Genomic DNA, 53,164 nt, shown 5'->3' with positions numbered 1-53,164 from the left:
AGCGACTGCCAGTTGCCCTCATCCCAGAAAAGCTCCTTGTCGCCGCGGTGAGAAATGATGTGGTCTACGACGCTTGCTGCGGCGGTCCGGCCGTTACGTTCGCAATAGACACACAACGGGTGGTCGCGCAGGTAACGCTCGCGGGCCTTCTGCCATCGGTAGTCGTAGCCACGCTGCGAGCTGGTCATTCCGCTTCGCCAACTGCCAGGTGTTACCACCTGGACGCGCGACCCACTGACTTCCTTGATGCGGGAGCCAAGGGTCCTGAGCCTGTTCATCGGGTCCAGCCCACGGTTACGTGACCGGCAACCCAGAGCACGCCCTCGACGCACGCCCAACCAATTATCCCGAGTAGCGCCAAGGCGCCAACGAAAAGCAGCGCATTCGTCTCTGGTAGCTGGTTCATTGCTTCGCCTCGCGGATCTGCCGGACCACATCGTCGGCCCGCTGCTTCACCTCCAGCACTTGGCCGTCGAACGTGCGAACGATGGCGCAGATGCCGTGCCACTTGCTGCTGGCACCGGCCTCGTCGACGCGCGCGATCGCTTCCGCCGCCAGGTGAGTCTTCAGGCCGTTGCTATTGGTTAGCGTAATCACGGGTTCGTCTCCAGCTGGGCCCTGGTAAGGGCTTCGTCAGCTTTGTCAGCAGCTTGGGTTGCAGTGGTCGCCGCATTTGAAGCGCTGGTGGCGGCGCTCTCGGCCTTCTGGGTCAGCTCATCCAGGCGTTTGTCACGCTCAACCATTGCGGCGTCGTAGGCATGGCGTATCTCATCCACCTGGTGGGCCTGGGTGCTGGCCATCGACCAGTAGGCAGACTGCCAGCCAAGCACAGCGCCGCCTACGATAAGCACGGCGGCAATCAGCCAGACCTCTACCCGACGCCACCAGCGGCGGGCGATGAACTCCAATGCACATCTGTCCATCAGGACGCACCTCCAAGCTTGCCACGCAGGCGGGCGATCTCCTCGCTCTGCGCGGTGACGCGGTCAGTCAGCTGGCCGACCTGGCTGGTCAAGGCCTCGATCTTGCCTTCGAGCCGTCCGACGGTTGCGGCCAGCTCATTGCGCTCTTTCGCAAACTGGTCAGCGCGAGCCTCTGCCAGCTTTCGAGCTTCACGCTCGGAGTCGAGCAGCTCATTCAGCCGGCGGACTGTGCCGATATCGGCGTTATCCATGGCGCGGTCCGCAGCGTCCTTCGATAGGAACTTGCGAAGCCAAAGGAATCCGCCAAGCAGGACTGTGCCCGTACCGCCCAACCAAGTGGCCGTTCCAGGCCCAAGATCCGTCGGGTCCATTGAGACTCCAGAACAAAAAAGGCCCACCGAGACGGCGGGCCTTTGAGATTAATGCAACGTCCGGAAGCCTGGCTTACCGTCGATGCGCAGATACATCTATCGTTCCACTTAAGCACCAACCAAAGGGTGCTTCCGCGATCACAAGCAGACCTGGTTCCAAGCCTTGGCGAACTCAGCAGGGCTTAAGCCAGAGTCCCTTTCAAAGACAACCAAGTCCCTGCTTGCTGCGATAAACCTCTGAAAGCCGGTATAGCCTCCAAATGAATTCTTCGAGTTCACTTCCCCGCAGAATTCGTTCTGGTTCCTGAATTCTGCACTGCCTGGATCCTTTAACGCCCCAGTGGCGAATTCGCGCGCCATCCGCTCAATTTTGATTTTTGTCATTGCTGCCTCGCTGGCAGCCTTTTGTTCAGGCGTCTTCTCGCCGCAACCAGAAAGGATAAGCACCGCAACCGACAAAGCCACAGTCCATCGAATCATTAGCTTTCTTCCCTGCTCGTGGATAAAGCCAGAGATAGTATCAATACGAGACGCTACTGCGCCCCTTCAAAAAGCCCAGCACGGTGGCTGGGCTCGGGAGTGCGACGGGAATCAGTTCTTGATGAGGATACTGGAAGGGTCCAGCCTGGCCACAAGCCGATCAACGATCAGCATATATACAGGGTCAAAAACTCCCGCTTTCACTGCCTCAATAGCGAGAGAGACACCGTGGCCTTGCACTTCGAATAGATAGCCGTCTTCACAAAATTGGACGCCCATACTGAATATATAGGTAGTCCGACTATCGCGATCCTCTGACACCAAGGTAATGGCGATGGAAAAATCAACCTTACCCTTTGAGCTGCTTAATTCTATCCAGCGCTTTTCTTGGAAAGAGTCTACCGACCCCTCGCCCAATCTAACGTAGCGCTCGCCAACCTTACCATCAGGGTGATTCCACCTTTCTCCAGGCAGGCCGAGGTACTTCCCAAACCCGGCGGCAAGGTCGCCAGCGGCTTTGGAGAGGAGATGCAACTGAGTGTGAAGCGCAGTTTCGTGACTCTCGTAGCGCTTCTGCAGGTCAGCGTAAATGGACATAATCAACTCCCTATGATCGAGCATGGCAAGATGCCACATATGGAATTGATGAGCCACAAAAAAGCCCAGCGCATTGGCTAGGCTTTTTATTGTCGCTCCTCTGCAACGCGCAGGAATGACAGGATGGAGAAATAATCGGCCATGCGGCCATCCGATGTCAAGCGGCACTTTTTATGGCAAGGCCCTCATTCACCAAAATGATCTCGGCTGCGTCCAGCGCCTCCTCCTCCATGCCCTCCAGGACATCGTCGATGGCCTTCCTCCAACGCCTCCGGGTGCGCTCCGGCCTGGCTTCGGGATCCCAACGATTGATGTCGTAGAACTCGACAGGCAGAACGATCATATCGCTGGAGCGCTTGCCGTCTGCACCTTTGAGCTTGGGGATAGCCCAGGCCGTCACCGCGTTGATGATGAACAGGCGGGGCGCGTGCGAAGCGATCAGAGGATGCAGCCTGCCGATGGACTGAACCTTCCGCGCCTTGTGGGTACTGTACTTCGCCACCAGCACATCCCAGTGCCGCGGCTTCAGCTGGCTGTGCAGGCGGGCAAAGACCCAGCAATCAGCATCCCGCCGAGTGATGCGACCCTCCTCAATCGACCGCCCCAATGTGGCCAAGTCACGCCCATCGGCCCTGCCTGGCTCGTAAAGCTTCTGCCAGGCCTGCTTGCTTGTGTTGTCGATGGCCTCGGCAGCCAGGGCCGAGACGACCGCTGCGAGCACGCTTCCGTAGATCATGGTCAATCCCCTGTGTAGTTGGCGCCGCCCGCACCAAACCGGTTGCTCTCTTGGCGCCGCGGGTTTCGCAATTCGTTGAGCTGCCGCTGTACGGCCTGCAGCTTGAAGTTGAGCTGGATGACCAGCTCGTCCAGTGGCAGGGCATTGCCGGTCAGGGCCTCGACCCAACCTGAGCCGTTACACTGGCCGCACGCAATTTCGTGAAACAGCGGCTTGGTGACTCCTTTTCCTCGACAGGCCCTGCACTGGGCCAGGTCGATCAGCTCCTTCCTGAGCGAAGGTCCGTGGCTCTTCTTCATCATTGCCCCGTCTTCACCCAGCGGCGGATTCGAAGCTCGCAACCACTGATGAGGGTGACGCCGTTCGCGCACCCGTAATGAGTAGCTCGACGCTTGCAGCCGCAGTGGCACCGAGGTCTCGCCCTGGCCGGCTTCGGCTCCATGTACCGGACATGGCTGCTGCTGCCGACCTGGCCCCATCCATCGACACCACCGCGCATGGCGGCAGATCGAGCTGCGGGGGAAAGCCTGTTCAAATCGGTCATTTGGAATCCTCGCTTTTTACGGATTCGCCAATTGCCCCGGAGCCCTCGCCAGCCGTGGCGTTGGGAGCAATATGCGAAATTTCATTTCCGGTCTCTGTCGAGCCGTGAATAGCGGCGAAGCCCTTGCTGTCTAACCAGGCATGCCACTTCTCCAGGGCTTCCCGCTTCAGCTGCTCCGCCGAGGTATGGATGTAGGTCTGCACGTTGCGGGTCAGGGTGTGGTTCACCAGCATTTCGCCAATGAGGTAGTCCACACCGAGATCGGTCCAGCCGGTGCGGGCGACTTTCCGGAGGTCATGGCTCGTCCATTCGCCTTGCCCGAGCCGGGTGAAGGCTGCACAGGCCTGGCTCTCGGTGATAGGTCGGCCACTCTTGCCTGGGAACATGAACGCGCCCTGATAGCCCCTGCCCTGCTGCCACGACCGGTACCGCTCCAGCAGAGCAAGCACCTGGCGGGTCAGTGGTAGGCGATGCTCGCACCGGGTCTTGGTGTTCTCCGCCGGGATGAACCACTCGCCTTGCTCTCCTTGCGTCAGGTGCGCCCAGCGGGCCTGGCGGGTCTCGCCGACCCGAGTGCCTTGGCACAGCATCAGCAGAGCCAGCGTGCAGTCCACTGGCGCTTCATCGAACCCGTCATGGAGTTGCTGCAGCACAGCTTCCAGCTGGACGCCGCGTAGGCGGGCCGCCTTTGGCACGATCCTGGCCGTCGTGAAGTCGGTGAACTTGAAGCCGGCGATCGGGTTGGTGGTGATGAGCTTCAGCTTGGCTGCCTGGCGGAACGCGACCACCAGAACACCCCACATCAGGCGGACATAGGAGAGTGACAACTCGGCCTGCGCTGGCCACATGAGCAGCTTGTCCAGGGCAGATCGAGACACTTCTGAAATCGCCAAGTCATTGAGTCGAGGCTTCAGGTGGCAGCCGATGGCAGAAGCCGCGGTGGCCTTGCGCTTGGATGAAAGGCTGCGGTCGCGAGAATGGCGGTCGCCAAACCAGTCGAGCAGCTGACCTACCGTGTGCAGTGTGCCGGCAGCCGCTGAAGCCTCAGGATCAACGGCGAGACGCTCGCGGATCCCGGGCAGCGCGCTGATAAGGTTCTTAACCGGTAGCTCAGGATACCCGGCGATTTTTTTCCACTTGTGACCGGAGACCAGGTACCAGGTGCCGCGATCGCGCCGCTGGCCGAACCGCAGGTAGATCCCGGGGAAACGAGCATCGCGAAGGTCGCGGGCAGTACCTGACGCCGCCTGACGCTTGATCTCTGCATCCGAGAAGGTGACCAATTGAGTAGCGCTCATGCTGCGACCTCCGTTTTCGGTAGCAGCAGGTAAGCTCGAATCATCTCAATCGCCTCGATGGAGCCGCGACAGACGATAGCCAGATAACCCTGGCTGGTGAGTCGTTGAAGGAAGGCATCCTGGCTGGCCGACACCGGCGCATCGAACGGTGGCTTGGCCTTGAACTCGATGTAAAGCCCGAAATACCCGCCGCGCGCCATCGGCAGGACCAGGTCAGGCACCCCGGCTTTGACCCCCTGCCCTTTAAGCTTGGCAGCGACAGCCTTCAACCGGTGGCCACCATTCGGGACGTGGTAGATCAGGCTGTAGGCTTGCGGGAAGCGCAACTGCAGCTCGGCCATCAGCGCGGCCTGCTCCTGCCCTTCCCGATCAACAGGTTTGGTGCGGGCTTGCTTGGCGCGATAGGCGCGCATTGGCGCCGTCATGCCTTCACCAACCCTTCCCGGACCAGTTGGTCCTGGGTTCGCATCACGCCCTCGGCGTGCAGGCGGCGGGCCTCATCGCGGCTTATTGCCTGGCGGCGACCATCGATCACGTCGTGACAGGAACTGCAGGCCCAGGCGCCCTGTAGGTCGCTCGGCTTCGAGCCGACGCCGCAGGTCCCGGCGAGCCGATAGTGGGCCAGCACGACGGTTTCAGGGTTGCCATTGCAGACGCCCGGGATACGCACCTGGCACTCCCGGCCGCGCGCGGCCTTGGTCAGTTTCGATTGCCGCATGGGCTCTCCTCGCCGTGAAGGTCAATGACTTGGTAGGCGCTCGGCCACATCTGCCGGCCATGGGCATTCGCCAGGTCCTCGTCGTGGTAGAGCGCGATTGGTTTCTGCGCCTTGCCGGCCAGGCCGAACAGGTCGGACCTGCAGTACAGGGCGTAGCGGTATTCGGCGAGGTCAGGCTTGAGCATCGTGCGGCCTCCCGCGGTATCTCGTTGACAGCGGGGTGACCTTTTCAGGCTTGGGCACAACAGTAGGCATCCAGCCAGCAGCCAGATCCTCGAAACGGTTGTACTGCCCGAGGAACGCAGCGCGAACAGTGCCCACCTCGACATCCCGGCCCTTCCCGATGATGATCTCGGCGATACCCTTGGCTTCGGAGTGCTCGTTGTAGACCTCGTCGCGGTACACGAACATGATCACGTCGGCGTCCTGCTCGATGGCCCCGGACTCACGCAAATCGGAGGGAATCGGGCGCTTGTTCGGGCGCTCCTCGCACTTGCGCGAAAGCTGGCTCAGCAGCACCACCGGAATCCCCAGCTCCCCTGCAAGCAACTTGCATCCGCGACTGATACTGCTGACTTCCTCGGTGCGGTTCCCGCCGTCGCCCTCGACGAGCTGGAGGTAATCGATCATCAGGATGTCCAGGCCATAGCGAAGCTTGTGCCGGCGGGCCAGGGAGCGGATCCGACCTATCGAAGAGCCCGCTTTGTCGGCGATGTAGAGCGGTGCAAACTGGATGAGCCTGGAGGCGGCTGCCAGCTCGGTACCATAGTCTTGGCAGGCGGTGCCGTTCTTGATCAGATTCAGCGGAATACGCCCCTCGGCGGCGGTCATCCGATCAATCAACTGCCCCTTGTTCATCTCGAGACTGATCACCAGCGCCGACTTGCCCTGGCGAATGGCGGCGTTGGTTATAAACCCCATGGCAAGGGTCGTCTTGCCCATCGCTGGGCGCCCTGCAACCACATAGAGCAGGTCAGGCTGTAGCCCGCCGGTCTTCTCATCCAAATCAGTCAGGCCGGTTGAAAGCCCGATCAGGGTTTCACCACGAACATATCGGTCATGCCGCTCCTGCCACACTTCAATCTGCTCGCCCATCACGTCGCCGGCCTTAACGATCTCGTCGTCACTGGTGGCGCTATCGATGGCCATTGCCGCAGCCTGGACAGCAGCGATCTTGGACTGGATGCTCTCGCTGCCCTGGGCCACCTCGATGGCGTGCTCGCCCAGGCTGTACAGAGCGCGCTCGATGGCCCGCTCCCGAACGATGCTTGCGTAGGTCTTGGCACTGGCGACGCTGGGAGTGTTGTTCACGATCTCGGCGCAGTAGGCCAGTGCCCTGTCACCGTTCGCCAAGAAACCAATCCGATCAGCAACCGTGAGGAAGTCCACGGCGCCGCCGGCGGATCGCACTGCGAGGATGCCTCGGAAGACCTCGGCGTTCTCGGCGAAGTAGAACGATTCCGGGGACAGGTCCTGGCTCAGGGTGTCGATCAGTTCGGGGCGAATCATCATCGCGCCCAGCAGGCCGTGCTCGGCCTCGGCGTTGTACGGGTCACGCATGGTAATTGCCCTCCACCACCTTCACGAAATTGGTCGGTGCAATCAACCAGTCGAAGGTGCAGCGGAACGAGCTGCCAGCCTGCCCCTTGATCTTGCCCATCAGGAAGTCGCTGGTCTGGACCTGGGCGAAGAAGTCACGCCAGAAGTCCAGGTCCTGATGCACCTCACTCTCTGCCCAGCGCGCCTTGATCTTCGCCTTGCGATCCTTGTTGATCAGGACGACTCGGGGCAGCTCCGGCAATAGCTCGTTGAACAGGTCCACGATTTCTTCGACCGGGACGGACTTTGCGGGCGCGCCGGTAGCTACTGACGGTTCCCTTACGGTTCTATTACGGTTCTGGGGGCAGGAAATGCCGGGGTGTCCGGCATCTGGTGCCGGGGGGCACGAAATGCCGGGGTTATACGAAGAAGGGCTGACGACGTACCAGGTTGAGCGCCCTGCCCGCTGGTTTGCGACAAGGATTTGGGACTCCTCCAACCAGCGCAGAGCGTTGCGAACAGCTCGTTCGGAAAGACATGTGCGCTCAGCGATGCGAGCCACCGAGGGCCAGCAGACGCCGTCGTCGTTCGCGTTGTCAGCAAGCGAAACGAGCACGGATTTCTGTGCAGGGCTCATGCCCTGGAGCGGCCAGCAGGCCGTCATGACGATCGTGCTCATGGCTCGCCCGCCTGACACGACAGGTTCGGTGCATCACGGAAACCTGACGCGACAGCGGTATTGCTTGCGTCGTAGTTGATGTGCATAATCGACCTCGAAATGTTGTTGAAGAGACCGCCCTGCCAGGCGGTTTTTTTATGCCTGGGGTTCAGGCGTTACACCGAAGGCCTTGGAGGCCAGCATGAAACGGTTGAAGGATTTGCTCGCTCGCTTGAAGGCCAAGCACTGGGATGAGGAGCTGCGAATCCACGACAGCGAACACTTCTCGATGATCGGGTTCGACCGGCCTCCCCTTCGCCGCGCCTGGGACCAGCACAAGGCGGTCATCAAGCAGGTCGGCGCCTGGTTGCTTGCCCTAATCGCTGGAGCTCTCATCCTTAAGCTGCTGGGCCTGGCTTAAGCGCCCGGACCTCACGGCATCTGCCGCTCGCGCCAGAAACCGAAGGCGCGCCTCGTCCGGCAAAAGCGGATCAAAGCTGACGTGGGTTTCCGGGAACGAAACGCTGCCGCGCCTGTTGGAATCGCCAGCAACCATGCCTGCCAAGAAGCACACCGCTGCCGCCCCGAACCCGGCGCCAGCAGCCAGCACGAAATCAACCACCATCGCCCCTCTCCTACTGTTCAAATCCACAGGTATGTTGTGCATCTACTGGCGCAAGGCCAGCGGATGGATAATTTGGCTGTCGGCTAAGCCGCCCTACCGCCTTGGTCGGCACGGAGCTTCCCGCCGGTGATCCGCTCGATCTGATACTGGCGCAGCTCGGGCACAGCCTCCCACTGACGGACCGCCTCGTAGGTGACCCCCAGCGCTTTCGCGAGCGCGGAAATCGACCCGAAATGTTGAATTGCTTGGCTTTTGGTCATTGCGACCTCCTTTGCTCATACACACATTCAAGCATGCTTGCATATTCAAAACAAGCATGCTTGACAAGCACTCTTGTAGATTGCGCTCATGAAAACGACAGACCGAATCACCAAACTCGTCCTAGCCCGCCGCCCGGAGATAGGTGTCCGCAATGTGAAGCGCGATATCGCGAATACCTGCGGCATTAGCTATGAGGCGGTTCGTCAGTGGTTTGCCGGCGATACCGAGAACATAAAGAACGAGAATCTGGTGGCCCTCGCCGACGGGTACGACACGACTGTCGATTGGCTTCTGTCCGGAAAGGGTGAGCCTCCTCGCAAGGTCGAGAGCAAGCCGCAGGCAGCCAAAAGCGATGCATCCAGCGGCTCATCGGCAGAGGTTGTTCGCAAGATGCTTGAGAAGCACGGCAAGGGACTCACGCCAGAAGCCCGCCAAAGCATCATTCAGGCGGTCGAGTCGGACCCCAGCGGCGAAAGTGACAGCGGTTATCTCCTGGAGGCGTCGTCGCATGAGGCTGGCGAGATCCGTATCCCTCAATACGACATACGCGCAGCCATGGGCCACGGCCAGGTTCCGTCTGAGTACAGCGAGGTCGTCCGGAATGTAGTGATTCGCGAGGAGTTGCTGCGCGAGAAGGGAGTAACCTACACGTCAGCACAGGCCCTGGGCGTGATCACGGGCTGGGGGCAGAGCATGGAGGGCACGATCAACGACAAGGATCCGGTCATCGTTGATCGCGGCGTGAACAGCTATGAGGGCGAGGGTGTTTATGTGCTCACCTGGCACGGCGATCTGCTGATCAAGCGACTACAGCGCAAGGATGAAGATCACGTATGGCTCATCTCCGACAACCGAAACTACGAGAAGCAGTCGGCCCGGATTGATGACGTCGTCATCCATGCGAAGGTATTGCTGGTATGGAACGCTAAAAAGGTTTGAGCTGGAGAGCGCAGGTATGAACGATAGCGAGATCATTAAGCTGAACGTTGCGGTAACGAGGCTCGCAAGACTGGCGGTCCTCCAAAGCTCAGCCATCATGCAGCTCAGCGCTGCAGTGCTCAGTACGGGCGAGCTCGATAATGCTACCCGGAGCGAGATTTACGAGATGTTCACTGGCCTGCAAGAGCACATTGATATACTTAATGAGCTTAAGGATCTGGGGCTGACAGATGGCGAATGACACCGTTGATATACGCTTACTCCAGGCGCAATATGATCGCGTGAGCCGCGACCTTGATCACGAGCGTAGAAAAAATGGCGGACACGAACCTCCAGGAGGAGATGGCGTGGACACTAGAATCATCAACCTTGAGCGCGACATGACCGACGCCAAGATTGCATTGGCGAAGGTCGAGACTCGTCTTGAGCATATAGAGAAAACCATGCTCACAAAGGGTCAGACTGCGAGCTATGCATTGCTCGCTGGCATTGCTATTTTCGGAGCCGGTTGGTGGGTCGTACAGCAGTATCTGGCGCCAATAGTGGCAAGTCTAGGCAAATGAAAAGCCCGCTTCGGCGGGCTTTTTTATGCCCCTCAGAACGGTGCGTCTTCCTGGAGGAAGATCAAATCCCCTTCCCTGTCGACCGTCCGGTCATCAGCGGTCGGCTTGTCCCACTGCAGTATCACTGAGCCATCATCGCAGAAAGTCATGTCCAGAGCGTCGGTATCGGCCAGCAATTCCATGATCGCATCCCAGTCCTGATCACTGTCTGTATCTAGGCGGTGAATCAGTACCCTCCTCCCCAGTTGTGCCAGCGGCGAGTTGATCATCTCTGAAACCCTCAGCCCTAAGCGCTCCAGGCTGCTCAGCTCATGGGGTTGACCAGCTTTTTCCTGTGCAAACATCCGACACCTCCTACATGCTGTATGCATGTACAGTATTCGAATTTAATGCAAGCGTGCTTGCACTTTCATCGCAAGCATGCTTTTATAAATGCAAGTTCGCTTGTGTTTGAGCGAACCGGCAGCTACGGCAGCCACCGCTCTTTACACAATCAGACGTGACCACCGCGACGCACCCAGGCCATTACCTGGGTCGGGAGAAGCTAAGCCGCCGCCCATGCAGCCTCTGGATAGCTGCCGTACTCCCCCATGAGAGTACGCCAAACCATGCGAGCCACCTGATGCGTAGCCAGTAGCTGCAGCAGGCAGAGGTGGGGAAACCCGGCGACGAGCATGGCGCGGACCAAACAACCTTCGGAGGAACGCCATCATGAAGTAGGAAACGAAACGCCTCACCCTGCCAAGGGGATTGGCAGCCTTGCTGGGCGCTACAGACCCAGGCGCTTTGACCGACGACAGAATATCGGTCACGGAGTGCACCGGTTTGCCGCCGGACCCGATAGCGGTCAGAGACCAAGCGGACTGTCGATGGCATCGACGCCGGATCAGTAACCGGCCCGATTCACCTGGTCCCCCATCACCAGGCTGCATCGGAGTGGGATCTGATGAGCTGCAAGCAAACAGCGGGGTGGCCACCTCGACGCGGATTACCGGTCGATTGCCCAGCCTTCACGATCCCACTCCAATGCAGCCCCCAACGGAAGTTAATTGCATGGCCAAATCATTCAAACAAATGATCAAGGATGGCGAGGTGCGGCGTGCCGACGCCATGAAGGTGCAGCTCGAAGACCTTCATGAAGAGCCGGGCTTCAACCTGCGTATCGAGGGCGAAGCGCTCGAGGCCAGCATCGACGCATTGGCTGAGTTCATCGCCAATGGCGGCCAGATCCCAGCCCTTGAAGTTCGCCCGCGGGCAGAAGGTGGCGTGTGGATCGTTGATGGCCACCGTCGGCCGCGCGCCCTTATCAAGCTCGACAACGCAGGTCGCCTACCCCGCACGCCGAACAAGGACGATCCGAGCATCCTTGAGGCTTGGGTCGCTGTGACAGCGTTCGAAGGCAGCGATGCCGATCGGGTCGCTCGGATCATCAGCAGCCAGGAGAACGAAAAGCTCTCCCCGCTTGAGCTGGCCGAGGGTTACAAGCGCCTCAGGGCGTTCGGCTGGACCGTAGTCCAGATCGCCAAGAAGGTCGGCAAGACCCGGCAGCATGTCGAGCAGGTCGTGACCGTCGGCAATGCGAACACCGATGTGCAGAACTTGGTCGCCGCCGGACAGGTGTCTGCCACAACGGCCGCCCAGGTCGTTCGGGCTCACGGCGACGACGCCGGCAAGGTGCTTGGCGCCGAGTTGCAGAAGGCGCAGGCCAAAGGCAAGACGAAGGTCACTGCCGGAACGATCAAAGGCCCATCGGTTCCGAAGCCGCGCCTCGAGGCCGTGCACACCGCCTCGCGCAATCTGATTGCATCGCTCGACGAGATCGACGAAGACAGCAAATCCCTCACCCTATCGACCGCGCTTGTCCTTGAGCTGCGCAAAGCCCTGGAAGCCGCCCAACCGAGATAGATCATGGAATCGATCACCGCCGGCTCCTGGATGGGCCATCTTGGGCGCGGCCTCGCGCCGCGTGAACTAGAAGCCCTGCTGTGCATTGCCCAGGGCATGACAACGAAAGAGGTCGCTCGCTTCATGGGTATCGCACCCGGGACCGCAGCGAATCGCATCGAGAGTGTTCTGTTCAAACTCGGTGTAGCGCGACGTACCGCAGCCTTGGCCGAAGCCATGCGCCGCGGAGTGATCAGCCCGCTCTGCATCCTGCTGGCCGTGTTCATCGCAATGCACGCCATGCTCGATGACGGCGATCCGATGCGGCGCGACCGCCGGGTGCCCGAACGGCGCACTGCCCAAGTCCGCGTCATCCGCAAAGCCGAAGCCTTCGAACACCACGCCTGACCCCTTCCGAGGTATTCCCATGCAATCAGCAATGCACCCTGCGTTCGCGCAGAAGCTTGCTGTGCTCGCGGCATTGCTCGAGCGCAGCAAATACGTCCGGGCCGAAGCTCGCGCCAAGGCCTATCCCCGCTTCCAGGCAGCGAGCAATGGCAAGACCTGGGATGTGGTCGAGATCGCTACGGGGGCCGTGCACGGTTTTGCCTTCACCTACCAGGCTGCGATGAACTTCGTGAATGCGATGGAGACTGGAGCGGCCAGCAAGACGAGGGCCGACCAATGAAAATCGGCACCACTACCCCTAAGTGTAGATTTCCAGAAGAGGACCTCAATACACCCGGACTGTTTATTTAGGGCGCTCTCAATTTTACAATGGCCCTGCTACACCCCGCCAAACAATTTCACAATATCGACCCCGGTCTTTGCCAGGTCGAAAAGATTCCTGGAGAGTTTGGCAACATCCTCAGCCCCTGACATCAGAGAAGCAAGCTTGGACTTCTTGGTGACTGTATCGATTTCTTCGAAAGAAGAGGTGTCTGCAGCTTTTAGGTCTTCAATCAACTCCCGAAAAGCAGCAGGGCAAGTTCTCGCAGGTAAGCCAATTGCTTGAATTAGTTGCTGGTTATACAAATCGACGCCGATTCCTAGATTCCTGAAAGAGCTTCCCTCGACCAAAACATCCGCATCCGCTGGAGCCCGGATACCTGTTCCGGCGCCCGCCCCCTTGAAAGTGCAGCCTGTAATTTTGACTGTCATCAGCTCATCCCCAGAAGTTGAAAGAAGCAACCACAATCTAAACCCCTCCAAGTCAAATTGCCACCATGCCGCATCCGACCACGGAGGGCGGCGCATGCATGGAGAAAGCCATGAGCCAGTTCTACCTACAGGACAGCCGCAGCAATACCGGTGACGGCCTCATGTTCTGGGCCTTGGGCGGCGGCTACACCACCGACCTGGACAAGGCTGAGTTGTTCACCCAAGAGCAGGCCTGTGTCCACCGGGAAACAGACATTCCCTGGCCAAAAGAGTACGTCGATGCTCGCTCGCACCTCGGTGTCGATCACCAGTACATCAGCCTGGACGAAGCCCGCGATCAGCTGAGCCCGGGATGCACTGTTGTTCTGCAGATCCCTGGTCACTGGAACGGGAACGACATTGCACTGGCCAGGTGGCCTATAGGTCACACGTACCGATTCGAGAAGGCGCACCACCTCACACTGGAGGAGGCCGAAGCGATCGGCAACAAGCCTGATGAGGCAGTGATCTGGCCAGTGGCTTACCTCGAGGCCAAGGCCCGGCGCCTGGTGCACAAGCGGGATGTTGATATCAAAGAAGCCCTGACGGGCACCGGCATTGTGCTGGCAAAGGCAAAGCGACGGGCGCCGGCAAGCATCCAGAACTGTGGAGGCTGCGGTCGATTTGTGTCTTCGCCATCCTACGAAGACTGCCGCCACTGCGATCACGACAACCGCCCCTGACCCTCCGGCGCTGCCCACCAGCGCCTTCCCCTCTCAAACGATAACGAATCACGCCGCCCAGGCGAGGACCGCCCATGTCTGCATTTCAGAAAAAGAATCCGTTCGACTTCAAGACCCAGTATGGTCTCGGCCTGGATCCACAGGATGACGAGATCGTCGTTGACTTCTTCTGTGGTGGCGGCGGTGCCGGTACCGGCCTTGAGATGGGCCTGGGCCGCCCCGTGGACGTGGCGAAGAACCACAGCCCGGCGGCGATCAGCATGCACACCGCCAACCACCCGCACGCCCGCCACTTCACCACCGACGTGTTCGAGGGTGATCCGGACGAAGAATGCCAGGGGCGCCGCGTCGGCTGGTTCCACATGAGTCCCGACTGCACGCATCACAGCCAAGCCGCCGGCGGGCAGCCGCGCAAGCGTGAGATCCGGAACCTGTCATGGATTGGTTTGAAGTGGGCCGGGAAGAAGCAGCCCCGGGTGATCAGCCTGGAGAACGTGAAGCAGATCCTGCAGTGGGGCCCACTGATCGCAAAGCGCGACAAGGCCACCGGCCGGGTGATGAAGCTTGACGGCACTGTGGCGGACATCGGCGAGCGCGTGCCGGTACATCAGCAGTTCCTGGTGCCAAACCCTAAGCGTCGCGGGATCACCTGGCGCCGCTTCGTGCAGTTGCTCGAAGGCATGGGCTACCAGGTGGAATGGCGGATTATCAAGGCATGTGACTTCGGAGCCCCGACCAGCCGCGAGCGCCTGTTCATGATCGCCCGCTGCGACGGTCAGCCAATCGTGTGGCCGGAGCCGACCCACGCCAAGAACCCAGCCAAGGGGCAGCAGAAGTGGCGCACCGCCGCCGACTGCATCGACTGGAGCTTGCCGAGCAAGAGCATCTTCGGCCGCAAGAAAGAGCTGGCAGCCGCAACGCTGCGCCGGGTGGCCAAGGGAATGAAGAAGTTCGTTCTGGACAACCCGCAGCCCTTCATCGTGCCGATCGCGAACTGGTCGGGTGAGCTGGCCCAGTCAGCCCATGAGCCTCTGCGCACGGTAACCTCGTGGCCACGCGGAGGATCATTCGCCGTAGCCAGTCCGACCCTGGTGCAGACCGGATATGGCGAACGCGCCGGCCAGCAGCCGCGTGTGCCAGGTCTGGATCAACCACTGGGCACCGTCGTCGCCGGCGGTGTGAAGCATGCGCTGTCCAGCGCGGTGATTCTTCCAGCTACCCATCAGGGCACGGTGCGAGTGAACGACCCGAGCGAACCGCTGCCAACGGTAACCGCCGCCAACCGCGGGGAGCTGATGATGGCAAGCCCAGTAATGGTTGGGGCCGGCGGCCCGGTGTACGCCGGCAAGCCTGTACCAGCTGACCAACCCATGGGCACCCTGATGGCCCAAAGCCACCGCGCCCTTGCATCGGCGCACTTGGTCAAGTTCCGGTTCAACAGCGATGGCTCGGCCATCACGGAACCGGTGCCAACCATCACCAGCGGCGGCAACTACAAGCGCCCGGCGGGCGCAGCGCATGCGATGGGAATTTGTACTGCTTTCATTGAGCAGGCCAACGGCGGGTTCAACACGACCCCAGCCCGTGACATGGACGAGCCGATGAGCACCGTCACCAACACGGGCAGCCAGCAGCGCCTGGTAACAGCCAGCTTGGCCACGCTCAGGCGTAATTGCGTAGGCCGAGCCGTTGATGAGCCCGTACCAACCATGACCGCCGGAGCCGAGCACCACGCCCTGGTCGAGTACAAGCTGTCACCGGAGCATGAGCAAGGCGCCCTACGCGTCGCGGCGTTCCTGATCAGCTACTACGGCACGGAGAACATCAGCGCAGCAGACGCGCCAGCGCCGACTGTCACCACCAAGGACCGGCTGGGCCTGGTCACGGTGTTCGTGAAGGGCACGCCCTATGTGATCGTCGACATCTGCCTGCGCATGCTGCAGCCGCACGAGCTCTACCGCGCACAGGGCTTCCCAACTAGCTACATCATCGACAAGGGCGCCGACGGCAAGCCGTTCACGAAAACCGAGCAGGTGCACATGTGCGGCAACAGCGTCAGCCCGCCGCCCATGGCCGCGCTGGCCCGCGCCAACGACCCATGGCGCACTTCCGACAGGCTTGCTTCAGCTGCATAGTGGCGTTTTCACCAACTCCCAAGCCCAGGCCATCGCATCCAAGATGCCCTAGGCTATCAGCTGAACGATTACCTCTTCTATCACTCGCTTCATCATGTCGGTACAGCTCCTCTGTAGATGAGGAAATTGTGCTGTCACGACCAATTCGAATCCTCTTGGGTTTTTTCCAAAAACCCTTCATCAGCGATCACTGCCGATCACGACTGCTCACACAGCAACTACCGTTTGTCGGCAATCGAGGTATCCCCATGCCCACAGAAAACCGATCCAGCAATACCGAAACGACCAGCGAACTGCTGCCGTGCCCCTTCTGCGGCCAGCAGGACTTTCTAATCGAGCGCCTAGACCTCGACGCTTCAGTTGTGATCTGTCAAGGCCTGACCGGGCCGAATGAGGCCTGCCTGGCACGTGGCCCGGTGGGAGTGGTGCAGGATGAAGGTGAGGATCAGCCAGGCCGCGATAAGGCAGTCGAGCTGTGGAACGCCAGAGCCGAGCAGCTCCAGGGCGAGCCGGTGGCGCTGCCTGAACGCAAGCGCGAGACTCTGAACGGAGGCGCTGGTTATCGAGGATTGGGCAATGCAGAAGGCTGGAATGCCTGCCTCGACGAAATCGCCAAGCTGGGGCCGCTCTATACCCACGCAGATGCTGGGGAGGTTGAGCGGCTGCGCTTCGATCTGGCCGAAATGACCAAATCGTATGAAGCCTTGGGCGAGCTATATGCCGGGACCCAGAAGGGCTTCGAGCGACTGCAGGCCAAACTGGCCGAGCGGGATGCGCATCCGATGCATGCACTTGGTCAAGAAGCCTACTCAACACTGGTGGGCATGGTCGAACACTGCCTGAACCAGCGTTTTTGCATGGGTATGGATGAAGGCTTCAAGTCCTTTGACCCAGAAGACGAACACGACTTCGTGAAGGAGCTGCACGCGTTTGTTGCCCTATCCGCCAGCGCAGAGCCGAGCGCGCCGAAGTGCGAGACCTGCCAGGACCATGGCGTGATCGGCTGGCAGACCGGACAAACCCCTGAGACGTTTGACCAGGGCGATGCACCTTGCCCGGACTGCGCGCCGGTTGAGCGCGATGAGCGGGCCGCATATGACGCTTGGCGCCATTCCCAATCTGGCTATGTGCGCCACTTCAACAGGCATGAGTGGTCGGCTTGGCAAGCCCGCGCCGCTCTGGAGCGCAAGCCTTCCTAACGCCGGAGCACATCCGTACTCCTACCTACTTTAACCCCTCTCCCCTCTATTCAACTGCCGCGATCGCGGCGAAGGAGAAGTTATGTCCAAGGAAATCAAACTGATCCAGCCTACCGCCGTTGCCCGCGATGCGAATGGCTGGTGGCTTCACCCCGAACTGCCAGCATTCGACGGCTGCTGGACCGTGCTTGCGCACTGGCTGAGCCAGCAGGGCCTGGAACTCAAGCGCTGGACGATGGAGGCCGATATCAGCGACCACCATCCCTACGACGACGGCGCGGCACACTGCATTGGATGGGAGCCTGCCTCACCTGGCGCAGAGTGGTTCTTGCTCGCGATCAACGATTCGGAAGATGGGCCCTGCGTAACCTGGGCTCGCAGGGCGGTGACGCCATGACGGCCAAGCAATATCCACTCGATGTCTGGAGCGTCGGTAGCGACACCTACATCGCAATGAGCAAGGGTCACCACGACCTTGAAGCTTTCATGGCGGCAGCCGTCAAGCAATACCCAGGCTGGTTCTTGGGCGGCCCGCAACACAAATGGTGCAAGACAGTACCGGATCGCTCGGGCGAGTTTGCGCACCGATACGTGTTCGTCGAGGAAGGCACGCCAGGCGCATGGCCGGCGACCTACTGCTGGGAGTTCGGTGAGGACTACCAGCGCTATAACGCCGAGGTGCAGCCATGACACGCCTCGCCCTCTGCCTCCTGCTGCTGGCCACCGGCGCCAGCGCCCAGGAGAACGTCATCGACGTGCAGCACGACAGCCGCCGCGGGGTCACCTGCTGGATCTTGAACGGTGTCGGGATCAGTTGCATCCCCGATAGCCAGATAGCCGGTACTCAGCGCCAGCTCTCCCCGCACGAACAAGAATCCGAACCTACACCTGCAACGGCGCCTGGGCGCTGGGATGAAGAGAGGTATTCGCTGTGAAGGCGCTTTCAATCAAGCAGCCATGGGCCTGGCTGATCATCCACGGGGGCAAGGACATCGAGAACCGCACCTGGCACACGAGGTTTCGAGGTCGCTTTCTGGTGCATGCGTCCCAAGGGATGACTCGTGATTACTGGCGAGCAGCTTCCCGGTTCTGCGAAGAACGTGTGCTGAGCCTACCGCCATTCTATTCGGAGGCAGACTTGCTGCGAGGCGGCATCATCGGCTCTGTCGAGCTGGTCGATTCAGTCGATCACAGCGACTCGCCCTGGTACGTGGGCGACATGGGGTTCGTGCTGCGCGATCCGAAGCCGCTGCCGTTCATACCGTGCAAAGGGCGCCTGCAGTTCTTCGATGTCCCACAGGAGGTCACCAGACAGCTGAGGGGATCCGTATGATCGCCCTCGCCTACATGGCCTGCCACGTATGGAGGTGGCCGCGATGAACGCAACCGCAAAGGTTCTCGACCCCTGCAGCGCCAGCCGCATGATGTGGTTCGACAAGCAGGACCAGCGTGCTCTGTTCGGCGACATCCGCGACGAGGAGCACCTGCTGTGCGATGGCCGGGTGCTGAAGGTTGAGCCTGACGTGCTGATGGACTTCCGCAAATTACCCTTCGTGTCCTCGACCTTCCGCCTGGTCGTGTTCGACCCGCCACACCTTGTTCGCGCCGGCGTGGACAGTTGGATGCGCGCCAAGTACGGGCTACTCACCGGTGACTGGCGCGAGGACATTCGCCAGGGCTTCGCCGAATGCTTTCGCGTGCTAGAGCCTGAGGGCATCCTGATCTTCAAGTGGAACGAAACCCAGGTACTGGTCAGCGAACTGCTGGCGCTGACCAACGAGAAGCCTCTGTTTGGTCACAAGTCCGGCAAGCGCGAGAAGACGCACTGGATCACCTTCATGAAGCGTCCAGCCTAAACCCTCCCCTTACAGCTCAAGCCCGCCGGCGATACCCGGTGACCAACAGCACGAGGCCCGGCACCAGGAGGCCGACCGATGTGTATCCGAATGCAGCCTGACCCGACGCCCCAACGGCGGCGAACGCAGCGCCAATCGCAATGAGCGGCACGGCGGCGAAGTAAAACGGTTTGGCTGTCTTGCCCATATCAATCCTCCTGTTCATTCCCTCTTTTAACACATGAGCCCGCCGACATGCGCGGGCGAGGATGACCTATGCCCGAAATCAAGTGCGATTACGGACACACCCTACGCATTGGGACTGATGAGTGGATCAGCAAAATGTCGTTGGACCAGATCCGCTACGCCCACCAGAAGATGACCGAGACCATCGAGAAGGCCGAGCAAGCGCCGCGCAAGACCGTCTGGCTCGTTGACGACGGGGTGACAATCGCCGGGTTCTACCGCGAGGAGTCTGCTGCAGAAGCGGCCGATCACCTGGTGCGGATCTTCAAGGAGGTGTTCCTGCGGGAAGTGAAGGACTTCAGCGGAGCGCACGGCTCTATCCACGAGCTCAAGCAGTCCATGCCCCATATCGAGCCTCGACGCGTCACGCAGTTCGAATACGACAACGAGTGGTTCCCGGCAAAGGCCTGACCACCAACTGCCGCCGACGGCGGCGTGGAGACCATCCCATGGAAACCGAAATCCTCTCGGACGAAGAGCTGGTGGAGATCACCGGCTACAAGACCCGCGCCGGCCAACGTCGCTGGCTCATCAAAAACGACTGGAAGTTCGTTGAAAGCCGCGGCGGCCGACCACTGGTTGGGCGCCAGTACCTTCGCGCCAGGCTTGGCGACACAGTGGCGATCGTGCAGGTCACGCCTCCACTACTGCCTACTCCAGCATGGACACCGGACTTCTCAAGGGTGCACTGAATGCGACCGCGCGACACGGAAAACCGCGACCTGCCCCCCGGGGTATACCGCCGCAAGCGTCTGCGTAAAAGCGGCAAGATCTGGGTGGGTTACTACTACTGCAACAGCGAAGGGAAGGAAATACCGCTCGGCACAGACCTGGCCCAAGCACGGATCAAGTGGGCCGATCTGGAGGCAAAAGACATCCCTATCGATCTGCGCACGATGAAGGCGATCTTTGATCGATATGTGCGCGACATCATTCCGAAGAAGGGTGAGCGAACTCAGAAGGACAACCTGGCCGAGCTGCGTCAGCTTCGTCCAGTGTTCGACAGCGCCCCCATTGACGCAATCACTCCAGCGATGATTGCGGGGTATAGGGATGCGCGCGGCGCGAAGGTGCGAGCCAATCGTGAGATTGCAACCCTCTCCCACGTATTCAACATCGCGCGCGAGTGGGGCCTGACGAGCAAGGAGAACCCTTGCCAAGGCGTGAGGAAGAACAAGGAGGTGCCGCGCGACTTCTATGCGAACGACGCGGTATGGGAGGCGGTTTACCGCAAGGCGGATCCGGGATTGAAGGACGCCATGGACCTGGCGTATCTGACGGGCCAGCGTCCGGCGGACGTGCTGGTGATGAGGAAGGATGACGTGGAAGGAAATTTCCTTGTCGTTCAGCAGAACAAAACCCAAAAGCGCTTAAGGATCCTGCTCTCTGAGCATGGGATCGACAACAGCCTGGGCGCCCTTCTCAAGCAAATCGAGGCGCGCAATGCAGCACATTCTTCGCCGTACTGGATCATCAGCAGCACCGGGCGCCGAATGACTGCGCCAATGCTCCGCCGCCGGTGGGATGAGGCAAGGGAAAGGGCTCAATCGATCGCCATCGAGGCCGGCGATCAAGCCCTGGCGGAGAAGATCGCGCAATTCCAATTCCGCGACATCAGGCCGAAAGCCGCTTCTGAAATCAAAGACGTCAAGGACGCCAGTTTGTTGCTCGGTCATACCGAAGGCGACATAACCGAGCGCGTCTACCGTCGTGTTGGCGCCATCGCCAAACCCTCAAAGTGAGTCAAAACAAGTTCCGAAAAGAAAACAGAGACCGTTACCGTGCAAGGGTTGCAGGCAGTTCGTTTTTGGTCTGTTTCGGAACCGAAGTTGCCATGCTGGCAGTGCGGCGACTGGCTTTTCCGGTCGGTCTTGAAAACCGTCGATGGGCAACTATCCTAGAGTTCGAATCTCTACGCTTCCGCCATAATTCTTCATCAAAGCCCTGATTATTCAGGGCTTTTTTGTTTCTGCCGGCTGCACCCTCAAGCGCCTCGCCCCCGAATACACTCCGCAAACACCGCCTCCCGCAAATACGCCACATTCAACCGCGTCCACGGCGTCACCCCCTTCTGATCCGTCTGGAAAATCGCCCCCGGCGCCAGCATCACGCCCCTGCCCTGCACTTCCCGGGTCAACTGCGCCGTGTCCTCGATCCCCGGAAACCGAGCCCACAAGTACAGGCTCTGCTGCGGCCGGCAGAACACCTCCGCCCCCAACTCATCCAGCACCTGCAATCCACCTTCCGTGGCCTCCCGCACCCGGTCCTGCAAGCGCATCAGATGCCGCAGGAAATGCCCTTCGCCAAGAATCACATCCGCCGTACGCTCGCACAGCTCCGAGCAACTGGTGTGCAGCATCATCTGCAGATCCGCCAGCTCATCGATGATGTCCTTGCTGCCAGCGATATACCCCACCCGCAACGCCGCCGACACCGACTTGGAAAAACTGCCGATGTACAGCGAACGCCGCAATTGATCCAGCGCCGCGACCTTGAGCGCGGAACTGGGCTTGAAGTCGGCCAGGGCATCGTCCTCCACCAGCAGCAGGTCATGCCGCTCGGCCAGTTGCAGCAGGCGATGGGCCTTGGCCGGGGAGATATCGGAGCCGGTGGGGTTGTGGCAGACCGACTGGACGAAGAACAACCGCGGCCGCTCCCGCTGCAACAGCGCTTCGAGGGCATCCATGTCCGGCCCGTCAGGCAGGCGCGGGACACTGAGCATCCGCGCGCCCTGCATCTGCAACTTGCCGAACAACGGGTAGTAACCCGGGTTCTCCACCAGCACCGCATCCCCCGGCACCACGAAGCGGCGGATGATCAGGTCCAGCGCATGGTTGGCGCCGTGGGTGGTGACGATCTGCCGCGGCGTGGCGCTGATCGCATAACTGGCCAGCTTGCGCACCAGGCTCTGGCGCAAGGCTGGGTTGCCCAGGCGGTTGCCGTAGCGGAACAGGTTGCCGGCACCACTGCGCATCACCTGCCGGGTGAACTTGTCCAGACGCATGTCCTGCAGCCATGAGACCGGTGCGAAACCTTCGCCCAGCGGCGCCACCCCCGGCTCGCGGACGAACTGCTGGCGCATCATCCAGATAGTGTCCATGGCCCGGGTGTAGGGCGGCGTTTCGTCCGCTTCCGCCGCCTGCACCAGCACGCCGACGAAGAAGCCCTGCCCGTGCCGCGCCTCCACCAGCCCCTTGGAGGCGAGGATTTCGTAGGCGGTGATCACGGTGTTCTTCGAGTGTCCGTGCAGGCGCATGTATTCGCGCAGCGACGGCAGGCGGTCGCCGGCCTTGAGCACCCCGGCACGGATCTGCTGCTCCACCGAATCGGCGACCTGCTGGGCAAGGGTGACACGGACCATCGGCACGCTCCTGGGCTGTCATGGGTACAGTCTGGGTACTGTTGGGCAAAACTGTACCTTTATCCAAGGGCACAGTGGCTGCACATTTAGCACCACGCCGGCGCCGCGCTCAAGCCGTCGCCCCAACAACAATGACTCCACAGGAGCCCCCATGAGCCTCGACTCCCGCCTGCCCGATTTCCGCAACCTGTCCCCTGCCGCCCGCCTCGACCATATCGGCCGCCTGCTCGGCCTGAGCGGCGATGACGTCGCCCTGCTGGCCGACGCCGGCGCCCTGCCGATGGAGATCGCCAACGGCATGATCGAAAACGTCATCGGCAAGTTCGAACTGCCCTTCGCCGTGGCCAGCAATTTCCAGGTCAATGGCCGCGATGTGCTGGTGCCGCTAGTGGTGGAAGAGCCTTCGATCGTCGCCGCCGCCTCCTACATGGCCAAGCTGGCCCGGGCCAACGGCGGTTTCGTGACCTCCAGCAGCGCCCCGCTGATGCGCGCCCAGGTACAGATCGTCGGCGTCGCCGATCCGCTCAATGCGCGCCTGAGCCTGCTGCGGCGCAAGGACGAGATCATCGAGCTGGCCAACCGCAAGGACCAGTTGCTCAACCGCCTCGGCGGCGGCTGCCGCGATATCGAGGTGCACACCTTCGCCGATACCCCGCGCGGCCCGATGCTGGTGGCCCACCTGATCGTCGATGTGCGCGATGCCATGGGCGCCAACACGGTCAACACCATGGCCGAGGCCGTGGCGCCGCTGATGGAGGAGATCACCGGCGGCAAGGTGCGCCTGCGCATCCTCTCCAACCTGGCCGACCTGCGCCTGGCCCGGGCCCAGGTGCGGATCACCCCGGAGCAACTGAAGTCCGCCGAATTCAGCGGCGAAGCGGTGATCGAGGGCATCCTCGACGCCTATTCCTTCGCCGCCGTCGACCCCTACCGCGCCGCGACCCATAACAAAGGCATCATGAACGGCATCGACCCGCTGATCGTCGCCACCGGCAACGACTGGCGCGCGGTCGAGGCCGGAGCCCACGCCTACGCCTGCCGCAGCGGTCACTACGGCTCCCTGACCACCTGGGAAAAGGACGGCAACGGCCATCTGGTCGGCACCCTGGAAATGCCGATGCCGGTGGGCCTGGTCGGCGGCGCGACCAAGACCCATCCGCTGGCGCAACTGTCGCTGCGCATCCTCGGGGTCAAGACCGCCCAGGACCTGGCGGAAATTGCCGTGGCCGTGGGCCTGGCGCAGAACCTCGGGGCGATGCGCGCCCTGGCGACCGAAGGCATCCAGCGTGGTCATATGGCCCTGCACGCGAGAAACATCGCCGTGGTGGCCGGTGCCCGTGGCGACGAGGTGGACTGGGTCGCCCGCCAGCTGGTGCAGGACCATGACGTACGCGCCGACCGCGCCGTCGAGCTGCTGAAACAGAAGCGCGGCGAATGACCATGCAGGTCAGGATCTTCGAGGTCGGCCCGCGGGACGGTTTGCAGAACGAGCCCCGGCGCCTGTCGGTGGACACCCGCCTGGCCCTGATCGGCAAACTGGCCGCCACCGGCCTGCGGCATATCGAGGGCGGCGCCTTCGTGTCGCCGCGCTGGGTGCCGCAGATGGCTGATAGCGAGGCGGTGTTCCAGCGCCTGCCGCAGGACGACGGGGTGAACTACGCAGCCCTGGTGCCCAACGGCCAGGGCCTCGACGCCGCACTGCGCGCTGGCTGCCGGGAGGTGGCGGTGTTCGCCGCCGCCTCCGAGGCGTTCTCGCGCAACAACATCAACTGTTCCATCGACGAGAGCTTCGAGCGCTTCACTCCGGTGCTGCAAACCGCCAAAGCGGCGGGTGTCCGGGTGCGCGGCTATGTATCCTGCGTGCTCGGCTGCCCGTTCAGCGGTGCAGTGGAGCCAGAAGCCGTGGCAGCGGTAGCGCGCCGCTTGCATGCACTGGGCTGCTACGAGATCAGCCTGGGCGACACCATCGGCGCAGGCCGCCCGGACGAGACCGCCCGCCTGATCGAGCACTGCGCCCGTGACGTGCCGGTCGAAGCCCTGGCCGGGCATTTCCATGACACCTGGGGCATGGCCATCGCCAATGTCCAGGCCGCGCTGTCGCAGGGGGTACGCACCTTCGACAGCTCGGTCGCCGGCCTCGGTGGCTGCCCCTATTCCCCCGGCGCCAGCGGCAACGTGGCGACCGAGGACGTGCTCTACCTGCTGCACGGCATGGGTTTCCAGACCGACGTGGACCTGGACGCAGTGGCCCGGGTCGGCACCTGGATCAGCGCGGAGCTGGGCATCGCCAACCGCTCCCGTGCAGGCCTGGCCCTAGCGGCAAGGAGCGCACAACACCGCTGAACCCGATCCTGGCTCCCGAACAAAAACAACAAGCCCGCAAGGGCAGGAGAATTCCGATGACACTTGAATGCCGCCTGCACTCCCGCCTCACGGAGGTGGATCATGGCTGACGACAACCTCTACGAAGTCTGGGGCGACACCGTGGACAGCCGCCACCTGGTCGCCTCCATCGCCATCGGCGCCGCCTTCAGCCTGGGCATCTTCTTCCTCGCCGAGCACCTGCTGACGGGCTGGGTCGAGTCCGCCCAGATGGCCCGCGCCTACGCCATGCTCCTCGGCATCCTCGGCTCGCTGCTGGGCGGTGGCGTCAGCGCCTGCCTGTTCAAGCCCAAGCGCCATGTGGTGGAACACGTCGCCGACCCGGCCTGGCGCCAGCAGGTGATCGAAGAGCTGCGCAGCGAATACGGCGGCATCGGCCAACTCTCCGATCTGCCGCCGGAAGTCCGCGCCGAGCTGCGCGAACTGGGCCTGGAGCAACTGTTCGATGAGGCCGAACCCGCCAGCACTACCCGCACCGTCACCACCACCCCAGCCCTGAAGGGAGGTACCGCCTGATGGAAGCCCTGTTCGACCAGATCCTGATCGCCGCCCTGATGGGCGTGATCGGCGCCGTGGTGTTTTCCGCCATCGGCCTGATCTCCGGCAGCGACGAGACCACCACCCTGGCCCCGCTGACCCTGCTGGTGGTGCTGCTCGGCGTTCCTGCCGCCGGGGTTTTCACCTTCTTCCTCGCCGGCGCCGTGGCCAAGCACATGACCCACGCCGTACCCACCGCCCTGCTCGGCATCCCCGGCGACACCATGGCCACGCCGCTGATGCGCGAGGCGAACTTCCTGCGCAACCTCGGCGTGCCGCATATCGCCCTGCGCAAGATGATCTCCGGGGCGGTGATCGCTGCATTGGTGGCGGTACCGCTGGCGGTGCTGTTCGCCGTGCTGCTGGCGCCGTTCGGCGACGGGATCAAGCAGGCGGCGCCCTGGGTGTTCCTCGCCGCAGCGACGACCATCGCGTACTTTTCCGCCGGCCGCTGGGCCTCGGTGCTGGCGCTGCTGCCGTTCGTGCTGGTGATCATCGCCCTGCAGACCTTCACCGGCCAGCACGGGGTCAAGCTCAGCGTCAGCTACTTCCTCGGTATCGCCATCGGCCCGCTGATCGCCGCGCTGTTCGCCATGCTCGCCCCGGCCGAGCGGGCGCGGATGAAGCGCAGCGAACCACGGACCTTCTCCCTGTCGCCGGACGTGAAGAGCTGGGGCGGCTGGTTCCCCAACCCGCTGAAGGTCCTCGACCGCCGCCAGGCCGGCTGGACCCTGGCCACCGCCACAGTGTCCAGCGCCACCTTCGTGTTCAGCCCGGTGGCGATGACGGTGATCCTCGGCGAAGTGGTCGGGGCGCGCATCAAGCACGCCTATCACCGCCTGACCTCGGTGATCAGCGTGCGCAACGGGGTGACCGAATCCACCTATATCGCCGAGGCGCTGATCCCGCTGATCGCCTTCGGCCTGCCGCTCAGCCCGGTGGCTGCCGGCCCGGCCGCGCCGCTGTTCAACGCCCCGCCACGCTTTACCGTGGACAGCGCCACCGGCCAGGTGAACAACCTGCACAACCTGCTCAGCGCCAGTGAGTTCCTGGCCTTCGGCATGCTCGCGGTGTTGATCGCCATCCTCATCGCCTACCCGTTCTCGATGAACTTCGCCCACCGCGCCGCCTCGTTCGTGTCACGGCGCATCAGCCACGAGGCGGTGATCGCCACCTTCGTCGGCCTGATCCTGGTGATCGGCCTGTGGGAAGGCGGTCTGCTGGGCCTGCTGGTGATCCTCACCATCGGCCTGCTGGGCGGCTTCCTGCAGCGCTTCATCGGCTTCAATATCGGCGTGCAGTTCATGGGGTACTACACCGCCGTGCTCAGCGTGCCGGCTATCGTCGCCCTGCTCGCCTGACCTGACCCTTCACCTTTTCCCACGCAGCCTGCGGCGGCTGCGTGATTTCACTCGCCCGCAAGAAAGGAACAACAACAATGAATATCCTTTGCTCCCCACGCCGTCTCCCGGCGGCCTGCGCCTGCCTGCTGTTCGGCGCCGGCACTGCCCAGGCCGCCGGTTTCGTCGAAGACGCCAAGGCCGGCCTGACCCTGCGCAACTTCTATATCAACCGCAATTTCGTCGATCCGGCGTATCCGCAAGGCAAGGCCGAGGAGTGGACCCAGAGTTTCATCCTCGACGCCCGCTCGGGGTTTACCCAGGGCACCGTGGGCTTCGGCGTGGATGTGCTGGGGCTGTATTCGGTGAAACTCGACGGTGGTCGTGGCACGGCCAACACGCAACTGCTGCCGGTGCATGACGACGGGCGTCCGGCGGATGATTTCGGGCGTCTCGCGGTGGCCGGGAAAGCGCGGTTTTCCGCGACCGAGCTGAAGGTTGGCGAATGGTCGCCCATGCTCCCGGTGCTGCGCTCGGACGACGGCCGCTCGCTGCCGCAGACCTTCCAGGGCGCCCAGGTCACCTCCCGGGAAATCACCGACCTGACCCTCTACGGCGCGCGCTTCCGGGGCAACAGCCCGCGCAACGACGCGAGCATGGACGATATGTTCATGTCCGGCCGCCCCGGCGCTACCTCGGACCGCCTGGATATCCTCGGTGGCGAGTACCTGTTCAACGACAAGGCGACCCTGGTCGGTGTCTGGCATTCGGACCTGCAGGACATCTACCAGCAGCAGTACTACAACCTGACCCACCGCCAGGCCGTGGGCACCTGGACCCTGGGTGCCAACCTCGGCTACTTCACCGGCAAGGACAGCGGCCGCTCGCTGGCCGGCGACATGGACAACCGCACCGCCTCGCTAATGCTCTCGGCGCGCACCGGTGGGCACACTTTCTATCTGGGCCTGCAGAAGGTCAGCGGCGACACCGGCTGGATGCGGGTCAATGGTACGGCGGGCACCAGCCTGGCCAACGACAGCTACAACTCCAGCTATGACAATGCCCATGAGCGCTCATGGCAGGTGCGCTATGACCATGATTTCGCGGTGGACGGGTTGCCGGGGCTGCAGTTCATGACGCGCTATATCAGTGGCGATCAGGTACAGGTCGGTAGCGTGAAGGATGGCAAGGAATGGGGGCGCGAGAGCGAACTGGCGTACACGATCCAGAGCGGGGCGCTGCGCGACCTGACGCTGAGGTGGCGCAGTTCGACCTTGCGGCGGGATTTCAGCAGCAATGAGTTCGATGAGCATCGGGTGATCGTGAGCTATCCACTTTCTCTGCTCTGACAGCCAACCTGGGTTGTCTGATCTGGCCTCATCGCTGGCAAGCCAGCTCCCACAGGGTCCGTGTGGGCTTGCCAGCGATGAGGCCAGATCAGACAACCCCGCCCTTCATGAATCCACATGAACAAGTCTTCATATTCGCCCCTGAACGCGCTGGTAACGCGTAGCATCGCCCGCCCGCTGCCCGAAACACGTCCATGCCACAGCCCATCCCCCTCAAGGACCACGAAAAGGAACAGCACCTGGTCAACCGCCGGCTGGTCGCCTGCGCCATCCTGGTCCTGACCCTGGTCGCCGTGCTCGTGGGTCGCCTCTATGTCCTGCAGGTGCTGCAGCACGACCAGCAGACCGCCGTCTCGGAAAACAACCGGGTCCACGTCCTGCCCATCCCGCCCGAGCGCGGGCTGATCTACGACCGCAACGGCGTGGTCCTGGCCGACAACAAGCCCAGCTTCGACCTGACCATGACCCGCGAGCGCGCCGGTGATTCGGCGGCGACCCTGGACACCCTGGCCCTGGTCCTGGGCCTCGGCGAAGACGACCGCCGCCAGTTCGACAAGGACCTGCGCCGCGGCCGCAAACCCTTCGAGCCGGTGACCCTGATGGTCGGCCTGAGCGAAGAACAGATCGCCCTGATCGCGGTCAACCAGTTCCGCCTGCCCGGCCTGGACGTCGAGCCGCAGTTCATCCGCGAGTACCCGCTGGCCGAGCACTTCGCCCATTCCGTGGGCTACGTCGGGCGGATCAACGAGAAGGAAGCCAAGGTCCTCGACAGCACCCAGTACCGCGGTACCCAGTCGATCGGCAAGACCGGGATCGAGCGCTTCTACGAGAACGAACTGCACGGCCAGGTCGGCTACGAGGAAGTCGAGACCAACGCCCAGGGCCGGGTGATGCGCGTGCTCAACCACAAGGACCCGGTGCCCGGGAAAAACATCGTCCTGAGCATCGACTCGCATCTGCAACTGGCTGCCGAGCACGCCCTGGGCGATCGCCGTGGCTCGGTGGTGGTGCTCGACCCGGCCAATGGCGACGTACTGGCGATGGTCAGCAACCCGAGCTTCGACCCCAACCTGTTCGTCAAGGGCATCAGCTTCAAGCAGTACGCCGCCCTGCGCGACTCCATCGACCGACCGCTGTTCAACCGCGTGCTGCGCGGGCTGTATGCGCCCGGCTCGACGATCAAGCCGGAAGTGGCCATCGCCGGCCTCGACAGCGGCGCGACCACCCCCGGCAGCAGGGTCTTCGACCCGGGCTACTACGAGCTGCCCAACTACGACCACAAATACCGCAACTGGAACCGCAGCGGCGACGGCTGGGTGGACATGTACACGGCGATCATGCGTTCCAACGACACCTACTTCTACGACCTGGCGCACAAGCTGGGCATCGACCGCCTGCACGACTACATGGCGCGTTTCGGCCTGGGCGAGAAGGTCTCGCTGGACATGTTCGAGGAGGCGCCGGGGCTGATGCCGTCACAACAGTGGAAACGCGCGACCCGCCGCCAGGCCTGGTTCCCCGGCGAGACGCTGATCCTCGGCATCGGCCAGGGCTACATGCAGGTCACCCCGCTGCAACTGGCCCAGGCCACCAGCCTGCTGGCCAGCAAGGGCAAGTGGCACCGCCCGCACCTGGCCATGAGCGTGGGTGGCGTCGAGCCCGTCGATCCGAACCCCATGCCGGACATCGTGCTGCACGACAGCCACGCCTGGGACCAGGTCAACCAGGGCATGCAGATGGTCATGCACGACCCGCGCGGCATCGCCCGCGCCGCAGCGGCCGGCGCCCAGTACCGCATCGCCGGCAAAAGCGGCACGGCCCAGGTGGTGGCGATCAAGCAGGGCGAGCGCTACAACCGCAACAAGACCCTCGAGCGGCACCGCGACAACGCCCTGTTCGTCGGCTTCGCCCCCGCCGACCACCCCAGCGTGGTGGTGGCGGTGATGATCGAGAACGGCGAGGCCGGCGGCCGGGTGGCCGGGCCGGTGGTGCGTGAAGTGATGGATGCCTACCTGCTGGACGACCAGGGGCACCTGAAAGCGCAGTATGCAGGTATCGCCCAGGCCAGGTGATCCCTAGGGAAGCTTGCCGTAGACACTGGTCGCGGTCAGCACCACCGAGTATTGGAAGAACAGGTCGGGATCCTTCTTGGTCGACTTGTAGACATTGCACAGCAACCGGAAGTCGCCCTCCGGCCTGATCATGCCGATCTTCTGGTCCTTGCGCCTGGTCAGGTCGAGCGGCGCGGTGCTCAGCACGCCGCTGCGCACCCCGTCGATCACTCCTTCCTTGACGTCGGTCCAGCGCAGCTCCCGGCTTGCCTGATCCTTCATATATCCCAGGGCACGGGTGAGCGCCAGCACGCAACGTCGGTCGATCTCCGCGTCCAGGTCCTTGCCTTTGTCTGCCACCCGCCACCAGTTGTTGTCCGACTCGATGATCGGTTTGCTCAGCGGCAGCTTTATGTAGCGCGTCGAACCGGGAGTGAAGAACCCGTCCTCGGCGAATACCCAGGTCACCGACTTGTGGAACGCCCGGTCGTAGTGGGACGGGTAATCGCGCTTGAGTGTCTCCTTGAGCTCCGCCACGGTGTACCAGCGCTTGGCATCGAGGCTTCTTTTCTTGTCCACGGCGAACGCCGGCTGCAGCGCCAGCAGGCACAGACCGACCGCCAGTGCCTTGAAGCCCGATCGAACTCCTGTCATTGCGTAAAGCTCCCTTTAGTGAATCAACCGTGCCAGCAACGGTACCAGCCATCCTGTTCGGTCAGGCGCAGGTCGGTCTGGTACAGGGCGGACAGGCGTTCGCTGGTCAGCACCTCGGCCTTGGGCCCGTCGGCGACGATGCGGCCCTTGTCCAGCAGCACCACCCGCTCGATCTCCGGGATGATCTCGTCGATATGGTGGGTGGTGATGATCATCGCGTGCTCGGCGCCGCAGAAGCGGCGCATCAGCTTGAGCATGCCCAGGCTCGCGCCCATGTCGAGGCCGTTGGCCGGCTCGTCGAGGATCAGCGCGCTGGGCTGGTGGACCAGGGCGCGGGCCAGCAGCAGGCGACGGCGCTGACCGGTGGACAGGCGCTGGAACATGGTCTGCTCATGCCCGGACATCTCCACCACGGCCAGCAGCTCGCGGGCCTTGTCGAACTGCTCTTCACTCGGTTGCAGATGACCATGGGCGCCGATGGAACCGAAGAAGCCGGAGACCACCACGTCCAGGGCCTTGGTGTAGGGGGTGTAGTCGTCCTGCAGGTCCTGGGAGACGAAACCGATACGGCTACGCAAGGCCCAGAGGTTGACGGTGTCGCTGCCGAACAGGCGCAGATGGCTGCCCTCGCGCTCCACCGGGTACAGCTCGCGAGTGATCAGTTTGAGCAGGGTGCTCTTGCCGGCGCCGTTGGGGCCAAGGATGGCGACCTTCTCGCTTTCGCCGATATGCAGGGAAAAGCCCTCCAGCACGCGGGTCTGCTGCTGGAAAGCGGTGACGTTGTGGATATCGATCATCGGGGGGCTCTTGGCTGCCTTGTGTAACAGGAGTTTGCCAGAGGCTTCGGGTGGGCAGCATGCTTTTTATTGCTCTTTCGGGCCTCATCGCTGGCAAGCCAGCTCCCACAGGGATCGGCAGCGCCACGGACACTGTGGGAGCTGGCTTGCCAGCGATGAGGCCCGAGAGAACAACATCACCCCCGCCAGGCCAACGCCTTGTACAAGCCAACCGCATTCAGATAAGACGCCGTCTCCGCCCCCGCAATCTCCTGGCGCATACGCAACAGCTCGCGCTGACTCTCCAGCACCGCCTGATAGCTGCCGCCCCCGGCGTCATAACGCCGGCTGGCAATGTCGAACGCCGCCTCGCCATGCACCGCCGACTTCACCAGCCCCTGCAAATGCCGCTGCTGCTCGGTCAGTTCCACCACGGCGCCCTCCACTTCTTCCACCGCCACCAGCAGCACTTGCTCGAAGCGCGCGCCCTCGCCCGCCGAACGCGCCTGCGCCGCCCGCAGGCGAGCCCGCACGCTGCCCAGGTCGAGCGCCGGCCAGGTCAGGCCGGGGGCCAGTTCGAAGGCCCGCGAGGCGCTGCCGAGATCGCCGTCGCGCAAGGCGAAGAAGCCGATAAAGCCTCCCAGGTTCAAGCGCGGATAGAGATCCGCCGTCGCCGCTCCCACATCCTCGACCCGCGCGGCCAGCAAACGCTCGGCGCGCACGACATCCGGGCGATTGCGGATCAGCCGGTCGACATCGCCCAGTGGCAGTTGCCGGGCCAAAGGCAGCGGTGGCGCCGAACTTGACTCCAGCGCAAGACTGCCAGGACGCTGCCCGCACAACACTTCCAGCCGGTAAAGGCTGCGCTGCAAAGCACTGCTCAAAGGGGCAATCGATGCCTCGGCCCGCAACAGGTTGCTCCGCGCACTTTCCCGGTCCTCGGGCAGGCCGCTGCCGACCGCCAGTTGCGCCTCGACCATGCGCACCGTCTCGCCCCAGCTGCGTACTTCGTCATTGGCCAGGGCCAGTTGCCGGCGTTGCCCCTGAGCCTCGAACCAGGCCCGCGCCACCTCGGCGGCGATGCTCAACTGCATCTGCTCCAGATCCGCCCGGGACGCCTCGACCCGCGCCCGCGCGGCACGGCTGAGATGATCGAGGCGGCCGAACAGGTCCAGTTCCCATTGCAGGTCCAGCCCCGCCCGCCACGACTCGGCCAGGCTGCGCTGCGGCGCCGCACCGTCCACCGCGCGCTGTTCAAGGCTGCGCTGGTAACCGGCCTCGCTGGTCACCTGCGGATAGCGCTTGAGGTCCTGCTCGTCGAACCCGGCGCGGGCCAGCAGCAGGTTGGCGTGGGCCTGGCGCACATCGTTGTTCTGCACCAGGGCCCGCTCGATCAGGCGCGACAGCTGCGGGTCGTCGAAAAAGCCCCACCAGTTCGCCTGCGACTGCGCCCCGGCCGCGGCGAATCCCCCGGCCTGCGGACTGACCAGCGCGATCGGCGCCACATCCGGCTGCCGATACTCCGGCCCGACACTGCAAGCCCCCAGGAACAACGCCCCGCCCAACACGACAAATGACTTCATGGACATTCCTCAACTCCCCAGCACGCGCTGGGCATCCGCCAGCTGTTGCTTGCGTGCACCTTCGACCCGGTGATCCCGGGCCAGCCATGCATAAAGGGTCGGCAGCACGAACAGGGTGAACAGCGTGCCCACCAGCATGCCGCAGACGATCACCACGCCCAGGCCGAAACGGCTGTTGGCCCCGGCACCGCTGGCGAACAGCAACGGCACCACGCCGAAGGTCATCGCCGCCGTGGTCATCAGCACCGGGCGCAGGCGGACCTGCGCGGCGCGGATGATCGCCTCGCCCCGGCCCAGGTTGTCGCGCACCTGGATTTCGTTGGCGAACTCCACCATCAGGATCCCGTGCTTGCTGATCAGGCCGATCAGGGTCACCAGGCCGATCTGCGTGTAGATGTTCAAGGTCGCCCAGCCCAGGGCCAGCGGCAGCAGGGCACCGCAGATCGACAGCGGCACGGTGACCAGGATGATCAGCGGGTCCACCAGGCTTTCGTACTGGGCGGCGAGCACCAGGTAGATCACCACCAGCGCGGCGAGGAACGCCCACATCAGCGCCAGCCCTTCCTGCACGTACTGGCGCGACTCCGATTGCCAGTCATGGCTGAAGCCCGGCGGCAGCTCGCTGGCCAGTTGTTCAAGGAAGGCCACGGCTTGACCTTGGGACACCCCGGGCGCCGGGATCGCCTGCAAGGTGCTGGCGTTCTGCTGGTCGAATTGCAGCAGGCGGTTCGGCGCCACGCTCATGTCCATCTGCACCACCGTGGACAGCGGCAGCAATTGCCCGTCATCCGCCCGCACATACTGGCGGGCCAGGGCCTGCGGGGTCAGGCGCTGGTCCTGGATGCTCTGCGGAATCACATCGTAGGAGCGGCCATACAAAGCGAAGCGGTTGACGTACTGCTCGCCCACCAGCACCGCCAGCGAATCGCCGATGGCCTGCATGCCGATGCCCAGGCTGGCGGCCTTGGCCCGGTCGATGCTCAGCCGGACCAGCGGGTTGTTGTAGTCGAGGTCGCTGTCCACCACGACGAACAGGCCGCTTTCCCGGGCGCGTTGCTTGAGCCCTTCCATGGTCTGGTACAGCAGCGGGTAATCCTGGGCGCTGCGCAGCACCATCTGCACCGGCAGGCCACCGCTGGAGCCCGGCAGCGAAGCCACCTGGAAGGCGAAGATGCTACTGCCCTCGACCTCGCCCACCGCCTGCTGCAACTCGGCCTGGACCTGCGCCGCCGAGCGCTGGCGCTCGCCCCAGGCACTCAGGTTGATGCCGCCGAAACTGTTGGCGGGGCCGTCGGTGCCATTGATGATCCAGGTATCGGTGGTTTCCGGAATGGCCTTCATCACCCGGTCGAGCCTGGCGTTGAAACGCTCGGCGTATTCCAGGCTGGCGTATTGCGGTGCCTTGATAGCCGCCAGTACCGCCGCCTGGTCCTCCGGCGGCGCCAGCTCGCGCTGCGCCTGCAGGTACAGCCAGGGCAAGCTGAAGCAGACCAGCACGGCGATGCCGCCACTGATCCAGCGCCGCGCCAGCGACTGCCCCAGCAACCGGCCATAACCCCCGGCCAGGCCACCGAAAACCTTCTCCGCCAGCCGGGCCATCGGGCCCTCCTGCTGACCCGGCTTGAGCAACAACGAGCTCATCACCGGCGACAGGGTCAGGGCGACGATCCCGGAGATGATCACTGCACCGGCCAACGTCAGGGCGAACTCACGAAACAACGTGCCGGTCAGCCCGCCCATCAAGCCGATGGGCGCGTACACCGCCGCCAGGGTCAGGGTCATGGCCACCACCGGCCCGGCAATCTCCCGGGCCCCGGCCAGCGCCGCCGCCACCGGGGTCTGCCCTTCTTCTATATGGCGATGGACGTTCTCCACCACGACGATGGCATCGTCCACCACCAGGCCGATGGCCAGGACCATCGCCAGCAGGGTGAGCAGGTTGAGGCTGAAGCCGAAGAACAGCATTAATGCCGCAGCACCGAGCATCGACAGGGGGATCGCCAGCACCGGGATCGCCACGCTGCGCAGCGATCCCAGGCACAGCCAGATCACCGCGACGACGATCAGCATCGCTTCGAGCAGGGTGTGCAGCACTTCCCTGATCGAGGCGTCGATAAAGCGCGCGGTCTCGTAGGCCAATGCCACCTTCACCCCCGGCGGCAGGGTCTGCTGGATCTGCGGCAGCAACTTGCGGATGCCGTCGACGATCACCAGCGGGTTGCCCGACGGCGTGGGGAACAGCCCCAGATGCACCGCCGGCTTGCCGTCCATGGTGGCGCTGGTCTGGGTCATGGCCGCGCTCAGCTCGACGCTGCCGATATCCCGCAGGCGTACCAGGTCGTTGCCATCGTTGCGCACGACCAGGTCACGAAAGGCCTCGACGCTGGTCAGGTCGGTATCGACGCGAATATCCGCCAGCACGTATTGCCCGCGCACCTGGCCCGGGGTGGCCTGGTAGTTGTTGCGGCGCACCGCCTCGGCCACATCGCTGGCAGTCACCCCGCGCCCGGCCATGCGTTCGCTGTCCAGCCACAGGCGCATGGCCAGGTTCTGGCCGCCGAAGGTCTGCACCTTGACCACGCCGTCGATCCCCGAGAACTGTGGCTCGACCACCCGCGACAGGTAATCGCTCAGTTCGGGGATGGACAGGGTTTCGCTGGAAAACCCAACGTAGGCCACGGCGGTGGAGTCCCCGGCCGACAGCTCGACCACCGGGTCGTAGGCCTTTTCCGGCAAGCGATAGCGCACCTGGTTGACCTTGGCCATGGCCTGGGTCAGGGCCTGGGTCGGATCGCGGTTGAGGGTCATGCGCAGGGTGATGGTGCTGCGGCCCTGCATCGACGAGGACGCCAGGTAGTCGATGCCCTCCACCGAGGACACCGCCTGGGTGATCGGCTGGGTGACGAAGCCCTGCATCAGCTCGGCAGACGCCCCGGGGTACTCGGTAGTGATGGTGATGGTCGAGCTTTCCAGCAGCGGGTACTGGCGGATCGGCAACTTGCCGAGGGCGAACAGGCCCATCAGGGTGATCAGCGCGCTGACCACAAGGGCCAGCACCGGACGACGGACGAACAGGTCGGTGAATCTCACGACCGGCCTCCTTCATCCAGGCTGTTCTCGGCCACAGGCTCCACGGTCATGCCGTCGCTCAGCTTGAGCTGGCCGGACACCACCGCCTGGTCGCCTTCGGCGAGACCGGAGGTGATTTCCACCCGGCCCTGCCAGCGCTCGCCGGTGGTCACGCCGACCCGGGCGACCCGCAGGCCGTCCTTGTCCTGCCGGGCGACGAATACCGTCTGGCCGTAGGCGGTATAGGTGACGGCGGTTTCCGGCAAGGACAACACGCTGGTCGGCTGTTGCGCGTCCAGTCGCACCCGGGCGTACATGCCGGGTTGCAGTTGGCTGTCGACATTGACCAGGGTGGCCTGCACCTGCACCAGGCGCGATGAACTGATCATCGGGTCGATGGCGCTGATTCGCGCAGGAAATGTTTGGTCCGCCAGGGCATCGATGCCCAGTTGCACGGTCTGTCCGCTGCTCAGTTCGGCGACTGCCTGTTCGTTCAGGGAGAAATTCACCCGTAGCCGATTCGAATCGATCAGGTTGGCAACCGCGTCGCCGGCATTCAGGTACTGGCCCTGATGCACCCGGCGAATCCCCAGCTTGCCGGCGAACGGCGCGACAATGGCTTTCTGCGCGATCCGCGCTTCAACCTGTTGCAGCTCGCCCCGGGCCATGTCGGCGGCGGCGCTGGCGTTGTCCAGTTGCTCCTGGGTGGTGACACTGGAGGCGCGCAGCTTGCGCGTCCTCTCCAGCAATGATTCGGCATTACGCAACTGGGCCCGCAGGCGCAGGCGTTCGGCCTGTTCCGGGGCATCGTTGAGCTGGACCAGCAATTGCCCGGCCTTGACCGTCTGCCCGGATTCGAAGGCAATGCGCGTCACCCGCCCGGCGCTTTCAGCGGCCAGGCGCACCTGGTCCACCGCCTCCAGCTCGCCCACCGCAAAGCGCAGCCGTGGTGCCGGCATCGACGTGACCCTGGCCAGCGCCACCTTGGTCGCCGGCCATGCGCCGCTAGCCTGTGCCGGCGGCGTCCGTTGCATCCCCACTACCAGCGCCAGCGCACCCAGCGCCAGCGCCCCTCCCCCCAACAGCAGCCTCTTGCCCATGCTCCGCCCCGCTGATCGATGATGATTCCTGCGCTTGCAGGAACGACGGGGCGGGACTATAAAACCTCAACTTTACTTGAGGTCAACAGGCATGGCGGGGAAAAAAGCGGTGGACGGGATGCGCCTGCTCAGCGTCGGCGAAGTGGCGCGGCGCGCCGGGGTACCGGTGTCGACCCTGCATTTCTACGAGGCCAAGGGGCTGATCGAAAGTACCCGCAATGCGGGTAACCAGCGGCGTTTTCCGGCCCTGGTGCTGCGTACCATCGCGGTGATCAAGGTGGCCCAGCGCACCGGGATTCCGCTGGAGGAGATCAAGAACGCGTTCGGCCGCTACCCGCCGAACAGCAAGCTGACGGCGGCGCAATGGGGGGAGATGTCCACGGCCTGGCGCGAGGATCTGAATGCGCGGATCCGGACCCTGGAGGCACTGCGGGACAGTCTGGACAACTGCATTGGTTGTGGGTGCCTGTCGCTGGAGGATTGCCCGCTGCGCAACCCGGAGGACAGGCTGGGGCTGGAGGGGCCGGGGCCGCGGGTGCTGGAGGCGGCTTGTCGGGGCAGTTGATTGTTGTGGTGTTCTCCCGGGCCTCATCGCTGGCAAGCCAGCTCCCACAGGTTCGGCGGCGCATGCGATCCCTGTGGGAGCTGGCTTGCCAGCGATGAGGCCCTGAAGAACACTGCAAAAACCGGACTACCGAAAACCCCAGGCGCCCCGTAGAATGCGCTCCTTTTTTTCCGGGGCATCCTCTCCATGAGCTCAATCGAACAAGGCCCGGCACAGGCCAATGAACTGGTCCTCGGCCTGGAAGACCGGCCGCGCCTGGTGATCGGCCTGCTGGCCGCGCTCCAGCACCTGCTGGCGATCATCGTGCCGATCGTGACCCCGGGCCTGCTGATCTGCCAGGCACTGGGCGTGTCCGCCCGCGATACCAACCTGATCGTGTCCATGTCCCTGGTGATCTCCGGCATCGCCACCTTCGTCCAGTGCCGGCGCTTCGGGCCGTTCGGCGCCGGGCTGCTGATCGTCCAGGGCACCAGCTTCAACTTCGTCGGCCCGCTGATCGCCGGCGGCGCATTGATGGTCAAGCAAGGCACCCCGGTCGAAGCAGTGATGGCGGCGATCTTCGGCGTGGTCATCGCCGGTTCGTTCGTGGAGATGGGCATCTCGCGCATCCTGCCCTTCGTCAAGCGCCTGATCACCCCGCTGGTGACCGGCATCGTCGTGCTGATGATCGGCCTGACCCTGATCAAGGTCGGCCTGATCAGCATGGGCGGCGGCTTTGCCGCCATGGGCAACGGCACCTTCGCCAACGGCGAGAACCTGCTGCTGTCCGGCGTGGTGCTGGCGATCATCGTGGTGCTGAACCGTATTCCGGTGGTGTGGATGCGCAGTTGCGCCATCGTCATCGCCCTGGCCGTGGGCTATGCCCTGGCCGGTTACCTGGGCCGCCTGGACTTCACCGGCATGCATGAGGCAGCACTGTTCCAGGTGCCGGTGCCGCTGCACTTCGGTATCGGCTTCTCCTGGTCGCTGTTCATCCCGATGCTGGTGATCTACCTGGTCACCTCGCTGGAAGCCATCGGCGACGTCACCGCCACCAGCAAGGTCTCGCGCCAGCCGGTGGAAGGCCCGCTGTGGATGCAGCGGATCAAGGGCGGCGTACTGGTCAACGGCGCCAACTCGCTGCTGGCCGGGGTATTCAATACCTTCCCCAGCTCGATCTTCGCGCAGAACAACGGGGTGATTCAGCTGACCGGCATCGCCAGCCGCCACATCGGCGTGTGGATCGCCCTGATGCTGGTGCTGCTGGGCCTGTTCCCGGCGGTGGCCGGGGTGATCCAGGCCGTGCCGGAGCCGGTGCTGGGGGGTGCGGCCATGGTCATGTTCGGTGCCGTCGCCGCGTCGGGGATCAATATCCTCGCCAGCGTCAGCCTGGATCGCCGCGCCCTGCTGATCATCGCCGTGTCCCTGGCCCTGGGCCTCGGTGTGGCCCAGGTGCCGGAGTTCCTCGCCCATATGCCATCGGCCCTGCGCAATGTGCTGGAGTCCGGCGTGGCCACCGGTGGTATCTGCGCCCTGGTGCTGAATTGGTTCCTGCCCGAGAGCAAGCGCGAGGCCTGATCGCGTTTCCGAGCTGTAAGCCACAAGCTTCAAGCCGTAAGAAAGAGCAATCCGCGCCGCCGCAGCTTTTTCTTATCGCTTGCGGCTTACAGCTTGCCGCTCCAAGTTGCAGCTCCAAGCAGGCTGCGGGCTTTTTGCTTTATCATGGCGGGTGTTTTTCCCACAGGGCCTGCCATGAAGTTCGCCATCGCGGTTTTTTCCCCCGGCCACGCGCCCTCCTCCCGTCGCGCCTTGCTGTTCGCCCAGGCGGCCCTGGCCGGCGGCCATGAGATCGTGCGCCTGTTCTTCTACCAGGACGGCGTGCACAGCGCCTCGGCCAACGTCGTCACGCCCCAGGACGAGAACGACGTGCCCGCGCAGTGGCGCGACTTCGTCACCACCCGGAACCTCGACGCCGTGGTGTGCATCGCCGCCGCCCTGCGCCGTGGCGTGCTGAACGACGAGGAAGCCAACCGCTATCAGCGCCCGGCGGCCAACCTGCCGGTGCCGTGGGAGCTGTCCGGCCTCGGCCAGCTGCACGAAGCGGCACAAAACGCGGACCGCCTGGTCTGCTTCGGAGGCGATTGAAATGGCCAAGTCCCTGCTGATCATCAGCCGCCAGGCGCCGTGGAGCGGCCCGTCCGCCCGCGAAGCCCTGGATATCGCCCTGGCCGGCGGCGCTTTCGACCTGCCCCTGGGCATGCTGTTTCTCGATGACGGCGTGTTCCAGCTCGCCGCCCACCAGCAACCGGCGCTGCTGCAACAGAAGAACCTCGCGGCCAATCTCCAGGCCCTGCCGATGTTCGGCATCGAGGAGCTGTTCGTCTCCGCCAGCAGCCTTGCCGAGCGCGGCCTCGCCGCCGACGGCCTGAGCCTGCCGGTGCAAGTGCTGGATGACGTCGGCCTCGCGGCCTTGATCGACCGTTTTGACCAGGTGGTAACCCTCTGATGAGCACCCTGCACGTCATTTCCCGTTCGCCGTTCGGAGACGACCGTCTTGCCAGTTGCCTGCGCCTGCTCGGCGCCCATGACGGCCTGCTGCTGTGTGGCGACGCCGTCTATGCGCTGAACCCCGGCAGCGCCACCGTCGCCGGCCTGAGCACCCTCGGCCCGCGCCTGTATGCGCTCGCCGAAGACCTGCAGGCCCGCGCCATCGCCGACAGCCCGGCCACGGCCATCGACTACCCGGCGTTCGTCGAACTGTCCCTGAACTACGACAAGGTCAACAGCTGGCTATGAGCACTCTGCACGTCAACGGCCAAGAGATCGCCCTCGACAAGGACGGCTACCTGGTGGACCTGGGCGACTGGTCCGAGGAGGTCGCCCAGGCCCTGGCCGAGCGCGAGTCCATCGCCCTGAACGCCGATCACTGGGAGGTGCTGGCACTGCTGCGCCAGTTCTACCAGGAGTTCGAGCTGTCTCCGGCGACGCGCCCGCTGATCAAGTACACCGCGCTCAAGCTGGGCCCTGAAAAGGGCAACAGCGCGCACCTCAACCGCCTGTTCAACGGCACTCCCGCCAAACTCGCCGCCAAGCTGGCGGGCCTGCCCAAGCCGACCAACTGCATATGACCGAGCCACGTCCTCTCGTTACCGAAACCCCGGCCGAGCACCCCTTCGCCGAATTCGTCCGCATCCTCGGCAAGGGCAAGCGCGGCGCCCGCGGCCTGACCCGCGAGGAAGCCCGCGACGCCATGGGCATGCTCCTCGATGGCAAGGTCGAGGAAACCCAGCTCGGTGCCTTCCTCATGCTGTTGCGGCACAAGGAAGAAAGCCCGGAAGAGCTGGCCGGCTTCACCGAAGCCCTGCGCGCGCGCCTGGAGGCCCCGGCGATTGCCGTGGATATCGACTGGCCGAGCTATGCCGGAAAGAAGCGTCACCTGCCCTGGTACCTGCTGGCGGCACGCTGCCTGGCGAACAATGGCGTGCGCATCCTGATGCACGGCGGCGGCGCGCATACCGCCGGACGTCTGTATACCGAGCAGGTGCTGGACCTGGCGGGCATCCCGCTGTGCCGCAGCTGGGGCGAAGTCGAGACGGCGCTGGACCAGCACAACCTGGCGTTCTTCCCCTTGCAGGACTGGGCCCCGCGCCTGCAACGGATGATCGACCTGCGCAACACCCTCGGACTGCGTTCGCCGATCCACTCTCTGGCCCGGGTGCTCAACCCGCTGGGCGCCCGTTGCGGGCTGCAGAGCATCTTCCATCCCGGATACCAGGCCGTGCACCGCGAGGCCAGCCGCTTGCTGGGCGACCGGGCCATCGTGGTCAAGGGTGATGGCGGCGAGATCGAGATCAACCCGGATGCTACCAGCCACCTCTACGGCACCGCCGAGGGTGCGGATTGGGATGAGGAATGGCCACAGATGTCGGCGCAACGGCATGTGAAGCCGGCAAGCCTGAACCCGGAACATTTGCTGAAGGTGTGGTCCGGCGAATCCAGTGACAGCTATGGCGAGATGGCCGTGGTCGCGACCATGGCCCTGGCCTTGCGCGGTCTCGGCCACGCCCAGGACGAAGCCTTCGCCAAGGCCCGCGAATACTGGGCTGCACGTCTGGTCTGATCGCGACCCATCGAACCCTTCGATCAAACAGGCGGGATCTTTGCGCTATTCGTTCGAACTTGAGTCCGTAGAATGGGCTCCAACTTCTAACGAATTGCCAAGGACTCTTCACCATGGGCCTGTTGATCGACGGACGCTGGCATGACCAGTGGTATCAAAGCAGCAAGGACGGCGCCTTCGAGCGCGAAAACGCGCAGCGCCGCAACGACCTGCCGGCGGCCGAAGCCGGGCGCTATCACCTGTACGTGTCGCTGGCCTGTCCCTGGGCCCACCGCACCCTGATCTATCGCAAGCTCAAGGGCCTGGAAAACCTCATCGATGTGTCCGTGGTCAGCTGGCTGATGGGCGAACATGGCTGGACCTTCGACAAGGGCCTGGGCTCTACCGGGGACAAGCTCGACGGCTTCGACTACCTGCACCAGCGCTACACCCGCGACGACCCGCACTACACCGGGCGCGTCACCGTGCCGGTGCTGTGGGACAAGCAGGAGCAGCGCATCGTCAACAACGAGTCGTCGCAGATCATCCGTATCTTCAACACGGCGTTCGACGGCTTGACCGGGAATCGCCTGGATCTGTATCCGGAGCCGCTGCGGGCAAAGATCGATGCCTTGAATGACCGTATCTATCCGGCAGTGAACAATGGCGTCTACCGGGCGGGCTTCGCGACGTCGCAGAAGGCGTATGAAGAGGCGTTCGATGCGCTGTTCGCCGAGCTGGATACCCTGGAACAGCTACTGGACGGGCAGCGTTATCTGGCCGGGGAATACCTGACCGAGGCGGATATCCGTCTGTTCACCACCATCGTGCGTTTCGATGCGGTGTACTACGGGCACTTCAAATGCAACCTGCGGCAGATCGCCGACTACCCGAACCTGAGCAACTGGCTGCGCGAGCTGTATCAATGGCCGGGGGTGGCGGAGACGGTGAACATGGAGCATATCCAGCATCACTATTACGCCAGCCACAAGACCATCAACCCGAACGGGATCGTGCCGAAAGGGCCGAAGCAGGACTTCGGGCAGGCGCATGATCGGGAACGGCTGGTTGGGCGGGGGATCTGGAAGAAAACCGGGGTCTGAAAGAGCATCGCTGGCAAGCCAGCTCCCACAGGTTCAGCGGTGCACGCAATCCCTGTGGGAGCTGGCTTGCCAGCGATGAGGCCCTATTGGGCGCCTTCGAACCAGGCCAGCTTGTCCCGCAGTTGCACCACCTCACCCACGATCACCAATGTCGGCGCATGAACCTCATGCTCCGCCACCAGCTGCGGCAGGTCGGCCAGCGTGCCGGTAAACACCCGCTGGTTCTTGGTCGTACCCTGCTGGACCAGCGCCGCCGGGGTATCGGCAGCACGGCCATGGCGAATCAGCTCGGCACAGATGGTCGGCAACCCCACCAGTCCCATGTAGAACACCAGGGTCTGCGCCGGTGACACCAGGTCATCCCACGGCAGGTTGCTGGTGCCATCCTTCAGGTGGCCAGTAACGAAGCGCACCGACTGCGCGTAATCGCGGTGGGTCAGCGGAATCCCGGCATAGGCGGAGCAACCACTGGCTGCAGTGATACCCGGCACCACCTGGAAAGGAATGCCCTGCTCGGCCAGTTCCTCGATCTCTTCCCCGCCCCGTCCGAAGATGAACGGATCACCGCCCTTCAAACGCAACACCCGCTTGCCCTGACGCGCCAGGTCCACCAACAGCTGGTTGATCTGCTCCTGGGGCACCGAGTGATCGGAGCGCCGCTTGCCGACATAGATGCGCTCGGCATCACGCCGGCACATCTCGATGATGGCCGGGGCCACCAGGCGGTCGTAGAGCACCACGTCGGCCTGCTGCATCAGGCGTAGCGCGCGGAAGGTCAGCAGGTCCGGATCACCCGGGCCCGCCCCCACCAGATACACCTCGCCCGCCGTCTGCTCGGGCTTGCCCTCGACCTTGGCCTGCAACAGGCGTTCGGCTTCGGCGTCCTGCCCGGCCAGCTGGCGTTCAGCGATCGGGCCCTGGAACACTTCCTCCCAGAAGCCACGACGCTGGTTGACGTCCGGATACAGCTGCTTGACCCGGTCACGGAACCGCGCAGCCAGTCCGGCCAGTTCGCCGTAGGCGGCCGGAATCCAGGTTTCCAGGCGGGCGCGGATCAACCGCGCCAGCACCGGGGCGTCACCGCCGCTGGAGACCGCGACCACCAAAGGCGAGCGGTCGACGATGGCCGGGAAGATCACCGAACACAGTGCCGGCGCATCCACCACATTGACCGGCACGCAGCGCTTGCGCGCCTCGGCCGAGACCCGGGCATTGAGCGCTGGGTCGTCGGTAGCGGCGATGATCAGTTGGCAACCGTCAAGATCCGCTTCCTGATAGCCACGCTCCAGGAGCTGGCCGCCACTGTGCCGAGCCAGCGCGGCCAGTTGCCCTTCGATCTCGGGCGCGACCACGCGCAGCTGCGCCCCGGCATCGGCGAGCAGGCGCGATTTGCGCAAGGCAATCTCGCCGCCGCCCACCACCAGGACCTGGCTGCCGCGCAAATTGTGGAACAGCGGCAGGAATTCCATTTAGCCGATGACCTCGATGCCGCCCATGTACGGCTTGAGGACTTCCGGTACACGAATGGTGCCGTCGGCCTGCTGGTAGTTTTCCAGCACCGCGACCAGGGTCCGGCCTACCGCCAGGCCCGAGCCGTTGAGGGTGTGGACCAGCTCCGGCTTGCCGGTTTCCGGGTTGCGCCAGCGCGCCTGCATGCGGCGGGCCTGGAAGTCGCCGCAGTTGGAGCACGAGGAAATCTCGCGGTATTTGTCCTGGCTCGGTACCCAGACTTCCAGGTCGTAGGTCTTCACGGCGCTGAAGCCCATGTCGCCGGTGCACAGCGCCAGAACGCGGTACGGCAGCTCCAGGGCCTGCAGCACGCGCTCGGCGTTGGCGGTCAGGCTTTCCAAGGCTTCCATGGATTTCGATGGCTCGACCACCTGGACCATCTCGACCTTGTCGAACTGGTGCTGGCGGATCATGCCACGGGTGTCGCGGCCCGAGGCACCGGCTTCGCTGCGGAAGCACGGGGTGTGGGCGACGAACTTGATCGGCAGGTCCTTGGCGTCGACGATCTCGTTGGAAACGATGTTGGTCAGCGACACTTCGGCGGTCGGGATCAGGTAGAAGTCGGCTTCGCCTTCGCGGGTAATCTTGAACAGGTCTTCCTCGAACTTCGGCAACTGGCCGGTGCCTTGCAGCGCCGGGGCCTGGACCAGGTACGGGGTGTAGGCCTCTTCGTAGCCATGCTCGTTGATATGCAGGTTGATCATGAACTGCGCCAGGGCGCGGTGCAGGCGGGCGATCGGGCCGCGCAGCAGGGCAAAGCGCGCGCCGGAGAGCTTGGCCGCGGTCTCGAAGTCCAGCCAGCCGTTGCGCTCGCCGAGGGCGACGTGGTCCTGGATCTGGAAGTCGAACTGGCGCGGGGTGCCCCAGCTGCGCACTTCGACGTTGCCGTCTTCGTCTTCACCGACCGGTACGCTGGCGTCCGGCAGGTTGGGGATGGTCAGGAGGATCTGGTCCAGCTCGGACTGGATCTGGTCCAGCTCGACCTTGCCGGCCGCCAGCTCACCGGCCATGCGCTCGACGTCAGCCATCAGCGGGGCGATGTCCTCGCCCTTGGCCTTGGCCTGGCCGATGGACTTGGAGCGTGCGTTGCGCTCGGCCTGCAGCTGTTCGGTACGGGTCTGCACCGTCTTGCGGCGCTCTTCCAGGGATTCGATGCGCGCGACATCCAGGCTGAAGCCACGGGAGGCCAGGCGGTCCGCCACTTCCTGAAGTTGGCCGCGTAACAGTTTGGAATCGAGCATATCGTTCTCTCGTTATGTGTGGTGTTGGTTCAGATTCGGGTAAGTGCCAGGCCGGCCCAGGTTGCGAGCAGGCCGCCCAGCACGCTGGCCGCGGCATAGCCGAAAGCCAGCGGCGCCTGCCCGCTTTCGAGCAGGCGCACGGTATCCAGTGAAAAGGATGAAAACGTGGTCAGGCCGCCGAGGAAGCCGACGATCAGGCCACCCCGCAGCTCGACCGGCACGTACGGACGATGCAGGAACAGTCCGTAGAGCAGGCCGATCAACAGGCAGCCAATCAGGTTGACGGCCAGCGTACCGAGATAAAAGTGTCGAGGCCAGTGGGCGTTGACCCAATTGCCGGTGGCGAAGCGCAACAGGGTGCCGGCAATCCCTCCGGCACTGACGGCAGCGATCAGTGCTATCACGGTTTTCTCCGTTGCCGCGGGCTGTTGCGGTCGAGCTCGGCCAGTTGCCGCAGCTTCTCGCCGATCTTCAGTTCAAGACCGCGCGGCACCGGCTGGTAGTACTGGCGCGGTTCGAGCTCGTCGGGGAAATAGTCCTCGCCGGCGGCATAGGCGCCCGGCTCATCGTGGGCGTAGCGGTATTCCTCGCCGTAGCCCAGTTGCTTCATCAGCTTGGTCGGGGCATTGCGCAGGTGCAGCGGGACTTCCAGCGAACCGTGCTCCGACGCTTCGCGCAGCGCGGCCTTGAAGCCCATGTACACGGCGTTGCTCTTCGGCGCACAAGCCAGGTAGGTGATGGCCTGGGCCACCGCCAGCTCGCCTTCCGGGCTGCCGAGGCGCTCCTGCACGTCCCAGGCCGACAGGCACAGGCTCAGGGCGCGGGGGTCGGCGTTGCCGATGTCCTCGCTGGCCATGCGCACCACGCGACGGGCCAGGTACAGCGGGTCGCAGCCGCCGTCGAGCATGCGCGCGAACCAGTACAGCGCGGCGTCCGGGTTGGAGCCACGGATGGATTTGTGCAGCGCGGAAATCTGGTCGTAGAAAGCTTCGCCGCCCTTGTCGAAGCGCCGACGGGTATCGCCGAGCAGGCTTTGCAGGAGCTCGGCGCCGATCTCGCTGCCGTCTTCGGCCAGGTCCGAGGCGTTTTCGAGGAAGTTGAGCATGCGCCGGCCATCACCATCGGCGGCGGCCAGGAGCATGGCGAAGGCTTCGTCGGAGAGGCTCAGGTTGCGCTTGCCGAGACCGCGTTCCTCGGTGAGCGCACGCTGCACCAGGCGGCGCAGGGCTTCCTCGTCGAGGCTCTTGAGCACATAGACCCGGGCCCGCGACAGCAACGCGTTGTTCAGCTCGAACGACGGGTTCTCGGTGGTCGCCCCGATGAAGATCAGGGTGCCGTCTTCCACATAGGGCAGGAAGGCATCCTGCTGGGACTTGTTGAAGCGGTGCACCTCGTCGACGAAGAGAATGGTCCGCCGGCCATACTGTGCCGCCTGCTGCTTGGCGACTTCCACCGCCTGGCGGATCTCCTTGACCCCGGCGAGCACCGCCGAGACCGTCTCGAAATGCGCCTCGCAGAACTGCGCCAGCAGCCGCGCCAGGGTGGTCTTGCCGACCCCGGGCGGGCCCCAGAAGATCATCGAATGCAGCGCGCCCTGCTCCAGGGCCTCGCGCAGCGGCTTGCCGCGGGCCAGCAGGTGCTGCTGGCCGACGTATTCGTCCAGGTTGGCCGGGCGCATGCGCGCGGCCAGGGGCTGGGCAACCGGTTCACTGCGAAACAGGTCCATGGACGACTGGGTGACCTCTTACTCTTTGATCACGTCCGCGCCCGCCGGGACGTCGAACTTGAACTTGCTGTCCGGAATCGGCTCGCCGGCCTTGACCCCGGTGAACATGATGTTGGTGCGCTGGCCAACGCTGTCGATCAACTGCATGTCATTGATCAGGCCACGCCGGAACGACAGGCGCAGCGAGTCGAACAGGGTGTCCTTGGTCTTCGGGCGCAACTCGAAGTCCATGACCTCGCCCTGCTCCTTCGAGGTGACGTCATAGCTCTGGCCGATCTTCGAGATATCACCGGACAGCAGCAGCGCCGGGGTCTGGGTCAGGCGCTGGTCGAGCTTCTTGATGGTCGCCTGCTCCAGGTCCGGGTCCCACAGGGTGACGTTCTTGCCGTCGGACACCACCACCTGCTCCTGTGGCGCATCGGTGTGCCAGTAAAACAGGCCCGGGCGCTTGACCGCCATCTGGCCTTTGGTTTCCTGCAGCTGGGTGCCACTGGAATCCAGGGCCAGCTGGGAGAAGGTGGCGCTGATGGTCGTCGAGCGCTCGAGCAACTGGCTCAGGCGCGCCACGTCGGCTTCGGCGGCGAACACCGAGGCACTGGACAGGCTCAAAGCGGAAACCAACATCATGCGAATCAGGCGCATGGCAATCCTCGTTGCTGAATGAATGACACGGCGGGCGTCGGTGCCCGCCGTCAAAAAAGGAAGATCAGTCCCGCGACTGGCCCGGCGCGATGACTTCGCGTGAGCCGTTGGTGTTCATCGGGGTGACCACACCGGCCATTTCCATCGCCTCGATCATCCGCGCGGCGCGGTTGTAGCCGATCTTCAGCTTGCGCTGAACCGCGGAAATGGAAGCACGGCGGCTTTCCAGGACGAACTGTACCGCTTCGTCGTAGAGCGCGTCGGTCTCGGCATCTTCACCGCCCTCGCCGCCGCCACCGCCATCGAAGCCGCTGCCGGCTTCTTCGACACCGTTGAGGATGTCGTCGTTGTAGTTCGGCGCGCCACGCAGCTTCCAGGCTTCCACCACGCGGTGCACTTCGTCGTCGGAGACGAAGGCGCCGTGCACGCGGATCGGCAGGCTGGTGCCCGGCGGCATGTAGAGCATGTCGCCGTGGCCGAGCAGTTGTTCGGCGCCGCCCTGGTCGATGATGGTCCGCGAGTCGATCTTGCTCGACACCTGGAACGCCATGCGCGTCGGGATGTTGGCCTTGATCAGGCCGGTGATGACGTCCACCGACGGCCGCTGGGTGGCGAGGATCAGGTGGATACCGGCGGCCCGGGCCTTCTGGGCGATACGGGCGATCAGTTCTTCGACCTTCTTGCCGACGATCATCATCATGTCGGCGAATTCGTCCACCACCACCACGATGGTCGGCAAGGTGGTCAGGGTCGGCGGCACGTCGTCCATGCTTTCGCGGCGGAACATCGGGTCGTAGATAGGCTCGCCGGCTTCCTCGGCGTCCTTGATCTTGCGGTTGAAGCCGGCCAGGTTACGCACGCCCATGGCCGCCATCAGCTTGTAGCGCCGCTCCATCTCGGCAACGCTCCAGCGCAGGGCGTTGGCGGCGTCCTTCATGTCGGTGACCACCGGGCAAAGCAAGTGCGGGATGCCTTCGTAGATCGACAGTTCGAGCATCTTCGGGTCGATCATGATCAGCTTGGCGTCTTCCGGGCCGGACTTGAACAGGATCGACAGGATCATGGCGTTCACACCCACCGACTTACCGGAACCGGTGGTACCGGCCACCAGCAGGTGGGGCATCTTGGCCAGGTCGGTGATCACCGGCTTGCCGCCGATGTCGTGACCCAGGGCCATGGTGACCGGCGACTTGGCCTCGTCGTACTGCGGCGACGACAGCACTTCGGAGAAACGCACGATCTGCCGGTCTTCGTTGGGAATCTCGATACCCACGGTGGTCTTGCCGGGGATGACCTCGACCACACGGACACTGGTCACCGCCAGGGAGCGGGCAAGGTCCTTGGCCAGGTTGGCGATGCGGCTGACCTTCACACCAGCCGCCGGCTGGATTTCGTAGCGGGTGATCACCGGACCCGGGTGGATCGAGTCCACCGAGACCTCGACGCCGAATTCCTTCAGCTTGATTTCCAGCAACTGGCCGACGCCGGCCAGGGATTCGGGCGAATAGTTGACCTTCTTGGCCTCGGCCGGGTCGAGAATCGAGATCGGCGGCAGCGTGCCTTCGACGGCGCTGTCGACGAACAACGGCACCTGTTTCTCTTTCTGCACGCGCTTGCTCGGCTCGGGGGCCTTGGCCGGTGCGGGCATGATCACCGGCGGGGTCTTGTCCTCGCGCTCGGCAACATGCCTGGCCAGGGCCTGGTCGCGTTCGATGATGCGTTCGCGGGCCTTGGTCTGCTCGCGGCGGTCCGGCACCACCGGGGCCACCACTTCATTGACCTGCTCGTCGACCTCACGCAATTGCGCGACCAGTTTCTTGCGCTCGTTGCGCGCGCTCCACCAGCGGCTGGCGGCGCCCTGGAAGAGTTCGAAGAGATCGAGGGTGATCTTGCCGGTGATGTCCATGACCTTGAACCACGACAGGTCGGTGAACACGGTCAGGCCGAAGAGGAACAGGGCGATGAACATCAGGGTGCTGCCCTGCACGTTCAAGGCGTTCTTCGCCAGGTCGCCGAGGCTTTCGCCCAGCGCGCCACCCGCCGAGGCCGGCAGGCTCGGCGCGGAATGGAAATGGATATGGGCCAGGGCGGCGCCGGAGAGGATCAGGAACACCAGGCCGATCAACCGCCAGGAGAACAGCCAGCCGCTCCACTGCCAGGGCTGGTGGCGCTCGCGGAAGATCTGCCAGGTCTTGATCGCCAGCAACAAGGGGAAGATATAGGCGAAGTAGCCCAGCACCATGAACAGGATGTCGGCGAAGAAGGCACCGGCACGCCCGGCGGCGTTCTGCACCTGGTCGACGTTGCTGGTGTGGCTGAAGCCCGGGTCGGCCTGGTCGTAGCTCAGCAATGCCATCCACAGATAGAGGCACAGGGCGCCCATGGCAATCAGGGCACCTTCCTTGAGCCTGTAATGCAACTGCTGGCGCCAGAGCGGCTCGGGATTGGGTGTTGCTGTGGTTTTCTTCAAAACTGGTCTATTCCTGCGCGGAAGCGCGTCCAACCGTGATTGACCAAGGGGGCCGGTCAACAAATCACTACTTTTAACATTACTGCCGATCCATCGCCATGACGCTCGGCGGAACGTGCCATGACAGGTGCACATTCCAATACAACAATTTGAGCACGCATTTTCTTTTGTGACAAAGGCTTATGCGGTGTTTTTGCATGGTTGGGACAACTGTACGGATATTAAGTTGCGCACAGGGCCAACAGCCATCATCGCCAGGGCCGCGCGGCGTCTGGCGCGGGGTTGTCCGGCGAGGCTTTTTCGGGTCATGCTGGGCGCCCTCCCCTGCCCTGCCAAACCGCGACGGACCACGATGCTGACCTGGCTGAACCGCAACACCCTGGACTTCCCGCCACTGGAGAAGGCCCTGCGCGAACCCAACGGCCTGCTTGCCGCGGGCGGCGACCTGCGCCCGGAACGCCTGGTCCAGGCCTATCGCCACGGCTGCTTCCCCTGGTACCAGGACGGCCAGCCGATTCTCTGGTGGTCACCCGACCCGCGCACGGTGATGTTCCCTGATGAGCTGCATGTGTCGCGCTCGTTGCGCAAGCTGATCCGCCAGGGCCAGTACCAGGTCAGCTTCGACCAGGACTTCCCGGCCGTGATCGCCGCCTGCGCTGCGCCGAGGGCCTATGCCGACGGCACCTGGATCACCGACAGCATGCAGGCCGCCTATGTCGAGCTGCACCGCCAGGGCCTCGCCCATTCGGTGGAAGTGCGCCGTGATGGCGAGCTGGTTGGCGGGCTGTATGGCCTGGCCATGGGCCGGCTGTTCTTTGGCGAGTCGATGTTCAGCCGGGCCGACAACGCCTCCAAGGTCGGTTTCGTCGCCCTGGTCGAGCACCTGCGCGAGGCCGGCTTCGTCCTGATCGACTGCCAGATGCCCACCGATCATTTGCACAGCCTTGGTGCCCGGGCCATCGCCAGGGCAACCTTCGCCGATTATCTGAATCAATATCTGGACCAGCCCAATCGCGCGACCTGGATCTGTACGCAGGCCGTTTGCTAGGCGAGTTTCCAGAGCTGGCTTACAATTAGTAAAAAACCTGCCGAGGGGTTGATCATGACTGAGTTGGCGCGGTTGAAGTTCTATGCCACTCAACCCCATGCCTGCAGCTACCTGCCTGACGAGCAGGCCACCACGCTGTTCCTCGACCCGAGCCAGCCAATGGACGCCACCGTCTATGCGGACCTGTCGGAAATGGGCTTTCGTCGCAGTGGCGACCATCTGTACCGGCCCCACTGCCAGAACTGCAATGCCTGCGTACCGGCACGTATTCCGGCTGCGCGCTTTTCGCCTAACCGCCAGCAGAAGCGCATCATCAAGCGCAATGCCGACCTGGTGGTGAGCCCGGCCCGCCCTTCTTTCAATGAAGAATACTTCGACCTGTACCGGCGCTATATCGAGCAGCGCCATGCCGATGGCGACATGTACCCGCCCAGTCGTGACCAGTTCTCGACGTTTCTGGTCCGCGACCTGCCGTTTTCGCGTTTCTACGAATTCCGCCTCGAAGGCCGGCTGGTCGCCGTGGCGGTGACCGACCTGCTGCCCAACGGCCTGTCAGCCGTGTACACCTTCTACGAACCGACCGAGGAAAAACGCAGCCTCGGCCGCTACGCCATTCTCTGGCAGATCGGTGAAACCTTGCGCCTTGGCCTGGATGCGGTGTACCTGGGCTACTGGATCAAGAACTGCAAAAAAATGAACTACAAGACCCAATACCGCCCTATTGAACTGCTGATCAACCAGCGCTGGGTCACCCTTAATTGAAATCCTTGGCTTGACCTCCCTTTTTCGGGCACAATGCACGCCACTTTTTGTAGCCGGGTGCTTCTGTGGCCGGCCATAACTGAACACCGAGGGCTTTACTGCATGTCGAAAGAAGACAGCTTCGAAATGGAAGGCACTGTCGTCGACACCCTGCCCAACACCATGTTCCGCGTGGAGTTGGAAAACGGGCACGTCGTAACCGCGCACATCTCCGGCAAGATGCGCAAGAACTACATCCGTATCCTGACTGGCGACAAGGTCCGCGTCGAACTGACGCCGTACGACCTGAGCAAAGGGCGCATCACCTACCGCGCCCGCTAAAAGTCGATACGAACAAAAAAGCCCGGCAGATGCCGGGCTTTTTTGTTTTTGCTGTTTGTTGGG

The 53,164-nt window shown here is 63.4% G+C and carries 65 protein-coding genes and 1 tRNA gene (1 of these 66 cut by a window edge); 36 read left to right on the top strand and 30 right to left on the bottom strand.

Annotated features, from left to right (window positions below):
- The 14 genes from PSEMO_RS16510 to PSEMO_RS16440 all read right to left on the bottom strand — a co-directional run.
- Positions 1-278, bottom strand: the 5' portion of a protein-coding gene (locus tag PSEMO_RS16510) for an HNH endonuclease (RefSeq protein ID WP_075804060.1). It extends 61 nt beyond the left edge of the window; the window shows 278 of its 339 coding nt (coding positions 1-278); its start codon is at positions 276-278; the stop codon falls past the left edge of the window.
- Between the two features lie 124 nt (positions 279-402).
- Positions 403-597 (bottom strand): hypothetical protein, encoded by a 195-nt coding sequence (locus PSEMO_RS16505; protein WP_075804059.1) that lies wholly within the window; start codon positions 595-597, stop codon positions 403-405.
- On the bottom strand, positions 594-923 hold the full coding sequence (locus PSEMO_RS16500; protein ID WP_075804058.1) for a hypothetical protein: 330 nt from the start codon (positions 921-923) through the stop codon (positions 594-596). The genes PSEMO_RS16505 and PSEMO_RS16500 overlap by 4 nt, the downstream gene beginning before the upstream one ends.
- Positions 923-1,294 carry a chemotaxis protein gene (locus tag PSEMO_RS16495; protein ID WP_075804057.1) on the bottom strand — a complete coding sequence of 124 codons (372 nt, stop codon included), beginning with the start codon at positions 1,292-1,294 and terminating at the stop codon, positions 923-925. The genes PSEMO_RS16500 and PSEMO_RS16495 overlap by 1 nt, the downstream gene beginning before the upstream one ends.
- Before the next feature lie 138 nt (positions 1,295-1,432).
- Positions 1,433-1,774, bottom strand: coding sequence for a hypothetical protein (locus PSEMO_RS16490; RefSeq protein ID WP_086937237.1), 342 nt, complete (start codon positions 1,772-1,774; stop codon positions 1,433-1,435).
- Positions 1,775-1,885: 111 nt separating this feature from the next.
- On the bottom strand, positions 1,886-2,371 hold the full coding sequence (locus tag PSEMO_RS16485) for a hypothetical protein (protein WP_144443584.1): 486 nt from the start codon (positions 2,369-2,371) through the stop codon (positions 1,886-1,888).
- A 157-nt stretch (positions 2,372-2,528) separates the two neighbouring features.
- Positions 2,529-3,107 (bottom strand): hypothetical protein, encoded by a 579-nt coding sequence (locus tag PSEMO_RS16480; protein WP_075804055.1) that lies wholly within the window; start codon positions 3,105-3,107, stop codon positions 2,529-2,531.
- Positions 3,108-3,109: 2 nt separating this feature from the next.
- Positions 3,110-3,406: a hypothetical protein gene (locus tag PSEMO_RS16475; RefSeq protein ID WP_075804101.1), complete on the bottom strand. Its 297-nt coding sequence runs from the start codon at positions 3,404-3,406 to the stop codon at positions 3,110-3,112.
- A 241-nt stretch (positions 3,407-3,647) separates the two neighbouring features.
- Positions 3,648-4,949, bottom strand: a complete 1,302-nt coding sequence (locus PSEMO_RS16465) for a tyrosine-type recombinase/integrase (protein WP_075804053.1) — start codon at positions 4,947-4,949, stop codon at positions 3,648-3,650.
- Complete coding sequence (locus PSEMO_RS16460; protein WP_075804052.1) at positions 4,946-5,374, bottom strand: VRR-NUC domain-containing protein; 429 nt, start codon at positions 5,372-5,374, stop codon at positions 4,946-4,948. The genes PSEMO_RS16465 and PSEMO_RS16460 overlap by 4 nt, the downstream gene beginning before the upstream one ends.
- Positions 5,371-5,667, bottom strand: coding sequence for a DUF1364 domain-containing protein (locus PSEMO_RS16455; protein ID WP_075804051.1), 297 nt, complete (start codon positions 5,665-5,667; stop codon positions 5,371-5,373). The genes PSEMO_RS16460 and PSEMO_RS16455 overlap by 4 nt, the downstream gene beginning before the upstream one ends.
- Complete coding sequence (locus PSEMO_RS16450) at positions 5,649-5,852, bottom strand: hypothetical protein (RefSeq protein ID WP_075804050.1); 204 nt, start codon at positions 5,850-5,852, stop codon at positions 5,649-5,651. The genes PSEMO_RS16455 and PSEMO_RS16450 overlap by 19 nt, the downstream gene beginning before the upstream one ends.
- Positions 5,839-7,227, bottom strand: a complete 1,389-nt coding sequence (gene dnaB, locus PSEMO_RS16445) for a replicative DNA helicase (RefSeq protein ID WP_075804049.1) — start codon at positions 7,225-7,227, stop codon at positions 5,839-5,841. The genes PSEMO_RS16450 and dnaB overlap by 14 nt, the downstream gene beginning before the upstream one ends.
- Positions 7,220-7,885, bottom strand: coding sequence for a helix-turn-helix domain-containing protein (locus tag PSEMO_RS16440; RefSeq protein WP_086937236.1), 666 nt, complete (start codon positions 7,883-7,885; stop codon positions 7,220-7,222). The genes dnaB and PSEMO_RS16440 overlap by 8 nt, the downstream gene beginning before the upstream one ends.
- A gap of 181 nt (positions 7,886-8,066) precedes the next feature.
- Here PSEMO_RS16440 and PSEMO_RS16435 point away from each other — a divergent pair, with 181 nt between their 5' ends.
- Complete coding sequence (locus PSEMO_RS16435) at positions 8,067-8,285, top strand: hypothetical protein (protein ID WP_075804048.1); 219 nt, start codon at positions 8,067-8,069, stop codon at positions 8,283-8,285.
- 287 nt (positions 8,286-8,572) lie between these two features.
- Here the strand turns inward: PSEMO_RS16435 and PSEMO_RS16430 are convergent, their stop codons facing one another.
- A complete protein-coding gene (locus PSEMO_RS16430) occupies positions 8,573-8,749 on the bottom strand; it encodes a Cro/CI family transcriptional regulator (protein WP_075804047.1) in 177 nt (58 codons plus the stop codon).
- Between the two features lie 88 nt (positions 8,750-8,837).
- Here PSEMO_RS16430 and PSEMO_RS16425 point away from each other — a divergent pair, with 88 nt between their 5' ends.
- From PSEMO_RS16425 to PSEMO_RS33510, 3 genes are read left to right on the top strand one after another with little or no spacing between them, the layout of a single operon-like run.
- Positions 8,838-9,689: an XRE family transcriptional regulator gene (locus tag PSEMO_RS16425; protein WP_075804046.1), complete on the top strand. Its 852-nt coding sequence runs from the start codon at positions 8,838-8,840 to the stop codon at positions 9,687-9,689.
- Between the two features lie 16 nt (positions 9,690-9,705).
- On the top strand, positions 9,706-9,930 hold the full coding sequence (locus PSEMO_RS16420; RefSeq protein WP_075804045.1) for a hypothetical protein: 225 nt from the start codon (positions 9,706-9,708) through the stop codon (positions 9,928-9,930).
- Positions 9,920-10,252 (top strand): hypothetical protein, encoded by a 333-nt coding sequence (locus tag PSEMO_RS33510; protein ID WP_178392010.1) that lies wholly within the window; start codon positions 9,920-9,922, stop codon positions 10,250-10,252. Before PSEMO_RS16420 ends, PSEMO_RS33510 begins: the two co-directional genes overlap by 11 nt.
- A gap of 32 nt (positions 10,253-10,284) precedes the next feature.
- Here the strand turns inward: PSEMO_RS33510 and PSEMO_RS16410 are convergent, their stop codons facing one another.
- Positions 10,285-10,596, bottom strand: a complete 312-nt coding sequence (locus PSEMO_RS16410) for a DUF1654 domain-containing protein (RefSeq protein WP_075804043.1) — start codon at positions 10,594-10,596, stop codon at positions 10,285-10,287.
- A gap of 709 nt (positions 10,597-11,305) precedes the next feature.
- Between PSEMO_RS16410 and PSEMO_RS16405 the strand changes: the two genes are divergently transcribed.
- Genes PSEMO_RS16405 through PSEMO_RS16395 form a run of 3 tightly spaced genes read left to right on the top strand, consistent with a single transcriptional unit; the run spans position 11,306 to position 12,824 of the window.
- A complete protein-coding gene (locus PSEMO_RS16405; protein ID WP_075804042.1) occupies positions 11,306-12,157 on the top strand; it encodes a ParB/RepB/Spo0J family partition protein in 852 nt (283 codons plus the stop codon).
- Positions 12,158-12,160: 3 nt separating this feature from the next.
- Positions 12,161-12,544, top strand: coding sequence for a LuxR C-terminal-related transcriptional regulator (locus PSEMO_RS16400; RefSeq protein WP_075804041.1), 384 nt, complete (start codon positions 12,161-12,163; stop codon positions 12,542-12,544).
- A 19-nt stretch (positions 12,545-12,563) separates the two neighbouring features.
- The gene (locus PSEMO_RS16395; RefSeq protein WP_075804040.1) at positions 12,564-12,824 is read left to right on the top strand and encodes a hypothetical protein; all 261 of its coding nucleotides are present in this window, start codon (positions 12,564-12,566) and stop codon (positions 12,822-12,824) included.
- 98 nt (positions 12,825-12,922) lie between these two features.
- Here the strand turns inward: PSEMO_RS16395 and PSEMO_RS16390 are convergent, their stop codons facing one another.
- On the bottom strand, positions 12,923-13,297 hold the full coding sequence (locus tag PSEMO_RS16390; protein WP_144443583.1) for a hypothetical protein: 375 nt from the start codon (positions 13,295-13,297) through the stop codon (positions 12,923-12,925).
- A gap of 110 nt (positions 13,298-13,407) precedes the next feature.
- Between PSEMO_RS16390 and PSEMO_RS16385 the strand changes: the two genes are divergently transcribed.
- From PSEMO_RS16385 to PSEMO_RS16350, 8 genes are all read left to right on the top strand, one after another.
- Positions 13,408-14,019 (top strand): hypothetical protein, encoded by a 612-nt coding sequence (locus PSEMO_RS16385; RefSeq protein WP_075804099.1) that lies wholly within the window; start codon positions 13,408-13,410, stop codon positions 14,017-14,019.
- A gap of 74 nt (positions 14,020-14,093) precedes the next feature.
- Positions 14,094-16,154 (top strand): DNA cytosine methyltransferase, encoded by a 2,061-nt coding sequence (locus PSEMO_RS16380; protein ID WP_075804038.1) that lies wholly within the window; start codon positions 14,094-14,096, stop codon positions 16,152-16,154.
- 248 nt (positions 16,155-16,402) lie between these two features.
- Positions 16,403-17,353 carry a Lar family restriction alleviation protein gene (locus PSEMO_RS16375; RefSeq protein WP_075804037.1) on the top strand — a complete coding sequence of 317 codons (951 nt, stop codon included), beginning with the start codon at positions 16,403-16,405 and terminating at the stop codon, positions 17,351-17,353.
- Between the two features lie 82 nt (positions 17,354-17,435).
- Positions 17,436-17,750, top strand: coding sequence for a hypothetical protein (locus PSEMO_RS16370; protein ID WP_075804036.1), 315 nt, complete (start codon positions 17,436-17,438; stop codon positions 17,748-17,750).
- Positions 17,747-18,043, top strand: coding sequence for a hypothetical protein (locus PSEMO_RS16365; RefSeq protein ID WP_075804035.1), 297 nt, complete (start codon positions 17,747-17,749; stop codon positions 18,041-18,043). Before PSEMO_RS16370 ends, PSEMO_RS16365 begins: the two co-directional genes overlap by 4 nt.
- On the top strand, positions 18,040-18,288 hold the full coding sequence (locus tag PSEMO_RS16360) for a hypothetical protein (protein ID WP_075804034.1): 249 nt from the start codon (positions 18,040-18,042) through the stop codon (positions 18,286-18,288). The genes PSEMO_RS16365 and PSEMO_RS16360 overlap by 4 nt, the downstream gene beginning before the upstream one ends.
- A complete protein-coding gene (locus tag PSEMO_RS16355) occupies positions 18,285-18,686 on the top strand; it encodes an ASCH domain-containing protein (RefSeq protein ID WP_075804033.1) in 402 nt (133 codons plus the stop codon). Before PSEMO_RS16360 ends, PSEMO_RS16355 begins: the two co-directional genes overlap by 4 nt.
- Positions 18,687-18,729: 43 nt before the next feature.
- Complete coding sequence (locus tag PSEMO_RS16350) at positions 18,730-19,209, top strand: class I SAM-dependent methyltransferase (protein ID WP_075804032.1); 480 nt, start codon at positions 18,730-18,732, stop codon at positions 19,207-19,209.
- A gap of 16 nt (positions 19,210-19,225) precedes the next feature.
- Here PSEMO_RS16350 and PSEMO_RS33505 read toward each other — a convergent pair whose 3' ends face one another.
- A complete protein-coding gene (locus PSEMO_RS33505; protein WP_170394827.1) occupies positions 19,226-19,396 on the bottom strand; it encodes a hypothetical protein in 171 nt (56 codons plus the stop codon).
- A gap of 134 nt (positions 19,397-19,530) precedes the next feature.
- Between PSEMO_RS33505 and PSEMO_RS16345 the strand changes: the two genes are divergently transcribed.
- The 4 genes from PSEMO_RS16345 to PSEMO_RS33500 all read left to right on the top strand — a co-directional run bounded on the left by PSEMO_RS16345 (position 19,531) and on the right by PSEMO_RS33500 (position 21,360).
- Positions 19,531-19,845, top strand: a complete 315-nt coding sequence (locus tag PSEMO_RS16345; RefSeq protein ID WP_256721147.1) for a hypothetical protein — start codon at positions 19,531-19,533, stop codon at positions 19,843-19,845.
- Positions 19,846-19,883: 38 nt separating this feature from the next.
- Complete coding sequence (locus tag PSEMO_RS16340; RefSeq protein ID WP_075804030.1) at positions 19,884-20,126, top strand: DUF4224 domain-containing protein; 243 nt, start codon at positions 19,884-19,886, stop codon at positions 20,124-20,126.
- A complete protein-coding gene (locus PSEMO_RS16335) occupies positions 20,127-21,176 on the top strand; it encodes a tyrosine-type recombinase/integrase (RefSeq protein ID WP_075804029.1) in 1,050 nt (349 codons plus the stop codon).
- Positions 21,177-21,253: 77 nt separating this feature from the next.
- Positions 21,254-21,360: transfer RNA gene (locus PSEMO_RS33500), tRNA-OTHER, on the top strand.
- Positions 21,361-21,418: 58 nt separating this feature from the next.
- Here PSEMO_RS33500 and PSEMO_RS16330 read toward each other — a convergent pair.
- Positions 21,419-22,795: an aminotransferase-like domain-containing protein gene (locus PSEMO_RS16330; RefSeq protein ID WP_075804028.1), complete on the bottom strand. Its 1,377-nt coding sequence runs from the start codon at positions 22,793-22,795 to the stop codon at positions 21,419-21,421.
- A 151-nt stretch (positions 22,796-22,946) separates the two neighbouring features.
- Here PSEMO_RS16330 and PSEMO_RS16325 point away from each other — a divergent pair, with 151 nt between their 5' ends.
- The 6 genes from PSEMO_RS16325 to mrdA all read left to right on the top strand — a co-directional run bounded on the left by PSEMO_RS16325 (position 22,947) and on the right by mrdA (position 30,475).
- Positions 22,947-24,233: a hydroxymethylglutaryl-CoA reductase, degradative gene (locus tag PSEMO_RS16325; protein ID WP_075804027.1), complete on the top strand. Its 1,287-nt coding sequence runs from the start codon at positions 22,947-22,949 to the stop codon at positions 24,231-24,233.
- Complete coding sequence (locus tag PSEMO_RS16320) at positions 24,230-25,138, top strand: hydroxymethylglutaryl-CoA lyase (protein ID WP_075804026.1); 909 nt, start codon at positions 24,230-24,232, stop codon at positions 25,136-25,138. Before PSEMO_RS16325 ends, PSEMO_RS16320 begins: the two co-directional genes overlap by 4 nt.
- Positions 25,139-25,240: 102 nt before the next feature.
- A complete protein-coding gene (locus PSEMO_RS16315; RefSeq protein WP_075804025.1) occupies positions 25,241-25,693 on the top strand; it encodes a hypothetical protein in 453 nt (150 codons plus the stop codon).
- Entirely contained in the window at positions 25,693-27,075 is a 1,383-nt protein-coding gene (locus PSEMO_RS16310) for a tripartite tricarboxylate transporter permease (RefSeq protein ID WP_178392009.1), read from the top strand. Before PSEMO_RS16315 ends, PSEMO_RS16310 begins: the two co-directional genes overlap by 1 nt.
- Positions 27,076-27,152: 77 nt before the next feature.
- Complete coding sequence (locus PSEMO_RS16305; protein WP_075804023.1) at positions 27,153-28,403, top strand: OprD family porin; 1,251 nt, start codon at positions 27,153-27,155, stop codon at positions 28,401-28,403.
- A 194-nt stretch (positions 28,404-28,597) separates the two neighbouring features.
- A complete protein-coding gene (gene mrdA, locus PSEMO_RS16300) occupies positions 28,598-30,475 on the top strand; it encodes a penicillin-binding protein 2 (RefSeq protein ID WP_075804022.1) in 1,878 nt (625 codons plus the stop codon).
- A 3-nt stretch (positions 30,476-30,478) separates the two neighbouring features.
- On the opposite strand, the gene PSEMO_RS16295 is transcribed toward mrdA, so the two are convergent.
- From PSEMO_RS16295 to PSEMO_RS16275, 5 genes are all read right to left on the bottom strand, one after another.
- On the bottom strand, positions 30,479-31,108 hold the full coding sequence (locus PSEMO_RS16295) for a hypothetical protein (protein WP_075804021.1): 630 nt from the start codon (positions 31,106-31,108) through the stop codon (positions 30,479-30,481).
- Between the two features lie 23 nt (positions 31,109-31,131).
- A complete protein-coding gene (locus PSEMO_RS16290) occupies positions 31,132-31,905 on the bottom strand; it encodes an ABC transporter ATP-binding protein (RefSeq protein WP_075804020.1) in 774 nt (257 codons plus the stop codon).
- A 176-nt stretch (positions 31,906-32,081) separates the two neighbouring features.
- Complete coding sequence (locus PSEMO_RS16285) at positions 32,082-33,467, bottom strand: efflux transporter outer membrane subunit (RefSeq protein WP_075804019.1); 1,386 nt, start codon at positions 33,465-33,467, stop codon at positions 32,082-32,084.
- 9 nt (positions 33,468-33,476) lie between these two features.
- The gene (locus PSEMO_RS16280; protein ID WP_075804018.1) at positions 33,477-36,557 is read right to left on the bottom strand and encodes a MexW/MexI family multidrug efflux RND transporter permease subunit; all 3,081 of its coding nucleotides are present in this window, start codon (positions 36,555-36,557) and stop codon (positions 33,477-33,479) included.
- Entirely contained in the window at positions 36,554-37,636 is a 1,083-nt protein-coding gene (locus PSEMO_RS16275) for an efflux RND transporter periplasmic adaptor subunit (RefSeq protein ID WP_075804017.1), read from the bottom strand. The genes PSEMO_RS16280 and PSEMO_RS16275 overlap by 4 nt, the downstream gene beginning before the upstream one ends.
- Positions 37,637-37,727: 91 nt before the next feature.
- Here PSEMO_RS16275 and soxR point away from each other — a divergent pair, with 91 nt between their 5' ends.
- The 8 genes from soxR to PSEMO_RS16235 all read left to right on the top strand — a co-directional run bounded on the left by soxR (position 37,728) and on the right by PSEMO_RS16235 (position 43,382).
- A complete protein-coding gene (gene soxR, locus PSEMO_RS16270) occupies positions 37,728-38,201 on the top strand; it encodes a redox-sensitive transcriptional activator SoxR (RefSeq protein ID WP_075804016.1) in 474 nt (157 codons plus the stop codon).
- A gap of 186 nt (positions 38,202-38,387) precedes the next feature.
- The gene (locus tag PSEMO_RS16265; protein ID WP_075804015.1) at positions 38,388-39,758 is read left to right on the top strand and encodes a nucleobase:cation symporter-2 family protein; all 1,371 of its coding nucleotides are present in this window, start codon (positions 38,388-38,390) and stop codon (positions 39,756-39,758) included.
- Positions 39,759-39,932: 174 nt separating this feature from the next.
- Entirely contained in the window at positions 39,933-40,325 is a 393-nt protein-coding gene (gene tusD, locus PSEMO_RS16260) for a sulfurtransferase complex subunit TusD (RefSeq protein WP_075804014.1), read from the top strand.
- Position 40,326: 1 nt separating this feature from the next.
- On the top strand, positions 40,327-40,686 hold the full coding sequence (gene tusC, locus PSEMO_RS16255; protein WP_075804013.1) for a sulfurtransferase complex subunit TusC: 360 nt from the start codon (positions 40,327-40,329) through the stop codon (positions 40,684-40,686).
- Positions 40,686-40,976 (top strand): sulfurtransferase complex subunit TusB, encoded by a 291-nt coding sequence (gene tusB, locus PSEMO_RS16250; RefSeq protein WP_075804012.1) that lies wholly within the window; start codon positions 40,686-40,688, stop codon positions 40,974-40,976. Before tusC ends, tusB begins: the two co-directional genes overlap by 1 nt.
- Entirely contained in the window at positions 40,973-41,308 is a 336-nt protein-coding gene (locus PSEMO_RS16245) for a TusE/DsrC/DsvC family sulfur relay protein (RefSeq protein WP_075804011.1), read from the top strand. Before tusB ends, PSEMO_RS16245 begins: the two co-directional genes overlap by 4 nt.
- Complete coding sequence (locus PSEMO_RS16240; protein WP_075804010.1) at positions 41,305-42,300, top strand: glycosyl transferase family protein; 996 nt, start codon at positions 41,305-41,307, stop codon at positions 42,298-42,300. The genes PSEMO_RS16245 and PSEMO_RS16240 overlap by 4 nt, the downstream gene beginning before the upstream one ends.
- 113 nt (positions 42,301-42,413) lie before the next feature.
- Positions 42,414-43,382, top strand: coding sequence for a glutathione S-transferase family protein (locus PSEMO_RS16235; RefSeq protein WP_075804009.1), 969 nt, complete (start codon positions 42,414-42,416; stop codon positions 43,380-43,382).
- An 83-nt stretch (positions 43,383-43,465) separates the two neighbouring features.
- On the opposite strand, the gene cysG is transcribed toward PSEMO_RS16235, so the two are convergent.
- From cysG to ftsK, 6 genes are all read right to left on the bottom strand, one after another.
- On the bottom strand, positions 43,466-44,851 hold the full coding sequence (cysG, locus tag PSEMO_RS16230) for a siroheme synthase CysG (protein ID WP_075804008.1): 1,386 nt from the start codon (positions 44,849-44,851) through the stop codon (positions 43,466-43,468).
- The gene (gene serS, locus PSEMO_RS16225; RefSeq protein ID WP_075804007.1) at positions 44,852-46,132 is read right to left on the bottom strand and encodes a serine--tRNA ligase; all 1,281 of its coding nucleotides are present in this window, start codon (positions 46,130-46,132) and stop codon (positions 44,852-44,854) included.
- Positions 46,133-46,161: 29 nt separating this feature from the next.
- Positions 46,162-46,536, bottom strand: coding sequence for a fluoride efflux transporter CrcB (crcB, locus tag PSEMO_RS16220; RefSeq protein ID WP_075804006.1), 375 nt, complete (start codon positions 46,534-46,536; stop codon positions 46,162-46,164).
- Positions 46,533-47,858, bottom strand: a complete 1,326-nt coding sequence (locus PSEMO_RS16215; protein ID WP_075804005.1) for a replication-associated recombination protein A — start codon at positions 47,856-47,858, stop codon at positions 46,533-46,535. The genes crcB and PSEMO_RS16215 overlap by 4 nt, the downstream gene beginning before the upstream one ends.
- Before the next feature lie 18 nt (positions 47,859-47,876).
- The gene (lolA, locus tag PSEMO_RS16210; protein ID WP_075804004.1) at positions 47,877-48,500 is read right to left on the bottom strand and encodes an outer membrane lipoprotein chaperone LolA; all 624 of its coding nucleotides are present in this window, start codon (positions 48,498-48,500) and stop codon (positions 47,877-47,879) included.
- Between the two features lie 64 nt (positions 48,501-48,564).
- On the bottom strand, positions 48,565-50,970 hold the full coding sequence (gene ftsK / locus PSEMO_RS16205) for a DNA translocase FtsK (protein ID WP_075804003.1): 2,406 nt from the start codon (positions 50,968-50,970) through the stop codon (positions 48,565-48,567).
- Between the two features lie 352 nt (positions 50,971-51,322).
- Here ftsK and aat point away from each other — a divergent pair, with 352 nt between their 5' ends.
- From aat to infA, 3 genes are all read left to right on the top strand, one after another.
- Complete coding sequence (gene aat, locus PSEMO_RS16200; protein ID WP_075804002.1) at positions 51,323-52,018, top strand: leucyl/phenylalanyl-tRNA--protein transferase; 696 nt, start codon at positions 51,323-51,325, stop codon at positions 52,016-52,018.
- A gap of 54 nt (positions 52,019-52,072) precedes the next feature.
- Positions 52,073-52,780 (top strand): arginyltransferase, encoded by a 708-nt coding sequence (locus PSEMO_RS16195; protein ID WP_075804001.1) that lies wholly within the window; start codon positions 52,073-52,075, stop codon positions 52,778-52,780.
- Between the two features lie 102 nt (positions 52,781-52,882).
- Positions 52,883-53,101: a translation initiation factor IF-1 gene (gene infA, locus PSEMO_RS16190; RefSeq protein ID WP_002553999.1), complete on the top strand. Its 219-nt coding sequence runs from the start codon at positions 52,883-52,885 to the stop codon at positions 53,099-53,101.
- The last annotated feature ends 63 nt before the right edge of the window (positions 53,102-53,164 follow it).

This window comes from Pseudomonas putida (genome assembly GCF_001941965.1).
In the GTDB taxonomy this organism is placed as follows: domain Bacteria; phylum Pseudomonadota; class Gammaproteobacteria; order Pseudomonadales; family Pseudomonadaceae; genus Aquipseudomonas; species Aquipseudomonas putida_L.
This window is presented reverse-complemented; position numbering and strand designations above follow the sequence as displayed.

What these genes read in the sequence shown, in the direction of transcription:
- PSEMO_RS16285 (WP_075804019.1), bottom strand. Translation starts at nt 33,467, where the DNA reads ATGAAGTCATTTGTCGTGTTGGGCGGGGCGTTGTTCCTGGGGGCTTGC.
- PSEMO_RS16435 (WP_075804048.1), top strand. Translation starts at nt 8,067, where the DNA reads ATGAAACGGTTGAAGGATTTGCTCGCTCGCTTGAAGGCCAAGCACTGG.
- PSEMO_RS16390 (WP_144443583.1), bottom strand. Translation starts at nt 13,297, where the DNA reads ATGACAGTCAAAATTACAGGCTGCACTTTCAAGGGGGCGGGCGCCGGA.
- PSEMO_RS16315 (WP_075804025.1), top strand. Translation starts at nt 25,241, where the DNA reads ATGGCTGACGACAACCTCTACGAAGTCTGGGGCGACACCGTGGACAGC.
- dnaB (WP_075804049.1), bottom strand. Translation starts at nt 7,227, where the DNA reads ATGCGTGACCCGTACAACGCCGAGGCCGAGCACGGCCTGCTGGGCGCG.
- PSEMO_RS16350 (WP_075804032.1), top strand. Translation starts at nt 18,730, where the DNA reads ATGAACGCAACCGCAAAGGTTCTCGACCCCTGCAGCGCCAGCCGCATG.
- PSEMO_RS16425 (WP_075804046.1), top strand. Translation starts at nt 8,838, where the DNA reads ATGAAAACGACAGACCGAATCACCAAACTCGTCCTAGCCCGCCGCCCG.
- PSEMO_RS16245 (WP_075804011.1), top strand. Translation starts at nt 40,973, where the DNA reads ATGAGCACTCTGCACGTCAACGGCCAAGAGATCGCCCTCGACAAGGAC.
- PSEMO_RS16365 (WP_075804035.1), top strand. Translation starts at nt 17,747, where the DNA reads ATGACGGCCAAGCAATATCCACTCGATGTCTGGAGCGTCGGTAGCGAC.
- tusC (WP_075804013.1), top strand. Translation starts at nt 40,327, where the DNA reads ATGGCCAAGTCCCTGCTGATCATCAGCCGCCAGGCGCCGTGGAGCGGC.
- PSEMO_RS16375 (WP_075804037.1), top strand. Translation starts at nt 16,403, where the DNA reads ATGCCCACAGAAAACCGATCCAGCAATACCGAAACGACCAGCGAACTG.
- PSEMO_RS16335 (WP_075804029.1), top strand. Translation starts at nt 20,127, where the DNA reads ATGCGACCGCGCGACACGGAAAACCGCGACCTGCCCCCCGGGGTATAC.
- PSEMO_RS16485 (WP_144443584.1), bottom strand. Translation starts at nt 2,371, where the DNA reads ATGTCCATTTACGCTGACCTGCAGAAGCGCTACGAGAGTCACGAAACT.
- PSEMO_RS16325 (WP_075804027.1), top strand. Translation starts at nt 22,947, where the DNA reads ATGAGCCTCGACTCCCGCCTGCCCGATTTCCGCAACCTGTCCCCTGCC.
- PSEMO_RS16395 (WP_075804040.1), top strand. Translation starts at nt 12,564, where the DNA reads ATGCAATCAGCAATGCACCCTGCGTTCGCGCAGAAGCTTGCTGTGCTC.
- PSEMO_RS16385 (WP_075804099.1), top strand. Translation starts at nt 13,408, where the DNA reads ATGAGCCAGTTCTACCTACAGGACAGCCGCAGCAATACCGGTGACGGC.
- PSEMO_RS16410 (WP_075804043.1), bottom strand. Translation starts at nt 10,596, where the DNA reads ATGTTTGCACAGGAAAAAGCTGGTCAACCCCATGAGCTGAGCAGCCTG.
- PSEMO_RS16440 (WP_086937236.1), bottom strand. Translation starts at nt 7,885, where the DNA reads ATGAGCACGATCGTCATGACGGCCTGCTGGCCGCTCCAGGGCATGAGC.
- PSEMO_RS16345 (WP_256721147.1), top strand. Translation starts at nt 19,531, where the DNA reads ATGTCGTTGGACCAGATCCGCTACGCCCACCAGAAGATGACCGAGACC.
- PSEMO_RS16240 (WP_075804010.1), top strand. Translation starts at nt 41,305, where the DNA reads ATGACCGAGCCACGTCCTCTCGTTACCGAAACCCCGGCCGAGCACCCC.
- PSEMO_RS16340 (WP_075804030.1), top strand. Translation starts at nt 19,884, where the DNA reads ATGGAAACCGAAATCCTCTCGGACGAAGAGCTGGTGGAGATCACCGGC.
- PSEMO_RS33510 (WP_178392010.1), top strand. Translation starts at nt 9,920, where the DNA reads ATGGCGAATGACACCGTTGATATACGCTTACTCCAGGCGCAATATGAT.
- PSEMO_RS16400 (WP_075804041.1), top strand. Translation starts at nt 12,161, where the DNA reads ATGGAATCGATCACCGCCGGCTCCTGGATGGGCCATCTTGGGCGCGGC.
- tusD (WP_075804014.1), top strand. Translation starts at nt 39,933, where the DNA reads ATGAAGTTCGCCATCGCGGTTTTTTCCCCCGGCCACGCGCCCTCCTCC.
- PSEMO_RS16370 (WP_075804036.1), top strand. Translation starts at nt 17,436, where the DNA reads ATGTCCAAGGAAATCAAACTGATCCAGCCTACCGCCGTTGCCCGCGAT.
- PSEMO_RS16450 (WP_075804050.1), bottom strand. Translation starts at nt 5,852, where the DNA reads ATGCTCAAGCCTGACCTCGCCGAATACCGCTACGCCCTGTACTGCAGG.
- PSEMO_RS16330 (WP_075804028.1), bottom strand. Translation starts at nt 22,795, where the DNA reads ATGGTCCGTGTCACCCTTGCCCAGCAGGTCGCCGATTCGGTGGAGCAG.
- PSEMO_RS16265 (WP_075804015.1), top strand. Translation starts at nt 38,388, where the DNA reads ATGAGCTCAATCGAACAAGGCCCGGCACAGGCCAATGAACTGGTCCTC.
- PSEMO_RS16235 (WP_075804009.1), top strand. Translation starts at nt 42,414, where the DNA reads ATGGGCCTGTTGATCGACGGACGCTGGCATGACCAGTGGTATCAAAGC.
- PSEMO_RS16460 (WP_075804052.1), bottom strand. Translation starts at nt 5,374, where the DNA reads ATGACGGCGCCAATGCGCGCCTATCGCGCCAAGCAAGCCCGCACCAAA.
- PSEMO_RS16275 (WP_075804017.1), bottom strand. Translation starts at nt 37,636, where the DNA reads ATGGGCAAGAGGCTGCTGTTGGGGGGAGGGGCGCTGGCGCTGGGTGCG.
- PSEMO_RS16475 (WP_075804101.1), bottom strand. Translation starts at nt 3,406, where the DNA reads ATGAAGAAGAGCCACGGACCTTCGCTCAGGAAGGAGCTGATCGACCTG.
- soxR (WP_075804016.1), top strand. Translation starts at nt 37,728, where the DNA reads ATGGCGGGGAAAAAAGCGGTGGACGGGATGCGCCTGCTCAGCGTCGGC.
- lolA (WP_075804004.1), bottom strand. Translation starts at nt 48,500, where the DNA reads ATGCGCCTGATTCGCATGATGTTGGTTTCCGCTTTGAGCCTGTCCAGT.
- PSEMO_RS16320 (WP_075804026.1), top strand. Translation starts at nt 24,230, where the DNA reads ATGACCATGCAGGTCAGGATCTTCGAGGTCGGCCCGCGGGACGGTTTG.
- PSEMO_RS16480 (WP_075804055.1), bottom strand. Translation starts at nt 3,107, where the DNA reads ATGATCTACGGAAGCGTGCTCGCAGCGGTCGTCTCGGCCCTGGCTGCC.
- aat (WP_075804002.1), top strand. Translation starts at nt 51,323, where the DNA reads ATGCTGACCTGGCTGAACCGCAACACCCTGGACTTCCCGCCACTGGAG.
- PSEMO_RS16465 (WP_075804053.1), bottom strand. Translation starts at nt 4,949, where the DNA reads ATGAGCGCTACTCAATTGGTCACCTTCTCGGATGCAGAGATCAAGCGT.
- PSEMO_RS16495 (WP_075804057.1), bottom strand. Translation starts at nt 1,294, where the DNA reads ATGGACCCGACGGATCTTGGGCCTGGAACGGCCACTTGGTTGGGCGGT.
- infA (WP_002553999.1), top strand. Translation starts at nt 52,883, where the DNA reads ATGTCGAAAGAAGACAGCTTCGAAATGGAAGGCACTGTCGTCGACACC.
- PSEMO_RS16360 (WP_075804034.1), top strand. Translation starts at nt 18,040, where the DNA reads ATGACACGCCTCGCCCTCTGCCTCCTGCTGCTGGCCACCGGCGCCAGC.
- PSEMO_RS16420 (WP_075804045.1), top strand. Translation starts at nt 9,706, where the DNA reads ATGAACGATAGCGAGATCATTAAGCTGAACGTTGCGGTAACGAGGCTC.
- PSEMO_RS16195 (WP_075804001.1), top strand. Translation starts at nt 52,073, where the DNA reads ATGACTGAGTTGGCGCGGTTGAAGTTCTATGCCACTCAACCCCATGCC.
- PSEMO_RS16305 (WP_075804023.1), top strand. Translation starts at nt 27,153, where the DNA reads ATGAATATCCTTTGCTCCCCACGCCGTCTCCCGGCGGCCTGCGCCTGC.
- PSEMO_RS16290 (WP_075804020.1), bottom strand. Translation starts at nt 31,905, where the DNA reads ATGATCGATATCCACAACGTCACCGCTTTCCAGCAGCAGACCCGCGTG.
- mrdA (WP_075804022.1), top strand. Translation starts at nt 28,598, where the DNA reads ATGCCACAGCCCATCCCCCTCAAGGACCACGAAAAGGAACAGCACCTG.
- PSEMO_RS16405 (WP_075804042.1), top strand. Translation starts at nt 11,306, where the DNA reads ATGGCCAAATCATTCAAACAAATGATCAAGGATGGCGAGGTGCGGCGT.
- PSEMO_RS16430 (WP_075804047.1), bottom strand. Translation starts at nt 8,749, where the DNA reads ATGACCAAAAGCCAAGCAATTCAACATTTCGGGTCGATTTCCGCGCTC.
- PSEMO_RS16500 (WP_075804058.1), bottom strand. Translation starts at nt 923, where the DNA reads ATGGACAGATGTGCATTGGAGTTCATCGCCCGCCGCTGGTGGCGTCGG.
- cysG (WP_075804008.1), bottom strand. Translation starts at nt 44,851, where the DNA reads ATGGAATTCCTGCCGCTGTTCCACAATTTGCGCGGCAGCCAGGTCCTG.
- serS (WP_075804007.1), bottom strand. Translation starts at nt 46,132, where the DNA reads ATGCTCGATTCCAAACTGTTACGCGGCCAACTTCAGGAAGTGGCGGAC.
- PSEMO_RS16215 (WP_075804005.1), bottom strand. Translation starts at nt 47,858, where the DNA reads ATGGACCTGTTTCGCAGTGAACCGGTTGCCCAGCCCCTGGCCGCGCGC.
- PSEMO_RS16455 (WP_075804051.1), bottom strand. Translation starts at nt 5,667, where the DNA reads ATGCGGCAATCGAAACTGACCAAGGCCGCGCGCGGCCGGGAGTGCCAG.
- PSEMO_RS16310 (WP_178392009.1), top strand. Translation starts at nt 25,693, where the DNA reads ATGGAAGCCCTGTTCGACCAGATCCTGATCGCCGCCCTGATGGGCGTG.
- PSEMO_RS16490 (WP_086937237.1), bottom strand. Translation starts at nt 1,774, where the DNA reads ATGATTCGATGGACTGTGGCTTTGTCGGTTGCGGTGCTTATCCTTTCT.
- tusB (WP_075804012.1), top strand. Translation starts at nt 40,686, where the DNA reads ATGAGCACCCTGCACGTCATTTCCCGTTCGCCGTTCGGAGACGACCGT.
- PSEMO_RS16295 (WP_075804021.1), bottom strand. Translation starts at nt 31,108, where the DNA reads ATGACAGGAGTTCGATCGGGCTTCAAGGCACTGGCGGTCGGTCTGTGC.
- PSEMO_RS33505 (WP_170394827.1), bottom strand. Translation starts at nt 19,396, where the DNA reads ATGGGCAAGACAGCCAAACCGTTTTACTTCGCCGCCGTGCCGCTCATT.
- PSEMO_RS16380 (WP_075804038.1), top strand. Translation starts at nt 14,094, where the DNA reads ATGTCTGCATTTCAGAAAAAGAATCCGTTCGACTTCAAGACCCAGTAT.